This is a genomic window from Kitasatospora sp. NPDC089913 (genome assembly GCF_044748625.1).
Classification (GTDB): domain Bacteria; phylum Actinomycetota; class Actinomycetes; order Streptomycetales; family Streptomycetaceae; genus Kitasatospora.
The window spans coordinates 188,252-238,750 of the sequence record NZ_JBIVGI010000013.1 but is presented as its reverse complement, the minus strand read 5'-3'; the positions used below and the strand labels follow the sequence as shown (position 1 = coordinate 238,750).

Sequence of the window (50,499 nt, the reverse complement as noted above, 5' to 3'; positions counted from 1 at the left end):
GGCCGCACCCCCCCCCCCCCGCGGCCCCCGCGGCCGGCTGGGGGGCCGCGCCGCGGGCCCCGGGGGTCTCGCCGCGCCGGGGGTGGGGCCCCGGGGGGGGGCGGGGGGGGCCCCCCCCCCCCCCCACTTCCCGTTTCAGCCCTTCACGCCCGTCAGGAAGACGGTGTAGCTGATCACCGACGGGATCGGCACGTTGAGCGCGCCGGCCGTCACGGTCAGCGTCTCCTCCATCGCCAGCAGGCTCCCGGAGGCGGGGTCGACGACGAAGGTGTAGCGCGTCGGCAGGCCGCTGTCGGAGGACAGCGCGGAGTAGGCGACACCCGGGCGCCCCGCGCGGTCCGTCACGTCCCCGGTGATCTCCAGACCGGGAAGTCCGGCGATCCACTCCAGTACCGCCGCACGCGACGCGGAGCCCAGAACCCTCTGGGTCATCAGGCTGTGGAGTGCCTGGGAGGCCCCGTTCGGATTGTCGACGCCGGGCGTCGCGCCCCGCAGCCAGTCCTTCAGCCCCGTCCCCGTCGCCAGCACCTCGCCCTGCGGCAGCGTCAGGATGGCAGGCATACGCTCCACCCGCTCCTTGCCGCCCTCGTGGGACCTGCGGGTCAGGACGGGGCCCTGGGGCCCGGGCACCACCTCGTTCTCGACCGGCACGACCTTCGAGGAGACGTTCCCGTGGTCGTCCCGGGTGTTCAGCGACCACTGCCGCCACCGCAGCGTGCTCTCCCCCGCGGCGCCCGCCGGCACTGCATCCGGCAGGCCTCGCACCCGCTGCGCGAGCAGCAGCAGATCGGTGCCCGCCGCCACGCCGGCCTGCTGGGCCGTGAGGTGGTAGGCCAGCGGCGGGGGCGTGGCCGCGAACGACGTCCCCCCCGAGCCGGGCAGCGCGAGGACCGCCACCGCCGTCACGGGCGGGGTCGTTCCTCCTGTCGCCCACGAGTCGAGGCAGCCTCCCTCACAGTGGTGTACCCGGATCCCCGCTACCTGGTCCAGGGCATCTCCCTCGAGCCGGTGGGCCGGTACCAGGTGATGCCCCACTCCGCGCCCCAGTCCTTGCCGGTCCAGTCGTAGGCGGGTGTCCAGAGTGGTCGGACCGGTTGAGGTCCCCACTCCTCCGGGTCCGGGCGCACCAGCAACTCGTCCTCATGGGCGTAGCCGCCGGTGAGTACGGTCGCCACGAACTCGGCGAAGCCGCCGTCGAAACGGTCGAGCTCACCGTCGTCGACGCCGTCGAAGTCGCAGAGGACGGCCACCGGCCACTGTTCCGGGTCCGGGCCGGTGGTCAGCCAGCAGCAGTAGTTGTGGTTGCTGTTCGTGCCCCAGGGCAGCAGCCCGCCCGGGTCCGGGAACACCGGGGTGTGCTCCTGGTCCCAGAACTCGTCCTCCCCCTCGACCTGCAGCCGGAACTCGGTGTCGGTCTCGAAGCGCCACCCCGCCAGGCCGCCCGCAGAACCGGCGACGCGGGAGTGCTTCGTCGGTGATCGCACGCCCCACTCGCCGTTCAGGTTCACCGCACCGTACAGGTCGACGAACGCCCGGTAGTCCGACGGTAGCTGGACCCCGAGCTCGGCCGGTGCCAGCTCCCACGGTACCCGCGCCGGGGTGTAGACCGGCTCGCCCATGATCGCCCGGAGCCGGTCCCACGCCTCGGTCATCGCCCAGCCCCTCTCCGGCCGTCAGTCTGTCAGAGGCTGCACTCTAGGCCTCCACTCCGACAGGCTGCTGACCCGACCGGAGGACCACTGGCCGACAAGCCCCACGGGGCCTTGCTGACCCTCGTTCAGCGTCGGCCATCCCGCTCACGGAGGCAGTCACACGCTGATGATCGGGCCCAGGCCGGCCGCACGGCTGTCGCCCAAGCTGTTACAGGTCGCCTCACCGGGAGGAGACGGCCGACGAACGGCCGGCCCGGTCGAGCGGCTCGACGCCGGGCGACCGGACGGGACCGGCGCTGCGGTCCGTCAGTCGCCGACCTGCGCCTCCACCCGGTGACGGATGTAGTCGTCCGGGTGGGCCCGGGCGATCACCGTGGCGGCCGTCACCAACGGATGCAGCTCCGGCGGGTACTTCGACGTCCGCAGCGCCAGGCCCAAGAGGATGCAGCGCCGCACGTCGAGGTCCTCGTTGGCGACGAACTCGCGCAGCGAGGCCTCCCGCCAATCGGCCACCAGCGCCGCCGTGTACCTCGCCCCGGCAGGGAGAGGGCGCCGGGGTCCTCGGGCCTCGCCCCGTCCTCGTCCCCGACCGGGCAGGGCCGTCCAGTACCAGGCCCGGGCCGCGCCGGCCCGCTGCGCGTCGGTGCCGTTGCGCAGACGCTCGAGCAACGCCGCGCGGACCCGGTGGTAGCCGTCGGCGTTCAGGACCGGCTCGACGAAGCAGCGGTTGAAACTCGGGTTCGGGTCCTGCACCGCCGCCTCCAGCAGCACCTCGAAGGACTCCTCCGACAGCACCGACCCCTCGTCGTCGGCGGCGGCGCGCAGCGCCCGCCGGACCGTGCGTGCCCGGGTAGGAGTGTCCGCGCCGTGCGGCTCGGGCCCTGCCGCGACGCCGGGGATCCGGGCCACCGCGGCCAGGCACCGGTCGAACGCCGAGCGGTCGGCGCCGGTGGGCCCCGGCAGCGCCGCGAACGTCCGCCCGGTGCCCGGTGCGTCGCCGGCCCGATACTCGAAGCCGACTCCGGCCTGCTCGTCTCGGACAAGGGCTTCGCGTCCACGGCGTTCGAGAGGGAACTTGCCCGGCTCGGCGTCGAGTTGCTGCAGCCCTCGCCCAGCGCGAGAGGGAGCGCCACGGCGAGCCGATACTCAAGAAGGTCCGCCGGCTGTTCGGGTCGGTCAACGGCACCGTCAAAGGGCGGCTCGGCTTGGAACAGCACGGCGGACGGGCCTTCTTGGGCGTCGCGATCCGGGTCGCCCGGGGCGTCCTGGCGATGGCCGCCTGGCATCTGGCACGACAACGCCGCCGGCGCGCCGGTCACCCGCTCGCTGATCGCCTACGGCCACTGATCGCGGTCCTGCTCATCGAGCAGGCGGACCTCCACCAGGGACACCGACCACCAAGGGCACAGATCCCTCGACGAGGTAAGGATGCCCGGGGAAGTGGTCGACATGGCGGTGGCCGCCGCCTTCCTCGGCAGCCATGGCGGTGGTCATGGCCTCGAGATTGTCCGCGAAGAGAGCCCTCGCGACGGGGTCACCGCTGACCACCAGGATCTGACGCTGGGAGTCGAGACGAATCAACACCCCGGGTCCGGGAGCCTCCCTGACTTCGACCCCCACCAGGGTCTCCCCGTCCGGCACCGTCGCAGACACGGAGCCGACGAATCCCTCGCCCCGGGCCACCGCGCATGCCAAGCGGGCCAGTTCCGTCGCTGACCCGGTGAGCTCCACTTCGCCGAAGACGGGGTCGGACACGAGAAGCACGGGCGTCACTCCTGCAAGGTCGGGATGGGGCCTCGAAGATCACCACCCTACGCGTGGGCGAGCAGTGCCGTGCAGTGTGATCGCACACATCGGACCCACTCGTCCAGGCGAGCCAGAGCCGAAAGGGGCGGACTGCTCAGAGGTTCGGCCGGCCGCCGTTCCCGGCTGCGACCGGCAGCGCCGGGGTGCAGTCCGGACCGGACCGGGCCAAGGCGGTAGTGCGGGGAAGCATCCGCCCGAACGGTACGGGCGGCGGCTCGTGCGGGACGGGCGGGGCTCGGCGGCCGAGGTCGGCAACGTCGGCCGCGCCGGACGGGTTCCGCCGCCCCGGGTGGGTGGCTCCGGCGCCGGCCGTGGTGGGGGGCGGCGCCCGGGGTCAGACCGGCCGTGTGCCGCCCGTCGGTGGTGGAGGGTCTCAGGCCAGCCGGTCGACGAGGGTCCGGGCGGTGTGCTGGAGTGCCTCGTCGTCCTCGACGCTGGTGAAGATGCCGCCGCTGCGGCGCACCCGGGCGAGTTCCGCGCGGATCCGGGGCAGGGCGGGAGCGGCGGCGGGGCCCATCCGCTGCAGGCGCTCCAGGACGTGGCCGGCGGTCGCGTCGTTCTTCTCCCAGGCGTCCAGCAGGACCGGCAGGACGGCCTGTGCCTGGTCCGGGCCGCCGATGTCGTGGATCGCGGCGGTGGCGTGCAGCCGGGTCCACTCGTAGTCGGCCTCGAGCATCCGCCGCAGGGCGGGCAGGGCCACGGCGGCCGGTGGTCCGACCCGGCCGAGGAGATCGGCCGCGTCGTGCTGACGTGGCGTGTCGAGCAGGGTGATCAGGCATGGCACGACGTCGGCGGGGTCGCGTTCGAGGACCCACAGCGCTCCGGTGGCGGCGAGTCGCAGGTCCATGTCCTCGGTGTCGGCGAGCGGCCGGACGCTTTCCAGAGCAGGAGCGGCGTCGGCGCCGAAGCGGGTCAGCGCGCGCAGGACCGACGTCGCGCCGCGCCGCTGGTCCTGGTGGACGCAAGCGGTGAGGGCCGCGACGAGGGCGGGCACAGCCGCCGGGTCACCGAGCCGGGCGAGGGCGGCGACCAGTGCGCAGGCTTCGGACCAGGTCCAGTCCTGGGAGAAGTCCGCGCAGGCCAGACGCCGGGCCAGCCTGGGCAGCAGTTCACCGGCGGCCTGTGGGAGGTCGCCGGCGGCCTGCACCGCGCGCCAGGCGTCGACGCCGGTGTCCAGGGCCGTCAGCAGGTCGGGCAGGGCACGCTCGTCGCCGAGGTGGGCCAGTGCCGTCACCGCGTGCTGGTGGGCGCGGCGCAGCAGCGGGTGGGGTGTGGTCCACGGGGTCGGCCCGTGGGTGGATCGGTGGGCTTCGACGAGGGCGGCCAGGGGCTCGCGGGCGGGTTCGGCGAGGGTGGGAGGGAGTTGGGCGAGCGTCTCGGCGGCTTCGGCGGTGGTGCAGGGGTCGTGGGGCTGGAGGAGGTGGGCGAGCCGTCGGACGAGGCCGGTGTGGTCGCCGCGCCAGGAGCGGATGAGGGTGTTGGCCGTGCCGATGGCGTCGTGGCGGGTGGCCCGGTCCGGGCTGGAGAGCTGGGCGGTGAGCAGGGTGGTGCGCTCGGGGATCCGGTGGTCGAGCACCTGGTGGAGGGTGGTCAGCAGGTCGGTGGTGGGGGCGTGTCTGCGGCGGTGGCGGTCGAGGTCGGCGAAGACCGCGGCGAGCTGCGGCGGGACGTCCGGGTTCGGTGCCGGTTCGGTGCCGGCCCCGGTGCGGGCGCACTGTGCGCGGTCGGCCGACCGGGCGTCGGGCTCGTTCGGGGGTGTGGGTTCGGTTTCGGGGGTGAGGCGCCGGAGCAGGTCGGTCGCTGTGGGGACGAGGTCCGGGTCGATCGTCTCGGGTGTGCAGGCGGCCCGGTGGACGAGGGCGGCGAGGCGGATGTCGGGGTCCAGGGCCGGTTCCGTGGTCAGGGTGGTGAGCCAGGTCGTGACCGGGTCGAGTGCGGCCGGCAGTCGCCGGGCCAGCACGGCGGCCGTCTCGACGACCAGGAGCCGCTCCACGGTGCCGCTCTCGGCCTCCAGCCGCTTGCGCAGCAGCGTGAAGGCCCGGTCGGTGTCGTCGAGGAACAGTCCCAGGGCCGGGACGGCGGCCTGCCTCACGCGCGGGTCCGGTTCGGCCGCGTAGCGGACGAAGTCGTCGGCGTGCTCGCGCATCCGGGGCACCACGTCCGCGAAGGGCGTCGATATGTCGCCGGCCGGACTGCAGTAGATGCCGTCGGGGTCGCAGTCCAGCGCCGCGCGGCCGATGCTGAGCAGGAGTTCCAGAACAGCCGCACGGTCCGGTGTCCGCGGATCCGCGGCGAGTGCGAACAGGTGCGGCATGCTCGCCGCTGTGCAGCGGTAGACCCCGCCCTGGTGATGGGCCGCGCCGTAGAACCTCGTGAAGGCCTTCTCCCGCAGGTCGGGATCGGGTGAGCCCATCTGCTCCAGCCACACGGGTACGTCCTCGGCCGAACCGTAGGCGTGCCCCATGGACGACCAGTCGACGTCCCCGAGGTGTTCGTTGATCATGGGCCGAACAGTGTCAGAGGGCACTGACACCGCCCCGCGGCCCGGCGCGTTGCCCACCGGTGCCCCGGTCGCGCTGGACACTCCCCGGGCGGCAGTGGGCCGCTCGGTGTGGGGCCCGGCCCTGGGCCACGGGCTCGCCGCGCGCTTGTTTCGCCGACAGGTGTCGCACGACGGATCGCCCCCTCCAGCCCCGCGGACTCACGGCCACCGCATTCGTCCGCCTCCCGGCGTGGCACGATGCCGCAGTGGAGAACGACATTCGCGCATGGGACCCGTCGGGGCTCGACGGCCTGCTGCTGTCACTGGAGAAGAGGCCCATCGTCTCCGTGCGGCACGGCCGGTTCCCGGACCCCGTGGCCCCTGACCACCGGCTGCCCTCCGTTGCCGCCCAGGTGCACGGCCTCGTCGCCGAGGTCCACCCGATCTGGGAACGGTACCTCGCCACCGCAGGCGTTCCCCCGACCGCTTCCCAGGTCGAGACTCGCCTGCAGCCGTTGGGCACCGACGAGGCTCTGGAGCTGATGACCACGCTCGCCGCCGAGGACCTCGCACGGCCCGGCATGCTCCACATGAACCGCGAGATCGCCCACCACACGGTGACGCGCATCGTGAACTGGCTCGGGCCCGGTACGACCTGGTGGACCAACCGGCACGGTACGTCCCAAGAACCGGTGTCCGCCTGCACGTTCGACGGCGTGGTCGCCGGGAGCGACGGCGAGTACTTCGCGGTCCTGGTCCAGCTCGACGAGGACTGAGGTACACGGCCCCCCGGCACCTCGTACTGCTGCTGTCTCGTCCCAGCGCGCCGGGCGGTGGCCGGCCCTGCGGAGAACGTCGCTCCGCGGGCGCCGCCCCGCCCCTCCTGCCCGGGCCCGGGAACGAGCACTCCCACGCTCCCCCGGATCAGTGCGCGCGACGCAGCCACCTGGCCGCGAGGTGACCCAGGAACAGGTAGACCACGGCGGGAATGCCGTAGTTGAGCAGGGTCCGCAGCCATCCCTGAGAAGGCGTGAACATGTCGTGGGCCCATGTGGACAACCAGTCGGCCGCACCACGGACCCACCGCGCCAGATCGTTGGAAGGATTCGCGTCCAGCAGGTACAGGACGATCCACAGGCCCAGGATGCCCGCGACGATGTCGGCGAGGACCACGACCGCGCGGGCCGTACCCGCCCCTCGATATCTGCCATTCATGACCGACGTATAGCCGCAATCACGCGACCGAAACCGAAAGAACCACCAAAAACGTTACACCGCAACGAAGTTGCCCGACGCGAATCGAAGGGTCGGCGACCGGGTCCGGAACGAGCCGCCGCAGCGAGCCCACCGCACCACCCGCCCCCGGAACGGCCCCCACAGGAGCGACCCGCAACCGGCCCGAAGCCCCCGGGACGGCCGGGCCCGGAACCGGCCCCGGCAAGCGCTCAGCCCCCGCCCCGCGCAGCGGGCGGGCCGACGGGCGGCCCGCCCGCGAGGAGCTGGTCCTCGCACCAGGCCACCGCGTCGTCGCGGCTGCCGAAGGCGTGCCAGCCGGAGTGCCCGTCGGCGGCGCCCAGGAACGGCTCCTGAGCGGCGACCACGATCCGGTGGCCCCGCCGGGCGATGTCCGCCAGACCCGCGGCGAGCAACGCCGCGGAGCCCGGCCGGATGCCGGTGACGGCCATCAGGTCCAGCACCAGCCAGCCCGGCGGCACGGGAACGGCCCCCTCGACGGCACCCAGCAGTTGCTCGGTCTCGGTGAACTCCAGCTCGCCCTGGGCGCCGACGGCGATGATGCGCCGGCGGCTGCGGTTGAGCAGCGCGGTCTGCTCCGGGCTGCGGGCGCGCGAGGAGCGGGCGCCGTGCCCGGTGTCGGTGACGGTGGCCGTCAGGTGCACCGGCGCGTGCATGAGGTGCAGGGCGAGCCGTTCCGACATCTCGGTGAGCGCGGCCACGCCCCGCACCGAGTTGCCCGCCGGATCCAGCGGCGGGCGTCGTCGTTCACCCGGCCGCTCCCGGCAGGGGGAGTGGTGTCCGGCTCGGACTGCGGTCGGCGGCCGCACGGGGCCGGGCAGTCCTGGGGACGGCTGCGCGCAGGGTCGCGTCCATCGCACTCTTTCGGTCGGAAACGGCGTCATGCCGTGCGCCGAGGTCACCTTGTGGCCCACAACCAGACAACCGAACGAGCCTGCCGATTCACGCATATGGTCTAAGCGGATTTCACACAAAGACTCGGAGTGACTACGCAACGCCACTACCCTTGCCCGCCCGCCCATCGGCTCGCCCGCCCGACTGCGACAAAGGCCACCACTCTTGAGTGTTGAACTAATTACGCAGGGTGTCCAATGTGACCAGCGTAACTCGATCCGTATGCCGACCTCCTGCACCGTTCCCGATCGCCCCCCGCGCAGGAGGAGCCCCGGTGAGTACGGCGCCCGCCCACGGCCGCCCGGCACTGCACTCGCGCCGGCCGCCAGGGCCCCGTGCCCGCCTCCGGACCGGCACGCCGTAAAAAACCACCCTGTGAGCGGGGCGGGCACCGCAGGGGGCGCGCTCGGTTGCGCGGGCGCGCACGGCGGGGCGGGGGGACGTCGCTCCGAGCGGCCGGGTTCCGGGCCGGTATGGCGTCAGGCCCTCGCACGCCCGCCCGGCCACCCGTACGCCGAGGGGCCGGGTGTGCGGGCGGCCGGGGGTGGGTGGAGCTGCCCGGTGTCAGGTGAAGGCCCACCAGTGGTCGTCGCCGGGGTCGGGGTGGCAGGGGTGGACGCCCAGGCGCAGGCCCGGGATGGAGTCGCCGTGGCCGGGCACGTCCAGGCACATCGGCGTGGGTGTGCCGTCGGACTTGACGTTGACGAGCATGAAGCCGGCGATGTCGTTCCACTGCAGGCGCCACAGGTGGTTGTCGCCGTCGGTGAGGTCGCAGGGGTAGAGGCCGACCTGCGAGGGGGCCGGGACTCCGTGCTCGGGCGGGACCACACACAGGGCGGAGCCGGCGGGGCGGAGCGCGAACTGGCCGGCGTTGCCGGTGGCGGGAACGAGGTCGAAGTACTGCAGGTGTTCTCCACCCGCGCCGCACCGGTCCTGCACCACCGGCTTTCCCATGTTCGGTGTGCCGCTGGTCGGCACGTCGAGGCACAGGTTCGTCACCTGGTTGCGCAGCGAGCGGCGGGGTGGGCCGGCGGGTGCCACCGGGACCGGGGCGGGTGCGGGCGGCGGGGGTGCGGTGGCTGGCTGGGTGGGGGTGGCGGCCGGGCGGGGTGCTCGGGATCACGGGGGTGCCGGCCGGTGCCGGGGCGGCGGTGGCTGGCGTGGGGGCGGCCGGCGGCGCGGGTGGCGGGTCGACGGCGGCCGCAGGCGAGGTCGCAGGGGGCGCCGGGGGCTCGGGGGCCGGGCCGGTGGCCGGCTGCTGCGGGGCCCTGGCGGCGGTCGGGGGCTCGGGCGTGACGTCGACGGGCAGGACCCCGGCGCTGTCGGCGGTGCTGGGTGCCGACGGTGCGGCGGCGGGCTCGCCGCCGCGGTGCTCGGCCTGGTTGGCGATGACGACCGCGGCGAGCAGGGAGGCCAGCAGGGCCCACTGGACCGGGGTGCGCCAGCGGGTCAACCACGATCCGCTGCCTGCGGTCCGCCTGCGGGCGGGCGGGGCGGAGGGCCGGTCAACGGGGGCCCCGTCAAAGGGGAGGGAAGGGGTGGTGGCGGGAGCGGGCCGGTCGTTCACCGTGACCGTTTCCACGAGTGGGAAGAACGGCCGGCGGAGCCGGAGCGGCCATGGTGGGCGGAGCTCGGCCTGGACACTGACGGAAGAGCCAGGCCTGACTGCGGCCACTGCTGCGGTAAGTGTCCGATCCGGTGTTTCGGACACTCCTATGGCGGACACTCGCCACAATGGTCCCGACCGGCCGACAAGCCGGGCACGTCAACGACCCTCGCGAACGCGAACGTCGTACTACGGGCAGGGAGACCTCACTTGGTACACAACAGCGATGACGTTGGGCGGTTCCTCTACTGGTCAGAGCGCCGGATCCACAGCGTCGCCCGCGACAATGGCGTCACGCTCGGACGATGGAGGCTCACGTCGGTGGCTCCGCCATCAACAATCGGCCCCGTTCCACTCCCCCAGGCATCCTTCAGTCCACCTCTTCAGGTAACCGATCGACCGGACCAGGCACTTCGTATCCGCAAGGCACTCAAGTCGCGGACCGCAGTCACATTCGACTCGCCACCGCCTACTGACTTCGCGGAGGGAGTGGGTCGGGTGGAGTTCGCAAGGTTCATCGGCGGGCCCGCGCAGGACAAGGGAGTGCTGTTGCATACACACACTCTCAGCACCGACGGCCAGCGCGTCGACGTAGTCCTGTTCGGCAGCCTCGACAACACTCCCGACTTCCGGGCCACAGACGCGGCAGAGGTAGGTTGGACCTCGTCGGCTTGGCTCGCGGTTTCGCAGTTGCTGGAGGGACTGCAGCCCCAGCGCGACTCCTACTGGGGCGATACGGAGTCCGTCGCCTTCGAAGCCTTGAAGATCGCACTTCACCAGGGCAGCACGGCGCTTGATGCGGAGCATGCCGGGAGGCCATGGACTCGCGGATTCACTCTTGGCCGGGCGGAGAACTGTGAGTGGTTCGCAGAGATCTACTGCGACGCAGTCCTGGCCCCGGAGCGGTGGGAAGGGCTGCTCCGAAACGAGGGTCTGGGCGGCCCTCAGCGAATTCTCATCGGCGCCCCTATGTGGGTGAGGACCACGAGCCCGGACTCCCTCGTGCGGTACACCCAGCTGCGAGCAAGAAGGGAGACTCCGCGATCTCTAGGACAACGGCTGCTGCCAGCACGCTGGAGAACCCCGGTTGGACCGGCCCCTGCGCCAACTCCGCAGGATGACTGACCAACCACCGGTTCCCTCGGTCTGGAGCAGCAGTCCGACCAGCCATCGCGGAGAGAACTCGGACCATCCCTCACCATCTGACCGAGAACGTCAGCCCAGCTGCACGGGAAACCGCTCCGAGCCAACGGCCCTACCTCCAGGCCATCGCGAGCACCGGTCCTGGCCGGTGTCAGTTGGCGGCTTGAGCGAAGCGGGCGGCAACTGCGGCGAAGTCGGCGCTGTTCCACCGCTCGGGGCGCATCCGGATGGTGACGTCCTCGGGCAGCTGCTCGACGGTCGCGGCGAGGTAGGCGTCGGCCTGGCCGGGCGGCATGTAGCGGTGGGCCATCCTGGCGCGTTCAGCCGGTTCGACGGGGTCCTCGATCGACACCTGGCGGAGCAGGCCCGGGAAGCCGCCGACTGCCTGGAGCCCCTCGCCCCGTACCTGGCCGGCGACCGCCTCGCCCTGGTCAAGGCCGCGTCGACCGAACTGGCGACCCTCGCCGAGCGGCTGCCGCTGGTCTACCGGCACGGCGACTACGAGACCCGGAACTGGCTGTACGACCAGGACACCGGCCGGCACGGCCTGATCGACTTCTCCACCGCCGCGCCCGGCGTCGCCGCCACCGAGTTCGTGTGGCTGTGCGGCGCCGTCTGGCCGACACGAACGGACCTGCGCGACGTGTACTTCACCGGCTACGGCCGCCCGCTGACGGGCGACGAGGACCGACTGCTGCAGCTGCTGACCGCTCGCCTCGGCGCCTCCTACCTGCGCACCGGCCTGGCCAAGCAGCGCGAGGACCTCATCCAGCGCGGCCACCTCGTCCTCGACCGCATGGCCGCCCACCGGCGGTAGCCCACAACCGTGCGCGCGCCTGCTCCTGACCGCGGGCCCGCGCACCACCGCATCGTCGAACGCTTCCGCTAGGACGCCTACGGCGCTGAGATGTTCCGCACCGCACGCCAGATCGTCCACGCCACACGCCCAGGCGCCGACCGGACGTGGACGCGCAGCCGATCAGTCGGCTGAACATGGTGCCTCACAACGCTGGGTCCACGGGGTCCTCGGGGCGAGCTGCCACGGGCCGGTCGCCAGGCCGGCTTTGCCCGGCCACCAGCCGCCGCAGCTCGGTCCCGGTCCAGATCTCGCGCTGGGCGGCCATTCGCAGGCGCAACTCGACGGTCCTCCGATGTCCGGGCCGAGGACTGTCGTCGCCCTTCGATACGTTCTTTCGGACTCGCAAGGGCGGGCTGCACGCGCATTCGAGGGGGAAACGTGCCAGATGAGCGGCTTGACGCGGAGTGGGTCCGGTCCTGGCAGGAGCAGGCCGATGCGGCACTGGCGAAACTTGTGCAGTCGTTCCTCCCGACCCACGGCTTCCCGCCCGGTCACAACACCGTGATGCCCGCGACCGACAAGAGCCACCAGGCGGCGAGCGCACTCGGGGACCTGACGCCGATCCCTTCCGACCTGACCACGCTCTACCGGGTGATCAGCGAGGCATCCCTACCCGATGTCGACAGCGGGTACTTCATCCACGCACCAGAGACGGTGGCAGGACACTTCCGCGAGTACGGACCTGCGGCGATCGACGGCGAAAGGATCGCGCTGGTATTCGCCAGCGACGGCGGGGGCCACCTGTTCGCGATCGGCGCCAGCGGACAGATCTGGAAGTCCACCACAGCCTCCTGGTCCGACGACTTCGACATCGCGGCGGCCGGCTTGCAGGAGTTCCTCGAACAGCTCGGCAACCGGATCGCGAACCAGCCCTGACCATGGGCCGGCGCGCAAACTGGCGCCACCCGTCACCAGGCCGTCGAACGCGACCACGACCCGCAGCCCGCCGAGCCAAGTCTCCGGGTCCGGGCCGGGTCCCAGCCGGGCAGGGCCGTGGCCCTCAGGACGCCAGGGCCCGCGCACACTCGGCGAGAGCCACCTGCAGCAGCCGGCCACGGCCCGCGAGCGCGCTGCCGGGCAGTGGCAGGCCGCCTTTGATGGGGATCGTTGAATTTGGCTCTGACCGGAGTTCCGTGAAGTCTTGATCATGTGCAGTGGATGTTCGACAGGGGGATCTGTCAGCGAGGACGTGCAGAATGCGGCCATGAGTTACGACCTGGCTGTGTGGGAAGGCAAGCGTCCTGACAGCGACGCTGCGGCACGTGTGGTGTTCACGGATCTCTACGGTGAGTTCATGGGCGGTCGGGGTGTCGAGCCGACAGTGCGTATCAGGCAGTACGTCGAGGCGCTGGTGGCACGGTGGCCTGACTTGAGCCCGGACGACGAGGACGAGGACGCGAGCCCCTGGTCGGATGGGCCGCTGATCAGGAACGCGAGCGGCCCGCTGTTCTACTTCGGGATGGTGTTCAGCAAGTACCAGGAGGCCGCCCCGTATGCCGTCGATGTCGCGCGGTCCTCAGGTCTCCTCTGCTTCGATCCGCAGGGCGGACGCCTGCTGACCTGACCCACGTCCGCCTTGGCGTTCACGACCGCGTGAGGATCCGGATGCGGAGGAGTCGGAACGAGGCGCGGCCGTACATGGCTCTTTTGAGCGTTTTGATCCGGTTTACGTTACCTTCGACCTTGCCTGAACTCCATTCGAGGGTGAGGCCGGCGGTGACCGCGGCGAGGTCCTGACGGAGGAAGCCGGCGAACGAGCGCACCGGCGCGGGAGCATCCTGCTCGGCCTGGCGGATCCACTCCAGCAGCATGCTGCCACGCCGGTCGACCAGCAGGTCGCGGAAGCATCGGGCCAGGTCGTAGGCCCGGGCGATGTCCGGACAGGCGATCCGGACGTCGAGCAGCTTGTCCACTTCCTGGTCCGAGAGCTTCTCGCGAGAGCGCATGATCCACGAGGTGATGCGGCGCGGGCTGGGGATGTCGGCGCGGACCGGTTCGGCCGTCCCTTCTCGGAGCTTGGCGAGATGGCGGCGCACGACCTGGATGCTGCCGGTGTAGCCGAGCTCCCGGATCTCGTGGAACAGCCGGGTGCCGCTGGTGTATCCGGCGGTGAACCGGCTGTTCAGGTAGGGCTTGAACGGTTCCAGGAGCCTCGCCTTGTGGATGCCGAAGTCCTTCGCGGAGGCGAGGAGTTCGTCCAGCGGCGTGGTTTTGAAGCGGCGCACGGTCTTGCGGTCCAGGTCGAGGTGGCGGGCGATGGCGCTGATCGTCCACTTCCGCTCCAGTAGCCGGTGGACGTCCGCGTAGCGGTCACGGGTGCGTTCGACGATCGGCGTGCGAGGTAGTTCCGGGACCGGCAGGTCGATCACCGGAGATTCGGGCGCCGGACCCTCCTGTTCGACGTGTTTGCGCAGGCAGGAGCGGTGCTGGTGACAGGTCTTCTCGACCGCGGCCGACAGGTTCTGGAGCAGATGCCACCTGTCCGCCACCTCGATCGCGTCGGGAGCCGCTTCCTTGATCGCCCGGGTGTAGGCGGTGGCGCGGTCGCGGCAGATGATCTCCGCGCCGGGGTGTTCGCGCAGCCAGGCGGCGAAGGTCTCGGAGGTGCGGTCCGGGAGCACGTCCACGACGCGGCCGGTCTCGACATCGACGAGGACGGTCCCGTAGGTGCGGCCCTTGCGGAAGGCGAACTCGTCGACGCCGAGCACCCGCGGCGCCCGCTCGGGCACTTCGGGAGCTTCCAGCAGCCCGAGCAGGCGGGTCCGGCCCGCGGCGATGCTGAGCTTGCGGCACAGCCGCTCGCCGGCCCGGCCGCCCACCTCGCTGGCGACGGCCCGCAGCCACTGCTTCAGCCCGATGCTGGATCGGACGTGGCGCTCGCTCAGCCCGGGGACCTGCTCGACGAAGGTCGCCCGCCGGCACCGGGTGCGGTCACAGAAGAAGCGCCGCACCCGAAGGCGTATCGCCAACTTCCTTCCGGCAAGCGGTCGTTCGGCGATCGTCCGCCAGTAGGTGGAGTGCCTTCGCTTCCCTGAGCTTCCGCAGCCTGGGCAACGGGCCGGTGGGCCGCACGCGGCCACCTCCACCAGCACGGCGTCTGGGCCGTCGGTCAGCCGCTCCAGTTCAACGTCGACTCCGAGGAACAGCACATCTTCGATCGAGTGGAGGACCACGCGCAGGTCATCCCGCAGGGAAACGATCCTGCATGCATGCTGCCGACCTGGGATTTCACGGAGCTCCGGTCAGAGCCTTGAATTTGGCTCTGACCGGATCTGCGTGAACGGCCGGGTCAGAGCTGACAGCTGGTCGTGCTGAGGCGATCCCGTGCCGAAGGGGTCGGTATCTTCCAGGCATAGGTGAGGGCAAGCGCGACACACCTGGCGTCCCGTCGGCCGTAGCCCGTCGACGTGCGGATTTCGCTGATCGCCCCTTCCCAGTCTCGTTGCTGGAGGAGCGTACGAGCGCGCTCCTGAGCTGAGCGTGGCACCGGCAGCTTCAAGGCCCGGACGATGTCGGGATCCCAGTGCCGCCTTCGCGCATACCAGGACCGAAGCCGCGGCCTGATCGACCATGTCACTGTGCCTCCCAGGACTGTAGGGCTTGTATCAGTAGTTCTTGGTGAGGATACGGATCCGCAAGAGGCGGAACGAGGCGCGGCCGTACATGGCCCTCTTGATTGTTTTGACGCGGTTGACGTTGCCTTCGACGATTCCGGAGCTCCAATGGAGGGTGAGGCCGGCGGTGACGGCGTCGAGATCCTGACAGAGGAAGCTGGCGAAAAAGCGCATCGGTGCCGGGCTGTTCTGCTCGGCCTGGCGGATCCACTCCACCAGGAAGTTGCCGCGGAGCTTGCTGACGAGGTCGTGGAAGGTGCGGGCGAGGTCGCAGGCTCGGGCGGTGTCCGGGCAGGCGAGGCGGACGTTCAGCAGCCATTCTTCCTCGTCGTCGGTCAGGGTGTCGCGGGGGCGCATGATCCAGGAGATGGTCCTGCGTGGGTTCGGGATGTCGGCCCGGACCGGCTCCGCGGTTCCCGTCCGCAGGGCGGCGAGGTGCTTGCGGACGGCCTGGACGCTGCCGCGGTAGCCGCGTTCGCGGATCTTCTGGAACAGGCGGGTGCCGCTGGTGCACCCGGCGGTGAAGCGGCTGTTCAGGTAGGGCTTGAACGGCTCCAGGAGGCCGGGCGGGCGGCGCTCGCGGGCGGACCCGAGCAGCAGGTCGAGGTCGGTGGTCTTGAATTTGCGGCCGGTCTTGCGGTCCAGGCCCAGGTGGCGGGCGATGGCGCTGATCGTCCAGCCCTGGCCGAGCAGCCGGTGGACGTCCTCGTAGCGGTGTCGGGTCCGCTCCACCATTCGCGTCCGGGGCAGCTCGGGTGGTGGCAGGTCGATCACCGGCGGGGGCGGCGGGTCGTCCTCGTCGGCGCGTTTACGCAGGCAGGCACGGTGCTGGTGGCAGGTCTTCTCCACTGCAGCGGACAGGTTCTGCAGCAGGTGCCACCTGTCAGCGACTTCCTGCGCGTCGGGTGCGGCCTGCTTGATCGCCTTGGTGTAGGCGCTGGCCCGGTCCCGGCAGATGATCTCCGCGCCGGGGTGGTCGGTGAGCCAGGCGGCAAACGTCTCCGAGGTGCGGTCGGGCAGCACATCGACGACCCGCCCGGTCTCGACGACGACCAGGACGGTCCCGTAGCGACGGCCGCGGCGGAAGGCGAATTCGTCGATGCCGAGCACCCGCGGCGCCTGGTCGGGGACCGGCGGGTCCTCCAGCAGCTCGAGCAGGCGGGTGCGGCCCGCCGCCAGGTGCAGCCTGCGGCACAAACGCTCGCCGGCCCGCCCGCCCAGCTCGACGGCGACCGAGCGCAACCACTCCTTCAACCCCAGGCTGGACCTGCGGTGACGCTCGCTCAGTCCCTCGACCTGCTCGACGAACGTCTGCTGTCGGTATCGCCCCCGGTCGCAGAAGAACCGGCGAACCCGCAGACGGACCACCAACTGCTGTCCACCGAGCGGCCGTTCGGCAAGACGCCGCCGATACGTCGAGTACACCCGACGACCGCGGCTGCCGCACGCCGGGCAGCAGTCCGGCCGCCCGCACGCCACCGCGTCGACGAACAGCACCCCCGCGATGACACTCACCCCTTCCAACCGCACACCGATCCCGGGAAACAGCACATCCTCGATCGCGTAGACCCCCATGATCGAGAACTGCCCCGAGTGAACGTTCCTGCATTCACGCCGTGACCTGGGGTCTCACGAAGATCCGGTCAGAGCCAACTTTCGAAGATCCCCTTCACCTTCGCCCGACTCACCGACGCATCCCCGAAGGGGCCCGCACGCGACGACGTCCTCACCCTCGCCGCCGCCGACCCGGCCGTCGCCGAGCACGGCAGCGCGGCCTCCCTGGTCGACCTGCGCCGCGCTGCCCGGGAGCACCTCGGCATCGACGTCACCCACGACCGGGCGCACGCCGCACTCACCACCCGCACCGAGGACTCCCCCGGCGCCGGCATCGACTTCCTGCTCCACACCGCGACCTGACCCGGCACACCCACAACAGCCTCGGCCCGACCAGCCCCGCCCCCTGACCGCGCCCCGGAAGGACCCCTCGATGACCGCCACCCGCACCCGCGTGCTGACCACCGTCCTCGACACCGTCGACAACGTCGCCATCGCCGTTGCCGCGGCCGCCGCCGACCTCACCACCTACCGCTCCCTCGGCGCCCGCCCCACCGAGACCCGCGCCGCCCTCACCCAGGTCACCACCCAGCTCCGCCGGCCCCTGCTCGACCGCCCCCGCCTGGCCCCCGCCTCCTACTCCTACTCCTACGGCCTCCAGGCCGAGCCCGCCCCGGCACCCACCGCGGAGCAGCTCGCCAACCTCGCCGACTACACGGAGCTCCCCGCCGGCCCCCGGCGCAGTGCCATCGGATGCGCCGGGGGCCGGCACAGGGCATCCGGTCTCACCGAAATCCTCGCCCGCGAACTCCAAAACCACGGCCGCCGGGTCGAGGTCGAGCACCTTCACGTTCACCTGCCGCGCCTCCTGAACGCCTGGCCTCGGCGGCAGATCCAGTAGCTGTTGCGGGCCGGGTGCCTGCGTCGCTCGCCGGTCGGGCGAGTCACCACGACGTCGCCACCCTCATACGAGACCCGGTCACCTGCCGCGACGAACACCGGCTCGTCCAATCCGACGTGGAAGTCGGAGTGGAGCAGGAACTCGCTGAGCAACAGCATTCGCGGCACTGGGGTGATTCCGTCGAAGTTCACGCGCATGAGCCCGAGCATCCCAGGATCCGGTGCCGCCGCGACAGGCGTCCGGCCCTTCTCCACATACTCCTTAGTCCGGTAAAGCAGTGTGGCCGTCGGCCGTGAGACCTGCCAGCTTCTCCAGGACCTCGGCGCGCACGTCACCCTCACCCATCGGCACGTCGGCCGCGACGTCGTCGACCCCCCGCTCCCCGGCGCCGCGGACCCCACCGACCCGGCGGAGACGGCCCACATGCTCAACGAGCTGCGCCACCGCATCAACCGGTCCGGCTCCCTGATGCGCACCGGCTACGCCGCCGAAGCCATCGGCCATACCCGGGTCTGCTGGCACGACCCCCGCACCCGCCCCTCCCCCGGCGAACAGGACCACTGAACCCCGCCTGGGTGCTGGCGCTGCCCACCACCGCGTCCACCGCCCCCCGTGCCAGCCAGGCCGGGGCGGTGAACGCGGTGGTGCGCGGCGCCGGCCGCCCGGCCGACCACGACCCCGGAGGTATCCGTCGTGACCACCGCCCGCACCGCCCGCTTCGCCGCCGTCACCGCCGTGCACCCCGGCGCGGACATCGGCGACCACTGGGTTAACGCGGTGAAGGCCGTGTCCATCTTCCCCAGCGTCTCGCTTTCGAGCGGCAGCCGCTGGCAGTGGCCTGCCCGAGATTCCGCTCGGGTGTCTCGGTTGGTGGGCATCGCCGTAGCGCCTCGGAATGCACTCCAGGGGGTGACGGCATGACGCCCTCGATCGACCAGGTCGCCACCCTGGCGACACCAGGTCGCCACCCTGGCGACGTTCGGTGCGGCCTGGACCGTGCTGGCCATGGGCCACAACGTCGCGGACCATGTCTTCGGCCAGAGCGACCACCGGGCCGCGAACAAGGGGCCCCGACCGCCGAGGATGTCGCCGCTGGGGCGAGCCCGCGACGGGGCTGGGTGGCGTGCCTGGCCCACGTCGGCCAGTGCCACTTCGTCAGAACGACCACGCGGGGCCTACGTCCTGGCCGCGTTCTCGCGCCACCACGTGACATCCCTGTCCAGTTCGTCGAAGACGTCGCGTCGCCGTTCGATGTGGTTGATGAACTCAGCCGGCAGCCTGACTCCGTGGTCGAGAATGTAGTGGGAGAGTCCTTCCGGCCAGAGGTAGTAGCCATCGGTGAAGTCACGGGATCCGTTGGGGCGTGAACACAGCCGGCACCTCGATGAGCCCATCCACCGTCCGGCAACCTGCCCGTGATCCAGATAGTCCGCGACCGACAGCCGTTCCGCCTCATGCCACTCAGGATCGACAAGATCAGCAGGGTTCGGAAGCTCGCGGTTCTCCGGGGATCCCCAGAAACCAAGCAGCCTGACCGGACCTTCGGGATGTTCACGCAGCTCAGGCATGCCCAAAGAATTCCACGAGCACAGCCCCGCGTCACTGCAGTTTCCGTCACAACCAACCGAGGTCAACTTTCGGAGACCACACGGGGTCAGTTTTCAGGAGACGTTGACATGCTCGGCCGGGTCGAACCGGGTGAACTCCTTGCCCGAGCACTCCGAGAGAGCGATCGCGACGTCGAAGTCGAGCGCCTCCACGTCCATCTCCCTCGAGTGGTCAGATCCGTTGCTCCCACCAGCCAGGAGTGTCGGAGTCGCCGCCGTAGGTCACGGCGATCACGCGGGCGTCCACAGCCTTGACCACCGAAGCGAAGTCGCGGCGGGCCCTACGGGAGAGGGACTGGAGCACTCGTTCCAGTCCCCACCGGCCCTCGGGCGGGTCATAGTCGCAGCACGGACACCCGTAATAGCCGTAGTAGTACGTTCCAGCGGCAAGGCCGTGCCAGCGCCGACTGCACATCTCGGCAGCCTGCCGCTTCCACCAGGCGAGATCACGAGCAACTTCCCCCGGCTGTCCGCGGGTCCGTTCCAGACGCTGGATCTCCCCCAACGTCGCCGCGGACACCCCATCGATCACCGAGAAACTCTGGCGACCCCTGCGCGGGTGAGAACGGAGAGCGGCCCGCACCGCTGCCGCCGGCTTACGCGGCATAGCTCCAAGAGGGCTTCAACATGCGCGCAGGCTCTCACGGAAACACCCTGCCCCGCCACACCATTGCCGACCACCGTAGTCCGGGGAAGCGTCGGCTATCTGGCCGACCGGCTCCGCCAGCGCCTCGCCGTCCTCGGCCACGACGTGCACATGGTCCACCGCGGCATCGACAAGGCCGTCGTGGAACGCTGATCAAGTTCCGGGCGCTCACGTTGCCCACCACCACGCCCGCCGCCCCGCCAGCCAGGCCGGGACGGCGGGCACCGCGGTGCGCGGCGCGGCCGCCCGGCCGGCACCCACCGCACTCCCCTCGGAGGCACCCGTAACCGACACCCTGCGCACCCGCCTGGCCCACACCGACGGCATCGACGTGCTGGTGTGGGTGGACGCCACCGAGATCACCCAGATCATCTCGACCTACGCGCAGGCCGCGGCGAAGGCCGCTCTGCCCGGCGCGGACGGGCAGGACGCGGAGCGCGACGCCGCCGCGTTCCTGGACTGGCTGGCGGTCACCGACCGCTCCTGGCTGGTGGTCCTGGACGACCTCACCGACCTAGAGCACGCCGCCCCGTGGTGGCCCCGCCCGCCCGCCGGCACGAACGGGCGGGTGCTGGCCACCACCCGCCGCCGCGACGCCCTCGTCACCGGCAACGGCCGCACCCGCGTCGACATCGGCACCTACACCACCGACGAAGCCCTCGCCTACCTGCGCGAGCGCCTCGGCGAAGCCGGCGCCGGGCATCTCCTCGACGACCGCGCCGACGACCTGGCCGAGGCGCTGGGAGGGCTGCCGCTGGCCCTAGCCCACGCCGCCGCCTACATGATCAACGAGGACACCGACTGCACCACCTACCTCCGCCTGTTCACCGACCGCGCCTCCCGCCTGGATACGCTGCTGCCACCGGGCGCGGACACCGACGGATACGGCCGCCAGGTCACCACCACCCTCCTCCTGGCCCTCGACGCCGCCCAGCAACGCGAACCGGTCGGCCTCGCCGTCCCCGCGATCCGCCTCGCCGCCCACCTCGACCCCGCCGGCCACCCCCAACAGCTCTGGGCCACCGACACCGACACCCACTACCTCACCACCCACCGAACACCGACCCCGGGCACCCGCCCGGACCCGGAACCCGTCACCCCCGACCAGGCCCGTGCCACCCTGCGCCTGCTCCACCACTACGCCCTCATCACCCACACCACCCACGACACCCACCGCGCCGTCCGACTGCACGCCCTCACCGCACGCGCCGCCCGCGAAACCACGCCGCCCGCCCAACTCCCCGCCACCGTCCGCGCCGCCGCCGACGCCCTCGCCGCGACCTGGCCCGAACACGAGCACACCGCACGCGACCTGACCACCGTGCTGCGCGCCAACACCGACACCCTCACCACCCACGCCGACGACCTCCTCTGGCACCCCGGCAGCCACTCCGTCCTGTTCACCGCAGGTAACAGCCTGCTCCGCGCCGGCCTGCCCCACGCCGCTGTCACCTACTGGCAGCACTTCGCGGCCAACGCCGAGCGGCTGCTCGGCGAGGACCACCCCGACACCCTGACCACCCGTGCCAACCCCGCCACCTCTCACCGCCAGGCAGGACGCACCGGCGAGACCATTGACCTGTTGCGTTGCGTTGTGGAGGACCGGGACCGTGTTCTCGGTCCCTCGCACCCGGACACCATGATGTCCAGGGTGGGCCTGGCGCGTGTGCTGACCGAGCGGGGGCGTGGTCTGCTGCCCGGTGACACGGCGGGCGCGTGGCGGGATGCGGCCGAGGTGGTCCAGGCGGTCGGCCCGTACCTGTCGGGTGATCAGGCCGTGTACGGGCCCGTGCTCGCCCGCGCGTACGGGCTCGCCGCTGCGGTGCTGGACGCCGACGGGCAGCCGGAAGCCGCCGCCGACTTCCGGTCACGGGCTCTGCAGGTCGTGTCCACGCCGGCACCATTCAGTCCTGGAGACGATGCTGCGGACAGGAGCCGGCCATGACCCCACCTACTCGCCCCGTGACGCAGACCCGCCGGGAGGCAGCCACCGGTCGACAGTCTGTGCGGCGAGCACCGGCAGGCCTGACCGTCCCTTCCCGCAGGTACCCTGCTCGTAACCCCTCTCGGCCTCCGGCAGCAGGTTCCCGATGTTCCAGGGCATTGGTCCCGGGGCCGCCCGGTGAGCGCGAACGAGACCAGGGTGCGGGCCGAGAGCGCAGGCGGCGGGTTCCACCTCGCCGGTGTCGGCGAGCAGACCGCGATCCGGCCCGAACCGGCACAAGGACGGCGCAGTAGCAAACGGTCGAAGGACAGGACGACCGGGCGCTGAAGCTGCCAGGTCAGGACTGCGCTGACGGCGTCGCCCGGACCGCGAGGGCCCGTGGTACTCACGGAGCAGTTGCTCGGCGTCTGCGTACAGGTTCCGGTCGGCCGGCGGCAGGACGACGAAACCCTGCCCCGCGAGCGCACCCAGGCGGACGATGGCGTTGACGGCCTCGTCCTCCCGGAGAGGTCGGACCAAGGGTTCGCCGCAGAGTCGTCCTTCCCGCGAGTGCGGGGCCATCCGGTGTCGGCTCTGCTTCCGGAGGGGTGTGCACGCATCCTGTCCGTGCTCGCGGGAGGACTGTCGGATGGGTTCCCGCAGGCCCGTTGGCGTCTTCACCGCGTTGGGTGGTCAGGTACGGGCCACAGCAGCACGACGCCGCCGTCACCGACGGAGGCGAGGCGTCCGTCCTTGGAGAACGCCACCGACCGAATCTCACCGGTGTGGCCGGTGAGGGGTTGGCCGTGGGGTTGGCCGGTCCCAGGGTCCCAGAGCCGGACGGTGCCGTCTTACCCGGCGGTGGCGAGCAGCCGCCCGTCGAGCGCGAACGCCACCGATGAGACCCTTTTGGTGTGGGCTTTCAGACTGCGTCTGACCGTGTACACCGACGACGCGCTCCTACTTCCCGCCTGCGGTGAGCATTCTGGATTCTGCTCACCATGATGTGTCTTGCGGGCTAGGGTGCCGCCATGACCGAGCCCATCGCCGTCACCGCCCGCATCGGCCAGCGCGGCCGCCTCATCCTGCCCGCCCAGCTCCAACGCGCCGCCCGTATCACCGAAGGCGACACCGTCGCCCTCCGTACCGCTCCCAACGGCGCCATCACCATCGAGCCCCTGTGGGCCGTGCGCGAACAGCTCCGTAACACCTTCGCGCCACTGCTCGGCGACCACCTCCCGGCCGGCCCGGCCTTGATGCTCACCGGCGGCTACCCTCTCCCCGAGCCCGACGACACCGATCCACTGCCCGCCGAACTACGCCCTCTGCCCCGGGCCGTCCAGGGTGTGGGGGTCCTCGCGCTCGGCGACCAGCGGGCCGTGCTCACCGCCCGCGCCGTCCTCCACTGGATCGCCACCGGCCCCGACTCCAAAGTGAATGCCTGGCTCGACCGCGTGGTGCTGCCAGAGGCAGCTGTCAACGAGCTCGTCACCGTCCTCGCCCGCGCTGGCGCCCACGAACGCGCCGACCGCCTGCTCGCCGAACTCCCCCTCATCGGCGTCCGCCAGGTCTGCCCCGCCGAGCACCGCGCCGCCCTCGCCTCCGACACCGCCCGCGCCCTCGACCTCACCACCCGCGCGGCCGCCGCCGGGATCGACCTGACCATGGCGGACGCGCTGTGCGCAGCCACCGCCCACCGCCTCGCCATGCCCCTGCTCGCCGCCGACCTGGTCCCCGAGCGGGCGCCGTAGGCGGTGGCGGACCCGATCCGCTGTCGTACTCGGCGTCACCTCCGGTGGCGGTCGTAGCGCAGGAAGCCGACGCAGTCGTAGTCGCAGTCGTCGGGGATCCCGGGCAATCCCGTGAGCTCGATCAGGGAAACCACCACGCCCTGCGGACGGTGGACGTCACACGCCAGGAGGCCCATGCACGGGAGGTCGGGAGTGCAGTCCGCACTGCTGTGCGTGGTGCCGCTGCTGGTCGCCGTGGTCATGTGCGCCTCCCACGATGCCTGAACAACACCACGCACAACGACCCACCGGAGTGCCGACAACGCCCCGACCGGCCCGCAGGCGGTACGCAGCGCGCCGAAGTCGGCACCGCACCCCGCCGACCGGGACTTCCTTCCGCGCCTGCGGCCGAGCCGGGCGCGGTACTGGGGGCGCAGGCGGAGGCGGCCGGGTCCTGCGGGGACAAGGGGGGTGTCCTCGGAACCCGGCCGTGGGCCAGCAGCACCCGGGAGGCACGACGCGGCTGCTCCGGCCGGCGGCCCGGTGGTGCTGTGGTGGGGTCGCTGTGCCGGGAATGCTAGACCCCGACAGCCGACGTTGGAAGGCCGATCTTCCGGGGGCCCAGCGGCCGGGACCGACTGCGGGGGCGGTCGGGGTGCCGGGATGGTCTGGACGTCGTCAGGCCCAGGCGCGCGGTGCCGTCCTTCTCTCGTTGGCGAGCCGCGCTTCGCAGGTGTCGTATCCGATGCTCAGCCGGGTCGTCGACAGTGGACAGGCATACCAAGAGCGTCATCTGTGGGCAGGACCGGCTCATGCGAAGGCGGACAACGAAGCGGTGTTCCTCTCAAATGCCACGGGGCATCGGAGCTGAACACCGCCTCGTCATTGGCCATCAACCCGGGAGGAGTCGCCCAGGCCAGGTAGCAGCAGTTCCAAGGTCCCCCATCACCCGCAGGGTCTCCGTTTCAAGCTGCCAGCTACGGAGCTCAAGGTGAAAGGCGCCCTAGGCCCTCCGCAGAGAACCGATCGTGTAGGTTCCGGCAAGGTTTCCCTTGTTTCCGGCGGTGGTGCTGCCGATCCGGCTGCTGTAGTTGGCGTTGTGGAAGTACTCGTACTTGTCACCAGTGTGGTTGTACACCGACCGGGTGTTGGTTCCCCCAGCCATCCACGAACACTGCGGACGGGCGTTCGGTGCGTTCTCGCTCCACTGACACTTCTGACCGTTGCCGTTCTGCTCCGAGTAGAAGCAGATCCAACCGGCGCCGCAGGTTTCGTAGCCACTGATGGTGGTGTTGCTGGCCTGGGCCGCAGGAGAAAGCGCAAGTGCGCTGCCGAAGAGGCCAACGGTCATGGCCAGAGCGAACTTCGTACGGGAATTCACTGACCCTCCTTTGGAATGAAATGAACTCTTCCACCGACCCGTCCGATTCAGTTCGGGTCGTAACAGGCAGTTTCACCTGTACCATGGCGAGCGGTAACCCAGGAACAAGCCAGTCCGGATCGTCTGGAACATCACTGCGGCAGCCTGTTCCGGCTCATCTGTCAGTCACAGATCCGACCAGCGAAAACGGCCAAAACTGCTGCCCATCAAGCATTGCATCCGGAGCGTTCGAGGCGCAGAGCTATCGCTTTCGATAACAACCGGCGGGCCGCGAACTGTGGAATTGGAGGTTGATCATGGCCAGATCGGGACATCACGGGATCGGTTGACCGGTGCGCTGGCCAGCAGGCGATGATGTTGCCGAACACTGTCCCGAACGGCCTTCCGGTGCGCGCGGCCGTCGGCCTCAAGGGCCGCACCGCAGAGCTCACCGATCTGATCGCCGAACGCCTTGCCGACGCCCAGCGGGAAGTCGGCGGTGGATCATTCCCTGCCAAAATCATCAGCGGGATCGCCGCGTTCTGCTGGACGGTCGGTCAGAAGCTCCAGCTGTACAGGCCTGCGCCAGTGCTCACCGCGGACACCGGCCTGGTGGCCCAGCGATCGGCGAGTTCTTCCAGCTCCGTGGAGCCGGCGTCGGCCAGCGCCCAGGTCAACCGCTGTGGCAGAACGAACACCTCGACGCCGTCGTTCGATGGGGCGGTGACCCCTGCGGCCACCGCCCGTGGAACTGCTCAGGTGTCGGCACCTTCGCAGAGGGCTCCTGGAGGTACATGTCCCACTCGGCGATGGCACTGTCCGGTTCGATGAAGCGGCAGGTCACGGAATCAAATTCTGGACTCGGTCGCCGCCCCCGCATCGCGGTGACAGCCCCGTCGTCGGGTGCCAGGAAGAACACTGTGTCGTGAGCGACCGCAGCATGATGGCAAAGCAACGACAACGCTGCAGGTTGCGAAAGGTCCTCCCGCGCCCGCGGGGTCAGCCGTTGATCGAGTCGGGCGGGCTCTCGCCGGACGAGTCCTCCCCGTGCAGGCGGGGGTCAGCCGAAGAGGGGCTCTCCCAACGCGCTCTCGCTGTTGTCCTCCCCGCGCAGGCGGGGGCGGCCGATTCGGCTCCGGCGCCACGGTGCGGTCGTCACGGGGTGACGGACTTGCTGTCCGCTGTCACGCGACCGTGCTGGTCGCCGTGATTAACGGGTGGCGGTGAGACACCGCTCGTTGCGACCATGCGACGGTGAACGCACTTCTTCCCGACGGATGGACGATCGAGCGGGTCCGCTGCGCAGCGGATGATGCCAGGGCGGATGTGCTGTCGCTCGATCGACTCGTCGTCGTCGAGCGGCACGGCTGCACCGACTACGAGGTCCTCCGGCCCGATGTCGTCATTGGCTTCCACAGCTACAACATGGGCCTTGCCAGGGTCGGTGAGGACTGGTTCATGGGGCAGCTCGAGCCCGACGGCTCGGTCGTTTGCTGGGCTTCCTACGGCACTGACCTCGGCGAAGTCATTCGCGGGTTGTGAGCTGCCGGGCGGGCTCGATGATTCTCACAACGTGCTCCGGCGCTGAGGAGCGGGTCCGCTCAGCTGATCGCGCGCGGCACGTGTTCGAGGCCGAGTCTGCTCCTGGACGAGCCGACCGCCCGCGTGACCCATGCGGCCGCCGCGCCGCGGTCCGCAGCCATCGCGTGCAGCTCACGTGTCTTCTCCTGGGCATCTACCATCCAGGGCGCCACCGGCTCCGCTCGCAGGACCCGCTCGAAGTGACGGCGGGCCGTGCCCGGGTCCCCGAGCAGGGCGGACGCGATCCCGGCATCGAAGCCGTCCCAGAGGAATCCGCGGCGCACCGGCCTCGACGTGATGTCCCGGGCGGCGTCCGGAAATGACGGGAACCTCTCCCTCAACGCCGCCACGTTCGCGGCGGCCCGCCGGCCGAGGTCGAAGGCCAGCCGCGTGAACTGGTCCTCGGTACGGAACGGTTCGGGGCCGACCCGGACGGCGTCGACGTGGAAGGCCGGGTGGTCCACGTCGTGCCACAGCCACATCGCGCCGACGTGGAGACCGCTGCCGGCGGTCCGCGACGGGGTGAACTCCACCACCCCGAGCCACCACCCGTGATCGTCGGTCCACAGCCGCGACCGCCCCCGCCGGGTCAGGCCGAGGGGCTCCAGGTGCTCCCGCGCCGCCGAGGTGATGAGCCGGGAAGCCGGACTGCGATCTGCCATGACGGGCATTGTCGACCACCCCACCGACACCACAGGCCGCCGCAGCCGGTACCCAATCCGCTGACAGTGACCAGACCGCTCCTGGCCCGCACCAGACAGGTCTTCGTCAGCGAGGCGCCCCGCCGCCAGCAGGCCTGGGAGTCCGATCGACCCCGTTGCACCCCAGGACCGTGACGAGCTCGACGTCCCGCACGGTCTGCCAGATCTCGGTCAGGGCGGCCGCGGGCGTCAGGGTCGTCGGGGGCAGGAGCCCCGCCCCGACGCTCACGGTCCATTCCTCGTCGCTGGTCGGGCCCATGCCTTGTCTCTCCTTGGCCGTGCCGAACGGGGCGGGCCGAGGACACCGAGCAGGTGCGGTCCTCGGCCGCACCGGTACGGTAGGGCGCGGCGATTCTCGGATCAGGCCGTGATCCTCGATGATTCTCCGATGGGCACGGATCGTGCTCGGTGATCCTCAGCGAGGTGTCAGCGAGGCCCCCGCACGGCCGATGAGCCGGTGCGCCTGATGGCCGGTAACGGCGCTCTCGGCCAGCCAGTCCCAGGCCTTGCGGTAGAGGGCAATGTCGGCGGGACTGTCGAGCCACAGCTCGGCATTGATCGTCTCGACGATCACGAGGCGCTCGTCGTAGATCCAGAACCCGTGCGCCGGTGTGCGGCGCGGTGCGCTGCCGAGCGGGATGATGCCGAGGTCGACGGTGTCGAGGCCCAGCAGCCCGACGAGCCGGTCCAGTTGGGCGGCCATCACCTCGGGCGGGCCGATCGTCACGTACAGCGCGGCCTCCCAGACGAGGAAGTGAAAGCGGCGGCCGGCGTCGTAGAGCGCTTCCTGGCGGCGTATGCGGGTCCGCACGGCGTCCTCGGTGTCCCTGGGCGAGCCGATGAACTCGCAGCCCGCCGCGAACATGTGCCGCGCGTAGTCGGCAGTCTGGAGCAGGCCCGGGATCCGGGCGGACTCGAAGGCCCGGACGACCTGCGTGCGGCGCGTTTCCAGGACTGCGGCCTCCTGCCGCTCGCGATGTCCGCCGGAGAGCTGGCGGTTCCAGGACCGGTACTGCGTCTCCAACCCTCGCAACCGGGCCCGCAGCTCGACTGCGGCTCCGGGGCTGCCGGTCGCCGAGGCCCAGGCATCCAGGTCCGCCGGGCTCGGCGTCTGCCGGCCGGTCTCCAGTTTCGACACCTTCGACTGCACCCAGCCGAGCTGTCCGGCGAGGGCCCGGCCGGAGAGGTCCGCCTCGGTGCGCAGCTCGCGAAGGCGCGCTCCGAGGGCCACCCGGCCCTGCTGATGGTCGGTACTCACACGCGGGACGGTACCGCCGCGGCGAACTCGACGGTGGGGACCGCGAAGTGCCACGACGCATCACGCGCCTGGCAGGCTCGGAGTACTTCGGCCGGGTCGGTGATCAGCTCGACTCCGAGCGTCCGGTCGTCGTCGTCGAAGTGGAACCTCGCGAGGACGGCGCTGTCGAACAGCCAGAAGTCGAAGTCGGGTAGATCGAGCCGGTCGGCGTCGGTGCGCCAGAGGTTGCGGATGTCCTCGCCGGCCTCGACGTTGCCCGGTCCGGACGCAAGGAGGAAACGCTGCCCGTCGGTGGGCGGGTCGTCGACGATGCGAACACGTTCGAACCGGCGACCGTCCGCGACTGCTGCTCGGACGCTGACGTTCCAGGCGACTTCCGGCTCGTACTGCGGCATCACACCGGCCACGAACGCCTGGTACCTGGCTCCGGCACGATCCGATGCGTAGCCGCGACGTGTCTCCAGACGGAACGCGGTGTGTGCGAACGTCTCGAACAGGCGCGGCGCCGCCTCGGCGAAGGGAATGATCTCGGGCACAGTCGGCCTACTCCTTCGGCGCGAACCGCGTCAGCAGCGCCCGCGGGATCACGACTGCCGTCTCACCGGTTTTCAGGTGGAGCAGCTGAGCGATGCCGTCCGGGTCGGTCAACTCGTCGCCCTGTACGACGATGTCGCCCGTCTCCGTCTCGTGCAGGGTCGGGCAGTCGCCGTGCTCGCTGGTCGAACCGAGAAACCTGAGCTCCATGACGCGCCCCTCTCGAATCGTGAGCTACCAGCATGACCTCACCGAAGGCCATCAGGAGGCGAGTTGACGAGATCTGTTGATGACCTACCGATGTGGGGTTCTGGGCAGATAAGGTCCGACCGCATTGGACAGTCCGAGAGGACCACGCGCAACCGCACTGCCGGTCTCGCCTGTCCTCCGCGCAAGCGCGGGGGTCAGCCAGCACTTGTCCCGGGCCGCGCATGCCCGGAGTATCGGCCGCACATCCCCGACCCAGCAACACGGAAGGAGCGGCCGGCACCGTGTCCCGAGCCCGCGCGCCCCACGAAGCCATCAGCCCTGTCCACGTCCTCGCCCTGGTGCGCGGACTCGTGGAGGAGGCCGCAGATTCTCGCGCAGATCGCCACCGGTACTTCAAATCCCTCTTCGGCGTCGAGCTTCACGAGGCGGCCGCCGTCCGCTGCGGCCTGGCGGAGCACACCGACGGGGGCCTGCACGTCACAGCGGCCGGACTCGACCTGCACGAGCGGCATCTGCGCCACCTGCGCGACATGGCGGCCAACTACTGGCATCACCAGGCACACGTCGCCGACGCCGTCACAGAGATCAACCACATCTACGACCAGGCCGCAGCGGACACCGCGACCCCGTGACCAGCACCTCGAACACCCCTCAGGACCACGGCCCCGGGCCCCGGCGAACACCGGAGGCGGCGTTGGACACGCCGATGCCCGCAGCGGCGCCGGCACCGTCTACCTCGGGTAATCAGGAGGTACCGGCCGTGAATGTCCTCCCCGCGAGCGCGGGGGCCCCTATCTGTTTGGTCGAGGTGGGGGGGCGAGTAGGTTCGTGTGGTTGAGGGTGGGGCCGAGCCGTAGGAGTGTGCATGGGTGACAGCCAGGTCACGATCAAGCTCACGAGTGACGAGGCGCTGGTGTTGTCGGACTGGCTGGAGAAGTTGCAGATGACGGACCTGAGCCGGGTTGTCGACGATCCGGCGGTCTGGGCGCCGATCCATCGCATCGCCGGGACGCTGGACAAGTCACTTCCCGGGCTGTTCGCGCCTGACTACGACCAGCGGCTTGAGGCCGCTCGCCGTCGGCTTCGGTCGGAGGAGGACTGATCGATGGGCCTGGAGCGTTATCTGGCTCCTGCAGGTCGGGGTTCGGGGAAGGGTCCGTCACGGAGCATCGCGAAGAGGACGTAGGCCCGTCGTCGGGCGAGGCAGAGCAGGGCCTGGGTGCGGTGTTTGCCCTGAGCTGTAACGGTGCGTCATCCGCGCGAGCACGGGGGTCAGCCGGCGGGCGACGCGATGCGGGACAACGCGTCGACGTCCTCCCCGCGCAGTGGGGGTCAGCCGGACAACCCGCGGCTGCTGGTCAACAGCGAAGCGTCCTCCCCGCGCAGGCGGGACCATCGATGGCCGGGACTCGGAAGCGCTGCTACTCCCGGGTGCTCGGGCGAGTCGCTACGATCTGCTCATGGATGGTCACGAGACGGTGTTTCAGTCCCTTGACGGCACTGCTCTCTTCGGAACCGTGTGCCCCGGGGATGCGCAGGGGCCGCTTGCGGTGCTGGTTCACGGGTCCGGGGTGACCCGGGAGGAGGGCGGGTTCTTCACACGCCTGGCCGTCGGCCTCGCCGACGCCGGTGTGAGCAGCCTGCGGTTCGACCTGCGGGCACACGGGGCCAGCGGCGGGCGGGAGTCGGAGCTGACGATCGCCTCAGTGGCCAACGACATCCGGGCCGCCGGCGACCACCTTCGCGCGCGGACCGGACGGCCTGGGCCGGTACACGTGATCGCCGCCTCCTTCTCGGGCGGCGCGGCCGCGCTGCACGCCGCTCACCGGCCCGGCGACGTCGACCGGCTGGTCCTGCTGAACCCGCGGCTGGACTACAAGGAGCGCTACGTCACCTCCCGACCGGGGTGGTCGGAGGACTACCTGTCCGGGGAGATGGCCGTTCGACTGGAGGAGCAGGGGTTCACCGAGAAGTCGCCGTTCGAGCTGAACCGGGCCCTGCTGAACGAGGTGTTCTACCTGGACACCCCGGCGGTCCTGGCCGGGGTGCGGTCGCCGGTGCTGATGGTGCACGGCACCGCGGACACCTTCGTGCCCGTCGAGTCCTCCCGCCGGCACCGGGCGATGTTCGGCGGGCCGGTGCAGCTGGTGGAGCTGGACGGCGCCCAGCACGGCTTCGCCGTCCACGACGACCCCCGGTACCTGGACCCACAGTCGCAGGCGTGGCAGCGCGAGGTGATCGAGCGGGTGGGCAGCTTCCTGGCCGGTCACTGAGATTGCAGTCGTGGTGTCGCCAGCGTGAGACCAGTCCCGGTGAGGCATCCGTCGATGATGTCGCTGCGGTATTGGATCTGGCGAAGACCGCGTCGCAGTCGCCGGATGAGGTGGTCGGGGTCGGTGAAAGGCGGTGTTGGCCTGGGTGGTCCGACGGAGTACCGACCAGATGCCTTCGACTGGATTGAGGTCGGGTGCGTAGGGCGGCAGGTGATAGGCGGTGATCCAGTCCTGTGCGTCGATGAATGCCCGCATCCGGCGGTCCTTATGGACGTTCAAGTTGTCCCGGACGAGGACGATCGGACCGTTCAACTGCTGGTGGGCCGCGGTGAGGAGGTCTCGGTAATCGGTCCAGGCGAAGCTTTTGCGGCCACCGCTCCTGTGGTCCGTGTGCCGTTTGGGCCGGTGGATCAGGCGGGAGCGTTCGCCGGCTCTGTAACAGCACAGGGCGGCTGTGGAGAACCGGCGCTGGGAGCGACCCCTCACCCGGACGACCGGGGTCGATCCTCGCTTCCCCCAGGTGCGGGAGGTCGGCGGCGTCATCGAGAACCCGGCTTCGTCCTCGAGGACGACCCGGGCCCCGAGCGCCGCCGCGGTGGTTCCAAGTGCGGCCGCACCTCCTTCACCCAGCCGGCCACCGTTGTCTCATCACGCTCGACGGCCCGACGGGCCGGGACCTGATGGCTCCAGCCGCGGCGCCGCAGCATCTGGGAGATACCCGACAGCGTCATGGACCTGTGGAACCGCCGGCCGATCAGCGTCTTGATCCTGGCCGGCGTCCACCGCTGGTCCGGCCGGCCGTGGGCGAGCGGGCCCTTGGCCAGCTCTTCTTCGAGCACAGCGAACAGTGCGTCGCTCAGCTTCGGCAGGGATACCGGTCCACGGGAACGAACCGCGTCCCGACCGGACTCCCGCCAGGACCGGCGCCACCGCTGGACGGACCGCACGCCGACCCGTAACTCCTTCGCGATGTCCGGGTTGCCCCGCCCCTCGGCGAACATGGTGACTGCTTCCATCCTGATCCGCTCACGAAACGCTTGCCGCTCCGCGGTCAGACCCCCACCCTGCGGATACCTCATACACCCGGCATACCGCGACGATCACCAAGCGTCAGCCCCACGACAAGACGACTTCAAGGTCAGTAACTCGCCGCCGACGGCTGGGCTGTCCTGTGGCCGCGCACCACCGCAGGCCCGGAACGGCTGCGGGAACTGCGCCATGACGCGAAGCCGTTGCTGGTCGTCCTTGAGTACGCCGAGAGCCGCACCGACCAGATCGCCGCCCTCATCGAGGCAGCGGCGGACCGCTCCGCCGGGACGGCTGCGCGGGCCCGTCCTCTGTCGGGTGCGCGCAGCCGTCCCGGCCTACGAGAGAGCGGAGGGCCGCCGTGGCCGACGCACCCACATCTCGACCCCGGCCATCCGCCACTCTGCTCGTAGCCGGTACAGACGTCCTGGTGAGCGCTTGAGTAACCGGCCCGCCGCCCGAACCGCCGGGGCAGGCCCGCTCCGTCGCTGCCGGAGCCTCTTCCTGACTATCCAGCGGAATTCACTGGCGGCCTGTTTCTCCAGGTGTTCTTGCGTCCGCGACATGGTGCTGAACCGGCCCGGTATCGTGAGTTCCGTTTGTCAGTCGGAACAGCCCACCGAGTTGGGTGGGCTGGGAGAGTGTGGTGAGCGGCGCGATGGAATGGCTCGAGAATGTCTACGAAACCGGGTTCTCCGTGGTCTTTGCGGAAGGCCTGGAGGCTGGGGACCTCTTGGTCAGGCTGGGCTGTGACGTCGGCAGCCTCGATCTGATCGATCAGGAGGACGCTGAGGAGCGACAGCTTGACGAGGGCGTCACCATGATCCGGGCGGGCCTGTACGGCGGGTGGGCGTTCGCGGTGCAGGCATGGGGGGCACGGGTCCTTGAGGAAGGAATTCTCGAGGAGGTTTCCGCAGGGACCCGTGCTCTTGCGTTGATCCGTACCGAAACGCTGCCGTGGTTCTCGTACTACGAGGATGGGGAGTCGGTGTGCGGGTTCGATCCGGGAATGCCGTGGATGCGTGATGGCAGTGACCCCGATCGCTTCGACCGTGTGATGTCGGAGGTCGGACTCAACCCCTCCAAGGAAGCAGCCGAACCCGGGTCGGTTGCCGGGATGCTGAGGCTCGCCGAGCGGGCGTTCGGTGTCGGTCTTCCGTACGAGGAGGTGGTCGTGGGAGAACTCCTGGGAGGGGTCGTTCCGGACTAGTCCGACGCCTCGTGGCAGTCGTGCCGGCGCCCGTCCGAGACGGGCACCGGCACGGTGTCAGGCGCTGTGGAGCTTGTCCCCTGCCGGTGTCGGGCCGGGTGCGGCCTGACACCGGCGAGGAGTCTCAGACGTCACGGCAAGGTGCACAGTACCGTCGTGCAGTTCTCGAATCCGGGGATGTTGAGGTAGTAGGGGTCGTCATCGAGGAGCCGGACTTCCTTGGTGAAGTTGCCGAGCCTGCCTCCGGCGGCGCTGTTCTGCCCGGCTGGGATGCTTCCGCGCCCGCAGGGCTCGGCGCCGGTCGGGGCTGCCCCGGTGTACCTCAGAGCCCATGGGGCGTTGGCCTTCTTCTCCGCGTAGAACTGCGCGCACAGAATTCCTGTCGCTCCGTTGGACCCACCGCTCTCCTTGGAGCGAGCGAACGGGAACTCGTCACACGACGGCTTGTTGGCATCACCTGCAACGCCTGTCGGGTAGGGGACGAATGTGCCGTCGTAGCAGATCCTCTTGCGGTTCAGCTCGAAGACGGTGGGGTCGGACACGCGGTGGAGCGGGCTCTTGTCCTTCTTGCTGCCGGGATGGCTGTTGAGCTTGTCCTGGAGGACCCAGTAGAGGGCTGCCGCGGCTGGGTACTTCTTGCTCTCCAAGGTGAGTGTGGGGATGTAGTTGTAGAAGACACATCCCGGTTTGTTCGTGAGAACCTCGGCCTTGCCTAGCTTGAGGTCGCAGCGGATGCCGGCGTCCTGGGTCGACCACGTGATGGGCCGTGGCATCGGCAGGCTGCTGGAGGACGCCTCAAGGGTGTAGTTGAGGTCGAACTTGGCGGACTCCCCGGCGAGGGTGTTGGGCCAGTAGTGGCTTATGCCGCCGGTGGCGGTGCTGTAGTCACCGTGGGTCCAGGTCGTCGGCCGGTCCCAGTGCTGCTTCGTCGCCTTGCAGCCCGGGGCGCCGGTGCAGTTCACGAGCCAGTTGAGTCGCAGGTCGGGAACCGTCCCTTCCCAGCGGACCGGCTGGATCTTGATGATCTGGTCGATGTCGGTCGAATCCTTGTGGAGCTGGATCTCCATCATAATGTCGAAGTTGACCCGGCCGAGCTCCTTCCCGGTCCGATCCTCCACTTCGACGTAGTGGGCAGGGCGGGTGGCTTTCGTGTGCAGGCATGCCTTGTAGCGGTTGTACATAGTCGCTTCGAAGGGGCACGCGCTTACCGTGTCCGGGGCAGCCGGGGCAGCCAGAGCAGCCGTGGTGACGGCGCGGTGGTCGGATCCCGCCTGCGGGGAAGAGCCGTCGATCTCGCCGAATCCGACGCAGGCGGTCACTCCCTTGCGGGTATCGGAGGGGCCGCACTGAACACGGGGGGCTGGTGCGCTCACGTCCTGGGCGGCAGTGAGGCTTCTTGCGCTCGTGACGGCGGAGGCCTGGCCCCAGGGCGAGCGGTCCATTTCCTTGAACGGCTGGTTCGAGTCGTCGGTGTCCGGGATGGTCTCGTCCGGCTCAGGCAACTCGATGCGGGGGATACCGGAGTAGTTGCCGGGGGCGAAGGCGACGGCGTCGAAGGCGATATCGGCGTCGCCGGTGGCGCCGTCGGCGATGGTGGTGAGGCGGACCTTGCCGGGGGCTCCGGCGAACTGGTACGCCCCGAGGGAGACCCACCGGTTAGTGGTGCCCTTCTGGCTGATGGTCTTGGCCGGGGCCCAGCCGTCAGCGGTCTCCACCTCGTAGCGGGCCTTCTGCGTCTGGGCGGCGTGGCTCGGCAGGTGCACCCAGACCTCGGCCTCGCCGTCGATCGGCTGGTTGAGGCTCCAGGTGCCGGTGACCTTCAGTCGTCGGCCCTTGGTGTCGTCGGCGCGGGTGTGGGCGAAGAACAGGTGGCCGCCGAAGCCGGCTCCCAACTGGTGGGTGTCGATCTTGGCGGGCCAGCCTGTGGCCGGGTTGCCGTTCTGGTCCTTGACGCTTTCTCCTGGGCCGAAGTCCAGCGTGAACGAGCCTGCGTTGGTCCAGGTTCGCGCGCAGTCGGGGCGTACCGAGGGGACGTCGTCGGCGACGTCGTCGATGATCCTTGCTCCGGTGGGCAGGCCGGCGGTCGAGCAGTTGGGGGGGTAGGCCGTGCCGTCGGCTTCCTCCGGGTAGGTGCTGTTGAAGCGGACGAACTCGTTGCCGCACGAGTAGTCGCAGTCGGCCTTCCACTGAACGGGCTTGTTCCACCAGCAGCGGAGGTCTGCCAGGGCGCAGGGCCCTTGGCCCATGGCGTTCGCCGCGCCGGTGCCGATCTTCGTGGGGTCGCAGTTGTTGTCGGGTGCGCAGAACGTGGCGATCGGCGGTTTGGCCCGTGCGCGGTTGTAGTTGGCCGTTCCGACGGTCTGGGCAGTGCCGGCGGGGCCGTTCCACCAGGCGGCGCGGAAACCGGCGACTGTGGTTCTGGGGGACTCGAGTCCTTCGACGGGGTGTCCGGCGAAGCCGATGACCTTCTCCGGATAGGGCCAGTTCTGGGGACGGGCGGCGTCGGCGTAGTGGTTTTTGCCGCTGGCGTCCTCGAGGAACGGGTTGCGGGATTCGTCCCATTCGGGGTTTGCGGGGTTGTTGGCCCATCCGACGCCCCACTTGCCGGCGTTGTTCCCGGCCTCAGCCTGCGGGTAGAAACCGGAGTTGTAGGCCCACAGGGCGAAGAACCAGTTTTCGATCTTGGCACTGTTGCCGTTGTTCACGACCATCCCGGCGCCGCGGGTCTGGTTCCATTTCTCGGCGATGATCTGCATCCCGGCGGCGAGGTTGGCGGTGTAGTCGAGGGCGACGGCGCGCTGCTTCTGGTAGTCCCAGGCTGCGCCGCCCTTTCCGCCTTCACGACCGGCGAGCCGCATGTGGTCGGTGACCTGGGTGACGCCGTAGCCGCAGTCGGCCTTGGACCAGTCGATGTCCCAGTCGTTGGCCGAGGTGCTGTCGTAGATCGGAAGGCCGTAGTAATTGCCGATCAGCGGGTTCGCCGTCTCACCGGGCACCGCGCTGCGGGCAGCCTGCCACAGGTTCGATTCCTGGGCGGCGATCCCGAGGAGGATCTGCGCGGGAATCTTCCCACCGCCTTCGAGCCCGCTCGCTCCGAACATCGTGGCCGGCTGGTAGGCCGGCATGCCGAGGTTCTTCCAGTTGGCCGGGCGGCTCAGGGTCATCGTGCCCTTGACCAGTTGATCGGCTGCCCACTCGACCTGGCGCGGCTTGGGCTGCATGGCCTGGTTGCGCGGGTCGTTGCGTGGCACGGAGCAGGTCCGGTCCGACTCGGCGGTCTCGGTGCCAGATCCGCTGGAGATGCTGGAGAGGGCAGCCGCGGTGCGCGGCTGCGGCAGGGCAGGTGAGGGGGCACTGCCCTGGGCAGCGAGGGGGCTGGTCACCGCAGATGGGTCCACGGTGAACGCGGTGCCGCGGCCGGTGGCGGTGACCGTCATGTCGATGGCGACCGGGCGGGACCCGCTGCCGGACGCCTCGACACGGGAGTCCTGCCCGTCCGCCCAAGCGGAGGGAGAGAGGACGGACTGGCCCTTGGTCGATACCAGCGCGTCCTTGGGAGCCTCGGGCAGGAGGCGCACCGTACCGGGAAGTTCCGCCGCGGCCTTCTTGGTCTTGCCGGTCAGGTAGACGGTGCCCTGGCTTCGAGTCACACCGGTTTCGGTGAGCGGGCCTTCGGCAAGGACCTGGGGGTCGGCGCGGTCGGCGTCTGCGGTGCGGACCTGGTCCTGTGTGATCCGCTTCGCTTGGGTGACGATGGAAGCGGCTGTGGTTCCCTGTGCGCCGGATGTGGTGCCCGGGGCCGCGACGGAGTCGAGGAAGACCACGCCGCCGTCGCCATCGGGGGTGATGCGGTAGGGCGGTGAGTCGGATCGCGCGAGTGCGGAGCGAGTGCCGTCGTCACCGACCTTGACGATCTCGGTCCCCATGGCCGCCACGATGGTGCCGTCCTTGGCGGGTACAGCAGAGGTGACCTGGCCGGAGATCTCGATGTGTGCGCTGACGGTGGCGGACGCTGTGTCCAGCCGCAGCAAACGGGTCGTGGTCTTGTCCTCACCGGCCGACTGGGTCAGGACGGCGCTCTCGCCGACGCCGCAGCCCGGGTTGTAGTAGGACAGCGAGGTTTGCACGTCCAGCTTGGTGACCTGGCCGCTGTCGAGGTCGACCACCGCGGTGAAACCGCCGCGCGCCATGAGCTGGGCCTTGTTGGTGAAGCTACGTGGCGCGTAGACGACGACGGCACGCTGGCCCGAGCCGGTGACGCAGGCGTTGCCGATCCACTGGTCGGCGTCGAAGCCCGGCTCGCGCAGAGTGGCGACGGTTCGCCAGTCGTAGCCGGCTTTGGCGTCAGCGGTCAGGATGTGGAATCCTTCGGCGTCGCCGCTCGTGTTCCATGCCCGGTCGGCGGATGCTTCCCAGCCCTCCCCGAGGATCTCCGCACGCTCGGACGGATCCACTGAGGAGGGGCTCTTCGCCGGCGCGGTCGGGGCCGGCGCGGCCTCCTCGGCATGAGCGATGGTGTTGCTGGAGATCGATGCCAGTACCAAGGCGGAGGCCATCGCCGCAACGGCGGATCTGGCATGTTGTCGAAGTCCCACCGGACTCCTTTCTTCGATGCTGCCGCCGCGCTTCGAACACGGCGGATCCCGTAGCCCGTGGTCCGGCGGGACCTGAATGGCGACGGGGGGTCTTGGGACACGGGGACTTCGGCCGTGCAAGAACCGGCCTTCTCCCCCTGGTTGTTGCCGGCCGCTGAGACGCCGGATCCCGCTCCTGACCCGGAGCTCGGGAGCACGGGGCCTCGGCCCTGCGGTCATGGGATCCGGGCGCCGAACTGCACGGCTGAGACTGGTGCGAAGCCGTGTGGCCGGTCCAAGTGCGGAACGGGTCGGATCCGCAGGGGAGGGAGCGTCTGCCAACGCCTTGGCGACTGTTCCTGCTCTACGCCTGTCTTCTCTGCAGGTACGGGCTGGTGCGCACCGAGCGCGATCAGTCGGCGGTTCGGTCCTACCGTCTGAGCGCTTCGGCGGGTTGGATCCGGGAGGCCCGCCAGGCGGGGTAGACACCGGCGATCAGCCCGGTGGCCAGTCCCAGGAGCGGGGCGGTGGCGATGGTGGCCGGGTGCAGGACCGGGGTCCACTGCTTTGCGGCGGCGACGGCGACGATGGTCACGGTGCCCAGGCAGGCCCCGGCTAGGCCGCCGAGCAGGCCCAGCATGGTGGATTCGGCGAGGAACTGGGCGGTGATGTGTCCGGCGCGGGCGCCGAGGGCGCGGCGCAGACCGATCTCACCGCTGCGTTCCAGGACGGCGACCAGCGTGGTGTTGGCGATGCCGACCGCCCCGATCACGAGACAGACCGTCGCGAGGAGGAGGAAGAGCTGCCCGAGGTCGTTCTCCACTCCTGTGCGCAGGCTGCGGGGGTCGGGCGGCGGGGTGGCGCGCAGGTGGTCGGGATGCTCAGGGCGCAGGGCCAGGGGGGCTTCGGCGGCGACCTGGGTGGCCGCGCCGAGCCGGGTGGTGATGAGCATCTTGGCGCGGTCGTCGGTCGGCGGGCCCCAGAGTTCCTCGGCGGTGGTGCGCGGGACGATCACGGAGGTGAGCAGGTCCGGACGGCGCCGGACGTCGTTGATGATGCCGATGACGGAGAAGGGGGTGCTGCCGATGAACACGGCGGGCTGCGCCCGCAGGTCGGTGATGCCCAGTCGTACGGCGGTGGTGGCGCCGAGCAGGGCGACCCGCTGGCGGTGCCGGTCGTGGAAGTCGTCGTAGGCACGGCCCTGGCGCAGGGCGGGTTCGGTGGCCCGCAGGGTGCCGGCGGACGCGGCGACGAGCTGAGTCTGGCGGTCGGTGACGGAGTAGGTTGCGCCGGGCGGGCCGCTGGCGACGCTCTGGCCGGTCGGCAGCCGTACGTGCCAGGAGACACCGGCGGCGGTGACGCCCCGAAGCGCCTCGATCCGTGCGTCGGCGTCCGCGGGGAACGCCGGGCTGTTCTGGCCGGGCGTTTGGGGCGCGATGTCGTCGACGGTGACCTCGGTCGCGGTCAGTTCGCTGAAGCGGGCGTCGATCTGGGAGGCGGCGGTGCTGGTGAGGCCGGTGACGGCGATCAGGGTTCCGACGCCCAGCACGGTGCCGACGGCGGTCAGCGCGGAGCGGGCCGGGCGCTGCAGTACGCCGGCCACGGCCTCCGAGGCGAGGTCGCGAAAGGACATCCGGGAACGGGGTAGCTTCATGCCAGCACCTGGCCGTCGCGAATGGTGATGGTCCGTCGGCCACGGCGGGCGACCTCGGGATCGTGGGTGATCACGACGATGGTCATGCCGTCGCGGTGCAGGCCGTCGAGCAGGTCGAGGACGGAGCCCGCGGTCTGCGAATCGAGGTTGCCGGTCGGCTCGTCGCACAGCAGCAGGGACGGTTCGGCGGCCAGCGCCCGGGCGATGGCGACGCGCTGGCGTTCGCCTCCGGAGAGTCTGGTGGGCAGCGCGCCGAGGCGGTGGCCCAGGCCGACGCGGCGCAGTGCCTGTTCGGCCCGCTGCCTGCGCACACCGCGGGCGACGCGCTGGTAGAGCATGGCCAGTTCGACGTTCTCGCGGGCGCTGCGGTGGGCCAGCAGGTGGAAGGACTGGAAGACGAATCCGATGCGCCTGCCGCGCAGGGAGGTGCGCTCGGCGTCGCCGATGGTGGCGGTGTCGATGCCGTCCAGGACGTAGCGGCCGCACGTGGGCTCGTCGAGGAGGCCGATGATGTTGAGGAAGGTGGACTTTCCGGCGCCGGAGGGGCCCATGACCGTGATGTAGTCGCCGCGTTCGACGCTCAGGACGCACGGGTGCAGTGCCGTCACCTCGGGCGGGCCGGGGTAGGTCAGCCCGGCGCGGTGCAACTCGATGACCGGTTCGCTCATCGGCTGCCGCCGACCACGACCCTGTCGCCGGGGACGAGCGTCGCGCCCGTATCGGGGACGACCTCGACGAATCCGCCGCCGGAGGCGCCGGGGTGTACCGGGACGCGGCGGATGCCGTCGGCGCCGAGTACGGTGACGCCGGTCCGGCCGTCGGCACCTGTCGAGACTGCCGTCGACGGTACGGCGAGAACCGGTCCTTCGGAGGAGGAGGCGGTGACGGAGACCCGGACCTCCTTGCCGGCGAGTTCGGCGGGGAGCGGGGCTGCGGGCAGGACGCGCAGCAGGTAGCCGGAGGCTGCGCCGGGCTGGTCCCCCTTGGCCGTCCGGGAGGCGTCGGTGACGTCCTGGACGGTCGCGGGTGTCCGCGCCCCGGTGTCCTCGGCGACGATCTCGGCCGGCTGGCCGTTCCTGAGGAGGCTCTTCTCCCGGGCGGACACGTCGGCGACGACGAGGGGACTGCCGGTGGAGACCGTCATCAGCTTCTCTCCCGGTGCCTTGCCGACGGTGGCCTCGACGGTGTCCGCGCGTACGGGCAGGGTGTTCAGGAACACCACTTCCGACATGGGCACCGTGACGGTCGTGCGGGGCTGGGCGGGGGTGGTCGGTGAGGCCGTCGGCATCATCGGCGCCGTCTTTCCGTCGCTGCTCTTGTCGCCCGGTCCCGAGGAGGGCGGTCCCGACCGGGCCGGGCCGTCCGGGGCCGGCTTGTCGTCGGGCGCCGGGACCGTGTTCCGGACCGGGGCGTAGCCGATCGACTTGTAGAACGCGGTCACCGCTCGTTCGGTACCGGCGCCGAACGTCCCCGAGGCGTCCGGCGAGGTGCGGTGGCCTGCCCTGGCCAGGGCGTTCTGGAGCTGGGCGACGTCCTCGCCCTTGGCCCCGGTCTGCAGGTCCCGGTACGCGGGCAGTGCTCCGGCGAGCGTGAACACCGGGCGGCCCGACATCTCGAACAGCACCTTTCCGTGGGAGAGTTGGTCGCCGGCCTTCACCTTGACCTTGGTGACCAGCGGGCGGGTGCCCGGTGCTCCGCCGCCGCTCGGTACGGAGATATCGGTGGTCGACGCGGCGGTGACCTTGCCGCGGGTGACCAGCAGGTCCGCGATGACCTTGTGCTCGACCGGGGCGGTGAGCGTGTCCGGCTCAGGTGCCGCAGTCTCGGCCGCCACCTGGGCGGGTGACTTCAGCAGGGCGGCGGCACCGGCGCCGGCCGCGCCCACCAGTACCGAACCGATCACCACGGCGGCCAGCAGCCCGCGGCGGCGCGTACCCGGGTCCTCGCGCCGGCTCCCGCGGGAGGGCGCGTCCTGTCGCGGCTCCTGCGGGCCGTCGATTGGTGCGGCGGCAGGACCATCCGATGTCATCTGCGCCTCCCTAGCGCTTGCCGGCCAGGACGGCGCTGATGTTCTTCACGGTGCTGTCCAGGTTCGTGCGCGCGGCATGCAGGGCCTGGGCGTTCTTCTCCGCAGCGTCCTTCTGCAACCGGGCCTCGGCCTCGTACCAGATCCACGCCACGTCCGTGCGGGTGCGGCACTTCAGGTCGGTCAGGGCCGTGTCGATCTCGGCCTTGGTCACCTCGCGCCCGAACTTCGGGTCGTCCGAGGCGTCGAGCGGCTCGCGGTAGTTGTAGCCGCTTTCCTTCATGCACGCCGACCACTGCGTGAACGCCGCCGTGACCTCGGGTTCCTGCTTGGCCTTGAGGAATGCTTCGTTGGCCAGCCGCTCGGCCAACTGGAATCCCGCCTGCGCATCGCCGATCCGCTGCTTGGCCTGCTGCCCGCATCCGTTCTCGGCCACGGCGTCCTCGCCCCGCGTTCCCGAGGCGACCATGGCTTCCACGGCCGCGTCGTGGGCGGCCTTCTCCGCGGCGTCGGGGTGGTACCCGCGGGTACCGGCCAGCACGGCGTCGTGGCTGCCGTAGCGCTGGTCGGTCAGGGTCTTGGGTCCGGCCTTGGGCAGTTGCGGCAGCGCGCGGTAGTTACTGCGGCCGGCGTCGCGCATGCAGTCCTCGGTCAGGGAGCTCATGGCGCGTCCCAGCTGGCTCAGTTCCTCGTCCGACATGAGGTACGCCTCCAGGGGGAGCTTCCACGTCGCCGGGTTGGCGCGGTCGAAGCCGGCACCCGTGGGGACCGGCGCGGCCGTGGCCGGTGCGGGGTCGGGGCGGCCTGCGGCGGACGTCGAATCGTGGGAGCACCCGGCGGCGGTGACGCACACCGCTGCGGCGCCAAGCACCGCCAAACCCCGGCGACCAAAAGGCATGATGGTTCCCGATCTCCAATCGGACACTGAAAAGGTGGAAGAGATTTCTGGTGTCGCGCCGGGCAGTCCGGCACGACGTCCGTCAGCGCCAGTCGAAAGAAGCGTTGTTGTTGTACGTTTCTTTCAGCTTGAACCAGCTGGACATCGGCGTCAGCGTGTCCCTGGCACCCTTCATCCAGCTACTGAAGAAGATGACGGAATTGTTGCTGGTGCTGCGGTTCTGCGCGGACGCGGCATTGTTCTTGACGCGCACATTTGACCCGTTGCCCTGGTCGGGGCAGAAGTGGAGGGGCTGCGGCTCGGTACTGGGCATCGAACCGCCGTAGGGCTCGTCATCGAAATTGGCGACAGCCGAGCCGAAGTTGCGGTGCGACCCGGCGTACGAAGAGTTGTACCAGAGCGAGAACTTGAAGCCACTGGTCACATGACTGTTGCACGCGTCCGCACTCTGGTGGTTGTCCGCCCCGTTGGCGGACGCCGAGGGCGCGGACAGGCAGCCGATCGCCAGCGCCGCGATGGAACCGGCAAAGACCGTACGAGCAGATCGAGAGATCACCATTGCATTCCCCTTCATGAAATAGAACTCCCCCGGACAGGCCCAAGGCCATCCGGTCAGGCATCGGAAGGATCTTCGTTCGAGAGCACACGAAAGTGCAACCCGGAGGCAGCGAGTGAACTCTGTCTTTCAATCACCTCCACCGGCAGGACTACGGGGGAAGATTCCAAGAAATCCACCGTCTCAATGTCGGACAAAACCGGACAAGCCGTCGAATGTTTGATAACGATCAAGCATCGGGTCCACCCGTGAATCGCACTCGACGCAACGCGTATCCAGCCGATCAGCGGGTCCCGACAGGGAAAATCCCAACCAGTCGGCGGGGCGGGTACATCCATCCGGCCAAGGATTGTCCCGCAAAGCAGACGAGCCGCGGACAAAAGTCGCGGTACGGCCCCAGGTGCAGAGCCCTCGAACCCTCAACGCCCGGCTCACGGACCCGGAGTCGATCCGCGGTCGCCTGTCGGCTGCTGCCGATCAGGGCGGTCCGGATGCCGCGCCGGAGCCCTTGAACGCCCGTGAGCCCGGGCCGACCACCTGCACCGGGCCGACCTGGCTCCCACGATCACGGACCGTCCACTTTCCGCCGCACGCCGCTTCTGTGCTCCACCACCTCGTGTCCGACTCGGCCTCACCCGGCCGTCGGCCGGCGTCGCTCGGCGACAGCGATGTCAGTCGCGGGTGTTCCCGAAGGCCCGCCAGAAGCCGCACCCCGGGAATGTCCTTGTACGCTTGCCTGCGGCCGCGCAGTTCGTCCCGGATGACCCCGATCAGTTCGGCGCTCCAGGCAGGTTGAGCGGTCGCCGGCACGAGTCCGGTAGCTCCGACTGCCGAACAGCCTTCGAAGAGTTTGCAGATCTCCCGCTTCTGCTCCTTGCGATTGCCGTCGAACCTGTCGCCCTTCTTCGCCTCGCCGAGCCACAGTTCGTCGTTGGTGGCGACTGCGAAGTCGATCTCGACGAAGGGGTTCCCGTCTCGGAGGAGTTCGAATTCCTCCCCGACCAGTGCGGGTCGGGGCCAGGGCTGGGTTCGCAGGTACTGGGTGGCCAGCAGCGGGACGTCGCCGTCGTTCGCGATCAGCTCCAGAACGGCCGGGTGGAGGTCGAAGAACCAGCGCGGCTCGCCGAACGGCTTCCAGCGGTCCTGCACGAGACTGTTGCCGCCCCCGCAGCGCCGGCAGCGGTGGTCCTGGCTGATTTCAGCGAGCGGGTAGAACTCGAAGATCGGGCAGTGGCCGCAGCCCAGCACCAGCCCCCGGCGCAGCACACCTTGCCTGGTCCACTCATCGATCTGTGCGCGCCGCGCGGGTGCGTCCCAATCAGCGTCGTCCTGCGCGACGACTGCTTCCCAGGACAGCACGACCGCGGACTTCAGCTTCCACCAGCTGTCCTGGGGCAGGTCCTTGCGGGAATCGTCGGGCAGGAAGCGGCGCAGGAGCGGCCAGCCGGGGCTGGCCGCCAGGGCTTCGAGGGCCTTGCGCGCGCCGAGGAGGGGTTCGGCGATGGCGGCGCGCTTGCCCGCGGCGCTGGGGCGCAGCCGGGTTCCCGATGCTGCAGTGGCCCGTTCCAGGATGCTCCCTATGCCCGGCCAGACGAGTTTGGGAGCAGCGAGGGTGCCGGCAAGAGAGGCGCCTGAGGCCACGATGTCGAAGCGGTGCGACCCGTAGGTGGTACCGCTGTCAGCAGCGCGGACGAAGGTCTGCCACAGGCTCTGGTCCGCGGCGATCAGAGCCGGACCCGTCAACGGCGGAAGCGGCGGGAGCGGGTGGTCGGCGCAGGTAAGGGTGACCTGTCACCAGTGCTTGGCCGGGCCCAGACCTGGTGGCACCGTCGCAGCGAGTGCGAGCGCCGTCTCAAGGGATCCGTCGGGCATCTCAACAGCGGGAAGGGAGGCGGGCTGGTCCCAGGTTGTCTGCAGCACAACCATGGACCGGCCGTGGAGTCACAAGGCCGCGTTCCGTTGCTTGCGAGCCTCAATGCCGAAACCGGGTGGGCGGCCGGTGCGGTGAGCGCGCCGGCGCCGGTCGCGGACGTGGTCCACCGGCCGGGGGACGGTCACGCCAAGGCGGCGTCCGCGCTCGTGGGGGTGGATCGTGCGGGCCGGGCGGGTGCGGCCCGCCGATCACCGTGGCGGGCCCCGAACATCGGTCACCGCCGCCGGTCGCGTCATGCCGGGCCGCGCCCGGGCCCTGGGGCCCGGGCGCGGTCACCGCGCGAGCGGTCTCACAGCGAAGAAGCGGCACACCTGTTCCACGAGGCGGCCGCAGCTCCCCGGCGGACCACTGTGCCACGTAGGCGAAGCTTCCTGAAGGCCCGTAGGCGTGCGCGTGCGCCGCAGTACGGTGGCGGGTCGAGCTGGGTGGAGGCCGCGTCACCGTGCCCGGGCCCCGTCACTGATGCCCCGGTGGCCTCTCCGACTTCAGCGGGACACGGCCCTACCTCGGTGAGACCGGTTCCTTTGGTCGGCCGGGCACTACGTGGAGGAGTGCGGGGCGGCCCGGGCCGACGGGTCGCCGGGAACAGTGGGTTGCCCGGTGTTTCCCGGCGGCCGGGCGCATGGGGCCGGTAGGATCGCGCGGCCCACCTCCTACGCCAGGCCGTGCGGCCGGACCGCGAACCGGCCCCGCCCGTCACGTCGTTGGACCTCCCCGTCGCCGACGACCTGATCAGCCTCGCCGCGGCACGGCCGCCGGACGATGTCCTCACGCGGCTCGTCGTCGGCGCCCACCGCACCCCGCTCTCACTGACCCGCGCGGCCCGCGCCCGGCAGTGCGGCGGCCACGCCGCCCTCACCGTCCTCGACGGCTCCTGGCCCGCCGACCCGGACCGCCTCAACGCGGTTCGCGAGAGCCCGCGAGCAGCACAGGCCTGCGAGGACCCACTCCGGATGAGCGTGGCGGACAGCTGGATTGGTGCCCAGGACGGGCCGACCACCGACGGCCTACTCCTCGCGCAGGAATTCCCGCAGGTCCGCGGCGAGCGCGGTCATTCCTTCGCCGACCTCGATCACGGTCGTCACGGTGCAGCTCCAGTCGCCGGGGAAGAACCCGGACCGCAGGGTCCAGCCCAGATACACATGACCACCTGAGCCGAACGCCGCCGTCACGACCAGGTGATTGTTGGTCCAGACACGCTCGCCCTCCCAACCGCGGAAGTCGCGCGCGAGGCCGTCGAAGAACTCGCTCATCTTGTCCCAGACGGTCACGGTCACGGCCTCCAGCCGCGCCTGCACACCGTCGTCGATGGCCTCCACAGCGAAGGCGACCTCGTACTCCGCCCGGGACCAGTCGAACAACCGGACAGAAGCCGACGACGCCTCTGTACCCTTCACGACGAGCTCGACCTGCCCTGGAACCATCTCGATCAGACTCACCCAGCGAAGAATACGGACACCCCAGGTCGGCGTCACCACCATTCCCAGGCTCCGGAGCCGTTCCTACTTGTCATCGACATTTGAGGGCGCATCAGCCGCTCGGCGCTGCCAGCTCTCATCAACAAACGTTCTTCATTTCCACCTACGCAGCCACCCTGGTCCCAGTAGGTGACCCGCATCTCCAGGACGAATTCGACATCGGGCTGGGCGGACCTGGCGTTGTGGCGCAACCGCGCGGCCGCCTCGTGCTCGTAAAGCCCGTACGCCGGCCGGACGGCCAGGTCCGCCGGCAGGCCGGGGGCGGCCTCCCGCATGGCGCCGTCACCTCGCCGCTCCAGCTCGGTGACCAGCCAGCGCCCCGCCGCCGGGCTTGCGGTGGCAAGTGGCCCACGCCGCAGGGCGAGGCGCGGGGGAGGCATCGGGGAGGAAACACTACATTGGGGTGGAAGAGAGACACGATCGCCGATGGGGTGTGGGCCCGTGCACTCGATCACCGACTGGCTGCGCGGCCTGTCCGGTCCTGTCGTGTACGCGATCGTCGGTGGCACGGTCCTCGCCGAGGACGCCCTGTTCTTCAGTTTCTTCATCCCTGGCGAGAGTGCCGCGGTACTCGGTGGCTTCCTCTCCCACCAGGGCAGGGCCTCCCTCGGCTGGATGGTCGTGGTCGTGGTCTGCGCGGCCGTCCTCGGTGACTCCGCCGGCTACGAGATCGGCCGCCACCTCGGTCCGGCGATCCTGCGCACCCGCCCGTTGCGGCGCCACGCCGAGCGGATCGACACGGCGCAGGACCTGCTCCGCCGACGGGGGCCGGCCGCCGTCCTCGTCGGACGGTTCATCGCCTTCTTCCGCCCGCTGGTGCCCTCGCTGGCCGGGATGTCGCGGATGCCGTACCGCCGGTTCCTGCTCTACAACACCCTCGGCGGGGTCGCCTGGGGCGTCGGCTTCACCCTGCTCGGCTACTTCGCCGGAGCCGCCTACACCAGGGTGGAGGGCACGGTCGGCCGGCTCACCGCGATCGCGATCGGCGCGGCCGTCGCCGTCGCGGTGCTGGTCCACTACCTGCGGCGGCGGCGCCGCCGCTCGCACGGCCGGGACCGGTCGGACCGCGGCAGCGGCCGGGAACCCTGAACCGCCCCGGCGGCGGTCCGCCGACGGGTGCCGGAACAGGCCCCGGTGCCGGAACCCGCGAGCCCGGGTGTCGGACCCACTGCCTAGGCTGGGGGCAGCCGATGATCAAGGGAGCAGGACTGTGCGGATCGAACGTCACCAGGTGGACGGGGCGCGGGTGGCGGAAGCCCGCGAGGACTTCGTGAACCGGATCGGGAGGCAGGTCCACTCCTACTCCCGCGCCGGTCTGATGACCACCACCGAGTGGCAGATGATCTCCGACTCCTTCCTCGACTACCTCGGCGCCCTCTCCACCACCCGGCCCGACCTGCACTGCGCCGAGGCCAGGGCCGTGCTCAGGGACGCCGCCGCCGCGGCCGCCGGCGCCGTTTCCTTCGCCGCCTACTACCCGGTCGACAGCTTCCACGTCTTCCTCGACTACCCGAACTTCGGCATGAGCTACGACCGCGAGCGCGGCCGGGAGCGCGACCCCCACCACCGGGTCACCGCCGGGGAGTGGCTCGACGCCTTCTGCCTCGCCATCGTCTGCGACCAGGTCTCCGTCCACGGCGAGGCCTTCGGCTGGGCCCGGCAGCTGATGCCCGGCGGGCCGGCCACTCCCACCCTCGAACTCGTCGACGGCCTCCTGGCCCACTTCTTCGAGGACGACGGCGTCCCGGACGGCAGCACCGCACCCGTCGCCGACCTGCAGCCCGGCCTGCGCGTTCTGCGTGCCCTCGCCGCCGGGGACCGCGAGGCCTTCGACGCCGCCCTGCTCGCTCTGCTCCGGGACGAGCCGCAGGGCACCGGCCCGGCGAGCCTCCTGCCGCTGGTCCCGATAGCCCTCGCCGCCCTCGCGTACCGCACCCACGGCTGGACTCCGTCGGTCGACACCGACTACCTCCCGCACGCCCTGATCACCGGCTTCGAGACGGCCGGCCCGCGCGTCCGCGCCTTCGGCCGCGACCCGCGACCCGACGCCCTGGCCGCGCTCGCCGCCGGGCCCGTCCACGTCGGGCGGACCGGCCCGGCCCTCCCGTGCAGCCCGGAGAACGAGGCGCGGTTGGAGCGGCTCACCCTGGAAGCCGTCACGGCCGGGGAGGGCCGGCCGCTGGACGCACGGGACCTCACGGGCGCCCTGCGCTACCAGACCTACCTCCTCGCGGCACGCGCCTCGGAGTGCGACGACGCCACCGACGCCGTGATCGCCACCCTGCGGCGCGGCTCCCAGCTGGGCGCCGCCGTGTTCCGGGCCGCCCTCGCCGAGCCGGGCACCGAGACCGAGGCGACGATCGACGGCCGCGCCCTTCGCTTCCCCGCCCGCCGGGACCGGGACTTCGGCCCGGCGCTCTGGCAGACCGCCCTGTCCTTCGCCCTGATCACGGGCTCCCGCGAGGACCTCGAACCCCTGGTCCTGGCCGGCCCCACGATCGCCGCCGAGGACCGCTCCCCGTCCGCCTCCTACCGCACCGCCCTGCACGACCACCTCCGCGGCGCCGACCCGCTCCCGGCCACCGAGCGGGCGCTGAAGGAGGCGGAGCGCATCCGGGAGGGCTGGCTCCCGGCCCCGGCCGTCCTCCTCTCGCAGCTGATCGGGGGCGACGCGACCGGCTTCGACCTCGCCCTCCTCGACGCCCTGGAAGCCCACCGCGACCATCACAGCGTCGCCGACCGCGGCACCGAACCGGGCGCACCGCTCAGCCTCGACGTCCTCGCCCTCGCCTGCCACGCCCGCCGCACCCGCGGCTGGGTCACCCGCGTCCGCTCGCCCTACCTCCCGCCCCGCCTCCTGCAGGCCGCCGGCCGGACCTGACCCCGTGCGCCGCGGTCCGCCGCGGCCACCTGCGCGGGAGGAACCGCAGCGACCGGGGGCACCCCGCCCCGTCCGGGTGTGCACGGACCCGGGCGGCGGGGTGCCGGACAAGGGCCCCGGACGGCACCGGGTCCGCATGCTCCGGTCCGCATGCTCCGGTCCGACCGGGGAAGGCGACCGTCGCACCACGCAGACCGGCGACCGCACAGGAGGCTTCCGTGAGCAGCGGACTGTGGGACTACAGCAACGCCGAGGGATACGGCGCGACACTGGACCTGACGGGATACCGGGTCGAAGCAAAGGACGGGTACGTCGGGAAGGTCGACCGGCACAGCCCGGACGTCGACTTCGCGCACCTCGTGGTCGACACCGGCCCGTGGGTCCTCGGCCGAGAGATCCTCCTGCCCGCCGGAACGGTCCGGCGGGTGGACGCCGGGGAACGGGCGGTGTGGGTGAACCGGACGAAGGACGAGATCAAGAACGCGCCCGAGTACCACCAGGACCGGCACGCCGGCGACCTCGACTACCACCTCACGGTCGGCGACTACTACAGCGGTGCCGCCTGACCCGTCCGCCCTCTGTCGTCCGCCGGGCCCCCCCCCCGGGGGGGGGGGCCCGCGGGCCCCCCAGGGCGGGACGGGCCCCCCGCCGGGCGGCCCCCCCCGCTACCGTCA

General features: G+C 70.6%; 50 protein-coding genes and 2 pseudogenes. 18 read left to right on the top strand and 34 right to left on the bottom strand.

The features are described 5' to 3' along the window. Positions 1 to 135: 135 nt before the first annotated feature. The 5 genes from ACIPYS_RS21645 to ACIPYS_RS21625 form a co-directional block, all read right to left on the bottom strand. On the bottom strand, positions 136 to 906 hold the full coding sequence (locus tag ACIPYS_RS21645; protein ID WP_400748258.1) for a hypothetical protein: 771 nt from the start codon (positions 904 to 906) through the stop codon (positions 136 to 138). A gap of 71 nt (positions 907 to 977) precedes the next feature. Beyond that, on the bottom strand, positions 978 to 1,652 hold the full coding sequence (locus tag ACIPYS_RS21640; protein ID WP_400748255.1) for an SMI1/KNR4 family protein: 675 nt from the start codon (positions 1,650 to 1,652) through the stop codon (positions 978 to 980). A gap of 306 nt (positions 1,653 to 1,958) precedes the next feature. Continuing rightward, positions 1,959 to 2,561: a hypothetical protein gene (locus ACIPYS_RS21635; RefSeq protein ID WP_400748252.1), complete on the bottom strand. Its 603-nt coding sequence runs from the start codon at positions 2,559 to 2,561 to the stop codon at positions 1,959 to 1,961. Positions 2,562 to 3,011: 450 nt separating this feature from the next. Next, on the bottom strand, positions 3,012 to 3,416 hold the full coding sequence (locus tag ACIPYS_RS21630; protein WP_400748249.1) for a hypothetical protein: 405 nt from the start codon (positions 3,414 to 3,416) through the stop codon (positions 3,012 to 3,014). Between the two features lie 415 nt (positions 3,417 to 3,831). Continuing rightward, positions 3,832 to 5,961: a HEAT repeat domain-containing protein gene (locus tag ACIPYS_RS21625; RefSeq protein WP_400748246.1), complete on the bottom strand. Its 2,130-nt coding sequence runs from the start codon at positions 5,959 to 5,961 to the stop codon at positions 3,832 to 3,834. 245 nt (positions 5,962 to 6,206) lie between these two features. On the opposite strand from ACIPYS_RS21625, the gene ACIPYS_RS21620 reads away from it, so the two are divergent. Then, positions 6,207 to 6,716: a hypothetical protein gene (locus tag ACIPYS_RS21620; protein ID WP_400748243.1), complete on the top strand. Its 510-nt coding sequence runs from the start codon at positions 6,207 to 6,209 to the stop codon at positions 6,714 to 6,716. A 148-nt stretch (positions 6,717 to 6,864) separates the two neighbouring features. Here ACIPYS_RS21620 and ACIPYS_RS21615 read toward each other — a convergent pair whose 3' ends face one another. From ACIPYS_RS21615 to ACIPYS_RS21600, 4 genes are all read right to left on the bottom strand, one after another. Continuing rightward, positions 6,865 to 7,155, bottom strand: a complete 291-nt coding sequence (locus tag ACIPYS_RS21615; RefSeq protein ID WP_400748240.1) for a hypothetical protein — start codon at positions 7,153 to 7,155, stop codon at positions 6,865 to 6,867. Positions 7,156 to 7,385: 230 nt separating this feature from the next. Further along, entirely contained in the window at positions 7,386 to 7,895 is a 510-nt protein-coding gene (locus tag ACIPYS_RS21610; protein WP_400748237.1) for a hypothetical protein, read from the bottom strand. 757 nt (positions 7,896 to 8,652) lie between these two features. Next, on the bottom strand, positions 8,653 to 9,087 hold the full coding sequence (locus ACIPYS_RS21605; RefSeq protein WP_400748234.1) for an RICIN domain-containing protein: 435 nt from the start codon (positions 9,085 to 9,087) through the stop codon (positions 8,653 to 8,655). A 1,901-nt stretch (positions 9,088 to 10,988) separates the two neighbouring features. Continuing rightward, a complete protein-coding gene (locus ACIPYS_RS21600; protein WP_400748274.1) occupies positions 10,989 to 11,147 on the bottom strand; it encodes a hypothetical protein in 159 nt (52 codons plus the stop codon). Here ACIPYS_RS21600 and ACIPYS_RS21595 point away from each other — a divergent pair. From ACIPYS_RS21595 to ACIPYS_RS21585, 3 genes are all read left to right on the top strand, one after another. Beyond that, positions 11,085 to 11,654: a phosphotransferase gene (locus ACIPYS_RS21595; RefSeq protein WP_400748272.1), complete on the top strand. Its 570-nt coding sequence runs from the start codon at positions 11,085 to 11,087 to the stop codon at positions 11,652 to 11,654. The two genes, ACIPYS_RS21600 and ACIPYS_RS21595, sit on opposite strands and share 63 nt — an antisense overlap. Before the next feature lie 420 nt (positions 11,655 to 12,074). Beyond that, positions 12,075 to 12,572, top strand: coding sequence for a hypothetical protein (locus ACIPYS_RS21590; protein WP_400748231.1), 498 nt, complete (start codon positions 12,075 to 12,077; stop codon positions 12,570 to 12,572). 328 nt (positions 12,573 to 12,900) lie between these two features. After that, a complete protein-coding gene (locus tag ACIPYS_RS21585; protein WP_400748228.1) occupies positions 12,901 to 13,260 on the top strand; it encodes a hypothetical protein in 360 nt (119 codons plus the stop codon). A 19-nt stretch (positions 13,261 to 13,279) separates the two neighbouring features. On the opposite strand, the gene ACIPYS_RS21580 is transcribed toward ACIPYS_RS21585, so the two are convergent. From ACIPYS_RS21580 to ACIPYS_RS21570, 3 genes are all read right to left on the bottom strand, one after another. Then, the gene (locus tag ACIPYS_RS21580; RefSeq protein ID WP_400748225.1) at positions 13,280 to 14,869 is read right to left on the bottom strand and encodes an ISL3 family transposase; all 1,590 of its coding nucleotides are present in this window, start codon (positions 14,867 to 14,869) and stop codon (positions 13,280 to 13,282) included. A 432-nt stretch (positions 14,870 to 15,301) separates the two neighbouring features. After that, complete coding sequence (locus ACIPYS_RS21575; protein ID WP_400748222.1) at positions 15,302 to 16,885, bottom strand: ISL3 family transposase; 1,584 nt, start codon at positions 16,883 to 16,885, stop codon at positions 15,302 to 15,304. A gap of 54 nt (positions 16,886 to 16,939) precedes the next feature. After that, the gene (locus tag ACIPYS_RS21570) at positions 16,940 to 17,215 is read right to left on the bottom strand and encodes a hypothetical protein (protein WP_400748219.1); all 276 of its coding nucleotides are present in this window, start codon (positions 17,213 to 17,215) and stop codon (positions 16,940 to 16,942) included. Between the two features lie 82 nt (positions 17,216 to 17,297). Between ACIPYS_RS21570 and ACIPYS_RS21565 the strand changes: the two genes are divergently transcribed. The 3 genes from ACIPYS_RS21565 to ACIPYS_RS21555 all read left to right on the top strand — a co-directional run bounded on the left by ACIPYS_RS21565 (position 17,298) and on the right by ACIPYS_RS21555 (position 18,686). Further along, entirely contained in the window at positions 17,298 to 17,765 is a 468-nt protein-coding gene (locus ACIPYS_RS21565) for a hypothetical protein (protein WP_400748216.1), read from the top strand. A 279-nt stretch (positions 17,766 to 18,044) separates the two neighbouring features. Beyond that, a complete protein-coding gene (locus ACIPYS_RS21560) occupies positions 18,045 to 18,329 on the top strand; it encodes a hypothetical protein (RefSeq protein ID WP_400748213.1) in 285 nt (94 codons plus the stop codon). Between the two features lie 129 nt (positions 18,330 to 18,458). Beyond that, entirely contained in the window at positions 18,459 to 18,686 is a 228-nt protein-coding gene (locus ACIPYS_RS21555) for a hypothetical protein (RefSeq protein WP_400748210.1), read from the top strand. A gap of 254 nt (positions 18,687 to 18,940) precedes the next feature. On the opposite strand, the gene ACIPYS_RS21550 is transcribed toward ACIPYS_RS21555, so the two are convergent. Both ACIPYS_RS21550 and ACIPYS_RS21545 read right to left on the bottom strand, forming a co-directional pair. After that, positions 18,941 to 19,333 carry a hypothetical protein gene (locus ACIPYS_RS21550; protein ID WP_400748207.1) on the bottom strand — a complete coding sequence of 131 codons (393 nt, stop codon included), beginning with the start codon at positions 19,331 to 19,333 and terminating at the stop codon, positions 18,941 to 18,943. A 211-nt stretch (positions 19,334 to 19,544) separates the two neighbouring features. Continuing rightward, entirely contained in the window at positions 19,545 to 19,904 is a 360-nt protein-coding gene (locus ACIPYS_RS21545) for a hypothetical protein (RefSeq protein ID WP_400748204.1), read from the bottom strand. 138 nt (positions 19,905 to 20,042) lie between these two features. Between ACIPYS_RS21545 and ACIPYS_RS21540 the strand changes: the two genes are divergently transcribed. Both ACIPYS_RS21540 and ACIPYS_RS21535 read left to right on the top strand, forming a co-directional pair. Continuing rightward, complete coding sequence (locus ACIPYS_RS21540; RefSeq protein WP_400748202.1) at positions 20,043 to 20,171, top strand: hypothetical protein; 129 nt, start codon at positions 20,043 to 20,045, stop codon at positions 20,169 to 20,171. A gap of 76 nt (positions 20,172 to 20,247) precedes the next feature. Continuing rightward, positions 20,248 to 21,963, top strand: a complete 1,716-nt coding sequence (locus ACIPYS_RS21535; RefSeq protein WP_400748200.1) for an NB-ARC domain-containing protein — start codon at positions 20,248 to 20,250, stop codon at positions 21,961 to 21,963. Positions 21,964 to 22,619: 656 nt separating this feature from the next. Here ACIPYS_RS21535 and ACIPYS_RS21530 read toward each other — a convergent pair. Beyond that, a pseudogene (locus tag ACIPYS_RS21530) lies at positions 22,620 to 22,727 on the bottom strand (hypothetical protein); the annotation flags it as partial. Between the two features lie 246 nt (positions 22,728 to 22,973). On the opposite strand from ACIPYS_RS21530, the gene ACIPYS_RS21525 reads away from it, so the two are divergent. Next, entirely contained in the window at positions 22,974 to 23,693 is a 720-nt protein-coding gene (locus ACIPYS_RS21525) for an AbrB/MazE/SpoVT family DNA-binding domain-containing protein (RefSeq protein ID WP_400748198.1), read from the top strand. A gap of 35 nt (positions 23,694 to 23,728) precedes the next feature. Here ACIPYS_RS21525 and ACIPYS_RS21520 read toward each other — a convergent pair whose 3' ends face one another. The 3 genes from ACIPYS_RS21520 to ACIPYS_RS21510 form a co-directional block, all read right to left on the bottom strand. Then, on the bottom strand, positions 23,729 to 23,935 hold the full coding sequence (locus tag ACIPYS_RS21520; RefSeq protein WP_093858182.1) for a hypothetical protein: 207 nt from the start codon (positions 23,933 to 23,935) through the stop codon (positions 23,729 to 23,731). Between the two features lie 740 nt (positions 23,936 to 24,675). Continuing rightward, on the bottom strand, positions 24,676 to 25,053 hold the full coding sequence (locus ACIPYS_RS21515; RefSeq protein WP_400748193.1) for a peptidase inhibitor family I36 protein: 378 nt from the start codon (positions 25,051 to 25,053) through the stop codon (positions 24,676 to 24,678). A 536-nt stretch (positions 25,054 to 25,589) separates the two neighbouring features. Further along, positions 25,590 to 25,730 carry a hypothetical protein gene (locus ACIPYS_RS21510; protein WP_400748190.1) on the bottom strand — a complete coding sequence of 47 codons (141 nt, stop codon included), beginning with the start codon at positions 25,728 to 25,730 and terminating at the stop codon, positions 25,590 to 25,592. 556 nt (positions 25,731 to 26,286) lie between these two features. Between ACIPYS_RS21510 and ACIPYS_RS21505 the strand changes: the two genes are divergently transcribed. After that, positions 26,287 to 26,574 (top strand): hypothetical protein, encoded by a 288-nt coding sequence (locus tag ACIPYS_RS21505; RefSeq protein ID WP_400748186.1) that lies wholly within the window; start codon positions 26,287 to 26,289, stop codon positions 26,572 to 26,574. A 59-nt stretch (positions 26,575 to 26,633) separates the two neighbouring features. Here the strand turns inward: ACIPYS_RS21505 and ACIPYS_RS21500 are convergent, their stop codons facing one another. The 5 genes from ACIPYS_RS21500 to ACIPYS_RS21480 form a co-directional block, all read right to left on the bottom strand. Then, the gene (locus ACIPYS_RS21500) at positions 26,634 to 27,275 is read right to left on the bottom strand and encodes a hypothetical protein (RefSeq protein WP_400748183.1); all 642 of its coding nucleotides are present in this window, start codon (positions 27,273 to 27,275) and stop codon (positions 26,634 to 26,636) included. A gap of 106 nt (positions 27,276 to 27,381) precedes the next feature. Next, complete coding sequence (locus tag ACIPYS_RS21495; protein WP_400748180.1) at positions 27,382 to 27,573, bottom strand: hypothetical protein; 192 nt, start codon at positions 27,571 to 27,573, stop codon at positions 27,382 to 27,384. Positions 27,574 to 27,729: 156 nt separating this feature from the next. Next, a complete protein-coding gene (locus ACIPYS_RS21490) occupies positions 27,730 to 28,572 on the bottom strand; it encodes a helix-turn-helix domain-containing protein (RefSeq protein WP_400748177.1) in 843 nt (280 codons plus the stop codon). After that, positions 28,569 to 29,108 (bottom strand): DUF6879 family protein, encoded by a 540-nt coding sequence (locus tag ACIPYS_RS21485; RefSeq protein WP_400748174.1) that lies wholly within the window; start codon positions 29,106 to 29,108, stop codon positions 28,569 to 28,571. The genes ACIPYS_RS21490 and ACIPYS_RS21485 overlap by 4 nt, the downstream gene beginning before the upstream one ends. Before the next feature lie 7 nt (positions 29,109 to 29,115). Continuing rightward, positions 29,116 to 29,316, bottom strand: a complete 201-nt coding sequence (locus tag ACIPYS_RS21480) for a hypothetical protein (protein WP_400748171.1) — start codon at positions 29,314 to 29,316, stop codon at positions 29,116 to 29,118. Positions 29,317 to 29,597: 281 nt separating this feature from the next. Here ACIPYS_RS21480 and ACIPYS_RS21475 point away from each other — a divergent pair, with 281 nt between their 5' ends. The 3 genes from ACIPYS_RS21475 (at position 29,598) to ACIPYS_RS21465 (ending at position 31,589) form a co-directional block, all read left to right on the top strand. After that, positions 29,598 to 29,948, top strand: a complete 351-nt coding sequence (locus ACIPYS_RS21475; RefSeq protein ID WP_400748168.1) for a hypothetical protein — start codon at positions 29,598 to 29,600, stop codon at positions 29,946 to 29,948. A 233-nt stretch (positions 29,949 to 30,181) separates the two neighbouring features. Further along, a complete protein-coding gene (locus tag ACIPYS_RS21470) occupies positions 30,182 to 30,418 on the top strand; it encodes a hypothetical protein (RefSeq protein WP_400748165.1) in 237 nt (78 codons plus the stop codon). Between the two features lie 448 nt (positions 30,419 to 30,866). Next, a complete protein-coding gene (locus ACIPYS_RS21465; protein ID WP_400748162.1) occupies positions 30,867 to 31,589 on the top strand; it encodes an alpha/beta hydrolase in 723 nt (240 codons plus the stop codon). On the opposite strand, the pseudogene ACIPYS_RS21460 reads toward ACIPYS_RS21465, so the two are convergent. Together ACIPYS_RS21460 and ACIPYS_RS21455 are read right to left on the bottom strand one after the other, a co-directional pair. Further along, positions 31,583 to 32,132 (bottom strand): annotated as a pseudogene (locus tag ACIPYS_RS21460) (transposase). The gene ACIPYS_RS21465 and the pseudogene ACIPYS_RS21460 sit on opposite strands and share 7 nt — an antisense overlap. Further along, positions 32,129 to 32,668 carry a transposase gene (locus ACIPYS_RS21455; RefSeq protein WP_400748159.1) on the bottom strand — a complete coding sequence of 180 codons (540 nt, stop codon included), beginning with the start codon at positions 32,666 to 32,668 and terminating at the stop codon, positions 32,129 to 32,131. The pseudogene ACIPYS_RS21460 and the gene ACIPYS_RS21455 overlap by 4 nt, the downstream one beginning before the upstream one ends. A 593-nt stretch (positions 32,669 to 33,261) precedes the next feature. On the opposite strand from ACIPYS_RS21455, the gene ACIPYS_RS21450 reads away from it, so the two are divergent. Then, positions 33,262 to 33,825 carry a DUF6461 domain-containing protein gene (locus ACIPYS_RS21450; RefSeq protein WP_400748157.1) on the top strand — a complete coding sequence of 188 codons (564 nt, stop codon included), beginning with the start codon at positions 33,262 to 33,264 and terminating at the stop codon, positions 33,823 to 33,825. Positions 33,826 to 33,956: 131 nt separating this feature from the next. On the opposite strand, the gene ACIPYS_RS21445 is transcribed toward ACIPYS_RS21450, so the two are convergent. From ACIPYS_RS21445 to ACIPYS_RS21405, 9 genes are all read right to left on the bottom strand, one after another. Then, on the bottom strand, positions 33,957 to 38,420 hold the full coding sequence (locus ACIPYS_RS21445) for a hypothetical protein (RefSeq protein ID WP_400748154.1): 4,464 nt from the start codon (positions 38,418 to 38,420) through the stop codon (positions 33,957 to 33,959). Positions 38,421 to 38,829: 409 nt separating this feature from the next. Next, positions 38,830 to 40,053: an ABC transporter permease gene (locus tag ACIPYS_RS21440; RefSeq protein ID WP_400748152.1), complete on the bottom strand. Its 1,224-nt coding sequence runs from the start codon at positions 40,051 to 40,053 to the stop codon at positions 38,830 to 38,832. Beyond that, the gene (locus ACIPYS_RS21435; protein WP_400748149.1) at positions 40,050 to 40,721 is read right to left on the bottom strand and encodes an ABC transporter ATP-binding protein; all 672 of its coding nucleotides are present in this window, start codon (positions 40,719 to 40,721) and stop codon (positions 40,050 to 40,052) included. The genes ACIPYS_RS21440 and ACIPYS_RS21435 overlap by 4 nt, the downstream gene beginning before the upstream one ends. After that, the gene (locus ACIPYS_RS21430) at positions 40,718 to 42,082 is read right to left on the bottom strand and encodes a peptidoglycan-binding protein (protein WP_400748146.1); all 1,365 of its coding nucleotides are present in this window, start codon (positions 42,080 to 42,082) and stop codon (positions 40,718 to 40,720) included. The genes ACIPYS_RS21435 and ACIPYS_RS21430 overlap by 4 nt, the downstream gene beginning before the upstream one ends. 10 nt (positions 42,083 to 42,092) lie before the next feature. Next, positions 42,093 to 42,950, bottom strand: a complete 858-nt coding sequence (locus ACIPYS_RS21425) for a hypothetical protein (protein WP_400748143.1) — start codon at positions 42,948 to 42,950, stop codon at positions 42,093 to 42,095. Between the two features lie 109 nt (positions 42,951 to 43,059). Beyond that, positions 43,060 to 43,536, bottom strand: a complete 477-nt coding sequence (locus ACIPYS_RS21420; protein WP_159424688.1) for a hypothetical protein — start codon at positions 43,534 to 43,536, stop codon at positions 43,060 to 43,062. 474 nt (positions 43,537 to 44,010) lie between these two features. Next, a complete protein-coding gene (locus tag ACIPYS_RS21415; RefSeq protein WP_400748140.1) occupies positions 44,011 to 45,276 on the bottom strand; it encodes a hypothetical protein in 1,266 nt (421 codons plus the stop codon). 1,197 nt (positions 45,277 to 46,473) lie between these two features. Continuing rightward, positions 46,474 to 46,905: a DUF6228 family protein gene (locus tag ACIPYS_RS21410; protein WP_093864551.1), complete on the bottom strand. Its 432-nt coding sequence runs from the start codon at positions 46,903 to 46,905 to the stop codon at positions 46,474 to 46,476. Positions 46,906 to 46,937: 32 nt separating this feature from the next. Continuing rightward, the gene (locus ACIPYS_RS21405) at positions 46,938 to 47,219 is read right to left on the bottom strand and encodes a hypothetical protein (protein WP_093858211.1); all 282 of its coding nucleotides are present in this window, start codon (positions 47,217 to 47,219) and stop codon (positions 46,938 to 46,940) included. A 166-nt stretch (positions 47,220 to 47,385) separates the two neighbouring features. On the opposite strand from ACIPYS_RS21405, the gene ACIPYS_RS21400 reads away from it, so the two are divergent. From ACIPYS_RS21400 to ACIPYS_RS21390, 3 genes are all read left to right on the top strand, one after another. After that, a complete protein-coding gene (locus tag ACIPYS_RS21400) occupies positions 47,386 to 48,033 on the top strand; it encodes a DedA family protein (protein WP_400748136.1) in 648 nt (215 codons plus the stop codon). A 121-nt stretch (positions 48,034 to 48,154) separates the two neighbouring features. Next, a complete protein-coding gene (locus tag ACIPYS_RS21395; protein WP_400748134.1) occupies positions 48,155 to 49,825 on the top strand; it encodes an Imm49 family immunity protein in 1,671 nt (556 codons plus the stop codon). Positions 49,826 to 50,043: 218 nt separating this feature from the next. Next, positions 50,044 to 50,391 carry a PRC-barrel domain-containing protein gene (locus ACIPYS_RS21390; protein ID WP_400748131.1) on the top strand — a complete coding sequence of 116 codons (348 nt, stop codon included), beginning with the start codon at positions 50,044 to 50,046 and terminating at the stop codon, positions 50,389 to 50,391. The last annotated feature ends 108 nt before the right edge of the window (positions 50,392 to 50,499 follow it).

Excerpts from the sequence above, each read along its gene's own strand:
- ACIPYS_RS21575 (WP_400748222.1), bottom strand. The coding sequence starts at position 16,885 with ATGGGGGTCTACGCGATCGAGGATGTGCTGTTTCCCGGGATCGGTGTG.
- ACIPYS_RS21550 (WP_400748207.1), bottom strand. The coding sequence starts at position 19,333 with ATGCCTGAGCTGCGTGAACATCCCGAAGGTCCGGTCAGGCTGCTTGGT.
- ACIPYS_RS21520 (WP_093858182.1), bottom strand. The coding sequence starts at position 23,935 with ATGACCACGGCGACCAGCAGCGGCACCACGCACAGCAGTGCGGACTGC.
- ACIPYS_RS21565 (WP_400748216.1), top strand. The coding sequence starts at position 17,298 with ATGACCGCCACCCGCACCCGCGTGCTGACCACCGTCCTCGACACCGTC.
- ACIPYS_RS21500 (WP_400748183.1), bottom strand. The coding sequence starts at position 27,275 with ATGGCAGATCGCAGTCCGGCTTCCCGGCTCATCACCTCGGCGGCGCGG.
- ACIPYS_RS21440 (WP_400748152.1), bottom strand. The coding sequence starts at position 40,053 with ATGAAGCTACCCCGTTCCCGGATGTCCTTTCGCGACCTCGCCTCGGAG.
- ACIPYS_RS21615 (WP_400748240.1), bottom strand. The coding sequence starts at position 7,155 with ATGAATGGCAGATATCGAGGGGCGGGTACGGCCCGCGCGGTCGTGGTC.
- ACIPYS_RS21470 (WP_400748165.1), top strand. The coding sequence starts at position 30,182 with ATGGGTGACAGCCAGGTCACGATCAAGCTCACGAGTGACGAGGCGCTG.
- ACIPYS_RS21430 (WP_400748146.1), bottom strand. The coding sequence starts at position 42,082 with ATGACATCGGATGGTCCTGCCGCCGCACCAATCGACGGCCCGCAGGAG.
- ACIPYS_RS21435 (WP_400748149.1), bottom strand. The coding sequence starts at position 40,721 with ATGAGCGAACCGGTCATCGAGTTGCACCGCGCCGGGCTGACCTACCCC.
- ACIPYS_RS21420 (WP_159424688.1), bottom strand. The coding sequence starts at position 43,536 with ATGGTGATCTCTCGATCTGCTCGTACGGTCTTTGCCGGTTCCATCGCG.
- ACIPYS_RS21495 (WP_400748180.1), bottom strand. The coding sequence starts at position 27,573 with ATGGGCCCGACCAGCGACGAGGAATGGACCGTGAGCGTCGGGGCGGGG.
- ACIPYS_RS21585 (WP_400748228.1), top strand. The coding sequence starts at position 12,901 with ATGAGTTACGACCTGGCTGTGTGGGAAGGCAAGCGTCCTGACAGCGAC.
- ACIPYS_RS21525 (WP_400748198.1), top strand. The coding sequence starts at position 22,974 with ATGACCGAGCCCATCGCCGTCACCGCCCGCATCGGCCAGCGCGGCCGC.
- ACIPYS_RS21640 (WP_400748255.1), bottom strand. The coding sequence starts at position 1,652 with ATGACCGAGGCGTGGGACCGGCTCCGGGCGATCATGGGCGAGCCGGTC.
- ACIPYS_RS21455 (WP_400748159.1), bottom strand. The coding sequence starts at position 32,668 with ATGAGGTATCCGCAGGGTGGGGGTCTGACCGCGGAGCGGCAAGCGTTT.
- ACIPYS_RS21625 (WP_400748246.1), bottom strand. The coding sequence starts at position 5,961 with ATGATCAACGAACACCTCGGGGACGTCGACTGGTCGTCCATGGGGCAC.
- ACIPYS_RS21405 (WP_093858211.1), bottom strand. The coding sequence starts at position 47,219 with ATGCGGGAGGCCGCCCCCGGCCTGCCGGCGGACCTGGCCGTCCGGCCG.
- ACIPYS_RS21600 (WP_400748274.1), bottom strand. The coding sequence starts at position 11,147 with ATGGCCCACCGCTACATGCCGCCCGGCCAGGCCGACGCCTACCTCGCC.
- ACIPYS_RS21480 (WP_400748171.1), bottom strand. The coding sequence starts at position 29,316 with ATGGAGCTCAGGTTTCTCGGTTCGACCAGCGAGCACGGCGACTGCCCG.